This window comes from Nocardiopsis sp. NPDC007018 (genome assembly GCF_040635075.1).
GTDB lineage: Bacteria > Actinomycetota > Actinomycetes > Streptosporangiales > Streptosporangiaceae > Nocardiopsis.
This window is the reverse complement of record NZ_JBEYHA010000035.1, coordinates 1-56,828: the sequence shown is the minus strand read 5'-3', so window position 1 is coordinate 56,828 and position 56,828 is coordinate 1. Positions and strand designations below refer to the sequence as shown.

The 56,828-nt window shown below is 71.1% G+C and carries 51 protein-coding genes and 3 pseudogenes; 26 read left to right on the top strand and 28 right to left on the bottom strand.

Features of this window, described 5'->3' with window-relative positions; translation table 11 throughout:
- Nucleotides 1-225: 225 nt before the first annotated feature.
- From ABZ635_RS18800 to ABZ635_RS18790, 3 genes are all read right to left on the bottom strand, one after another.
- The gene (locus ABZ635_RS18800; protein WP_357766557.1) at nt 226-1,614 is read right to left on the bottom strand and encodes a glycine--tRNA ligase; all 1,389 of its coding nucleotides are present in this window, start codon (nt 1,612-1,614) and stop codon (nt 226-228) included.
- Nucleotides 1,615-1,800: 186 nt separating this feature from the next.
- Nucleotides 1,801-2,097: an antibiotic biosynthesis monooxygenase gene (locus ABZ635_RS18795; RefSeq protein ID WP_357766554.1), complete on the bottom strand. Its 297-nt coding sequence runs from the start codon at nt 2,095-2,097 to the stop codon at nt 1,801-1,803.
- 82 nt (nt 2,098-2,179) lie between these two features.
- Entirely contained in the window at nt 2,180-5,878 is a 3,699-nt protein-coding gene (locus ABZ635_RS18790) for a CDP-glycerol glycerophosphotransferase family protein (RefSeq protein WP_357766551.1), read from the bottom strand.
- 322 nt (nt 5,879-6,200) lie between these two features.
- On the opposite strand from ABZ635_RS18790, the gene ABZ635_RS18785 reads away from it, so the two are divergent.
- The 7 genes from ABZ635_RS18785 (at nt 6,201) to ABZ635_RS18755 (ending at nt 10,551) form a co-directional block, all read left to right on the top strand.
- Nucleotides 6,201-6,572 carry a DUF6703 family protein gene (locus tag ABZ635_RS18785; protein WP_357766549.1) on the top strand — a complete coding sequence of 124 codons (372 nt, stop codon included), beginning with the start codon at nt 6,201-6,203 and terminating at the stop codon, nt 6,570-6,572.
- 65 nt (nt 6,573-6,637) lie between these two features.
- On the top strand, nt 6,638-7,489 hold the full coding sequence (locus ABZ635_RS18780; protein ID WP_357766546.1) for a metal ABC transporter ATP-binding protein: 852 nt from the start codon (nt 6,638-6,640) through the stop codon (nt 7,487-7,489).
- A complete protein-coding gene (locus ABZ635_RS18775) occupies nt 7,482-8,384 on the top strand; it encodes a metal ABC transporter permease (RefSeq protein ID WP_357766543.1) in 903 nt (300 codons plus the stop codon). The genes ABZ635_RS18780 and ABZ635_RS18775 overlap by 8 nt, the downstream gene beginning before the upstream one ends.
- Nucleotides 8,381-8,788, top strand: a complete 408-nt coding sequence (locus tag ABZ635_RS18770) for a transcriptional repressor (RefSeq protein WP_357766540.1) — start codon at nt 8,381-8,383, stop codon at nt 8,786-8,788. The genes ABZ635_RS18775 and ABZ635_RS18770 overlap by 4 nt, the downstream gene beginning before the upstream one ends.
- 149 nt (nt 8,789-8,937) lie before the next feature.
- Nucleotides 8,938-9,903, top strand: coding sequence for a sphingomyelin phosphodiesterase (gene sph, locus ABZ635_RS18765; protein WP_357766537.1), 966 nt, complete (start codon nt 8,938-8,940; stop codon nt 9,901-9,903).
- 64 nt (nt 9,904-9,967) lie between these two features.
- Entirely contained in the window at nt 9,968-10,195 is a 228-nt protein-coding gene (locus tag ABZ635_RS18760; RefSeq protein WP_357766534.1) for a hypothetical protein, read from the top strand.
- Complete coding sequence (locus ABZ635_RS18755; RefSeq protein ID WP_357766531.1) at nt 10,192-10,551, top strand: hypothetical protein; 360 nt, start codon at nt 10,192-10,194, stop codon at nt 10,549-10,551. Before ABZ635_RS18760 ends, ABZ635_RS18755 begins: the two co-directional genes overlap by 4 nt.
- 97 nt (nt 10,552-10,648) lie before the next feature.
- Here the strand turns inward: ABZ635_RS18755 and ABZ635_RS18750 are convergent, their stop codons facing one another.
- The 4 genes from ABZ635_RS18750 to recO all read right to left on the bottom strand — a co-directional run bounded on the left by ABZ635_RS18750 (nt 10,649) and on the right by recO (nt 13,969).
- A complete protein-coding gene (locus ABZ635_RS18750) occupies nt 10,649-11,485 on the bottom strand; it encodes an SGNH/GDSL hydrolase family protein (protein WP_357766528.1) in 837 nt (278 codons plus the stop codon).
- A gap of 119 nt (nt 11,486-11,604) precedes the next feature.
- Nucleotides 11,605-12,366, bottom strand: a complete 762-nt coding sequence (locus tag ABZ635_RS18745) for an SGNH/GDSL hydrolase family protein (protein ID WP_357766578.1) — start codon at nt 12,364-12,366, stop codon at nt 11,605-11,607.
- 47 nt (nt 12,367-12,413) lie between these two features.
- Nucleotides 12,414-13,241 (bottom strand): isoprenyl transferase, encoded by an 828-nt coding sequence (locus tag ABZ635_RS18740; protein WP_357766525.1) that lies wholly within the window; start codon nt 13,239-13,241, stop codon nt 12,414-12,416.
- Nucleotides 13,238-13,969 carry a DNA repair protein RecO gene (recO, locus tag ABZ635_RS18735; RefSeq protein WP_357766522.1) on the bottom strand — a complete coding sequence of 244 codons (732 nt, stop codon included), beginning with the start codon at nt 13,967-13,969 and terminating at the stop codon, nt 13,238-13,240. The genes ABZ635_RS18740 and recO overlap by 4 nt, the downstream gene beginning before the upstream one ends.
- Nucleotides 13,970-14,378: 409 nt before the next feature.
- Between recO and ABZ635_RS18730 the strand changes: the two genes are divergently transcribed.
- Complete coding sequence (locus ABZ635_RS18730) at nt 14,379-15,119, top strand: CAP domain-containing protein (RefSeq protein ID WP_357766518.1); 741 nt, start codon at nt 14,379-14,381, stop codon at nt 15,117-15,119.
- A 9-nt stretch (nt 15,120-15,128) separates the two neighbouring features.
- Here the strand turns inward: ABZ635_RS18730 and ABZ635_RS18725 are convergent, their stop codons facing one another.
- Nucleotides 15,129-15,386, bottom strand: a complete 258-nt coding sequence (locus tag ABZ635_RS18725; RefSeq protein ID WP_357766515.1) for a dihydrofolate reductase family protein — start codon at nt 15,384-15,386, stop codon at nt 15,129-15,131.
- Between ABZ635_RS18725 and ABZ635_RS18720 the strand changes: the two genes are divergently transcribed.
- Nucleotides 15,316-15,621 (top strand): TetR/AcrR family transcriptional regulator C-terminal domain-containing protein, encoded by a 306-nt coding sequence (locus ABZ635_RS18720; RefSeq protein WP_357766512.1) that lies wholly within the window; start codon nt 15,316-15,318, stop codon nt 15,619-15,621. The two genes, ABZ635_RS18725 and ABZ635_RS18720, sit on opposite strands and share 71 nt — an antisense overlap.
- A 235-nt stretch (nt 15,622-15,856) precedes the next feature.
- Here ABZ635_RS18720 and leuA read toward each other — a convergent pair whose 3' ends face one another.
- On the bottom strand, nt 15,857-17,557 hold the full coding sequence (gene leuA / locus ABZ635_RS18715; protein ID WP_357766509.1) for a 2-isopropylmalate synthase: 1,701 nt from the start codon (nt 17,555-17,557) through the stop codon (nt 15,857-15,859).
- 715 nt (nt 17,558-18,272) lie between these two features.
- Between leuA and ABZ635_RS18710 the strand changes: the two genes are divergently transcribed.
- A complete protein-coding gene (locus ABZ635_RS18710) occupies nt 18,273-19,535 on the top strand; it encodes a M14 family metallopeptidase (RefSeq protein ID WP_357766507.1) in 1,263 nt (420 codons plus the stop codon).
- Between the two features lie 323 nt (nt 19,536-19,858).
- On the opposite strand, the gene gcl is transcribed toward ABZ635_RS18710, so the two are convergent.
- The 3 genes from gcl to ABZ635_RS18695 form a co-directional block, all read right to left on the bottom strand.
- Nucleotides 19,859-21,574 (bottom strand): glyoxylate carboligase, encoded by a 1,716-nt coding sequence (gene gcl / locus ABZ635_RS18705; protein ID WP_357766504.1) that lies wholly within the window; start codon nt 21,572-21,574, stop codon nt 19,859-19,861.
- Nucleotides 21,575-21,966: 392 nt separating this feature from the next.
- Complete coding sequence (locus ABZ635_RS18700; RefSeq protein WP_357766501.1) at nt 21,967-22,857, bottom strand: 2-hydroxy-3-oxopropionate reductase; 891 nt, start codon at nt 22,855-22,857, stop codon at nt 21,967-21,969.
- A gap of 93 nt (nt 22,858-22,950) precedes the next feature.
- Entirely contained in the window at nt 22,951-23,748 is a 798-nt protein-coding gene (locus tag ABZ635_RS18695; protein WP_357766498.1) for a TIM barrel protein, read from the bottom strand.
- A gap of 424 nt (nt 23,749-24,172) precedes the next feature.
- Here ABZ635_RS18695 and uraD point away from each other — a divergent pair, with 424 nt between their 5' ends.
- From uraD to alc, 6 genes are all read left to right on the top strand, one after another.
- Nucleotides 24,173-24,727 carry a 2-oxo-4-hydroxy-4-carboxy-5-ureidoimidazoline decarboxylase gene (gene uraD / locus ABZ635_RS18690; protein WP_357766495.1) on the top strand — a complete coding sequence of 185 codons (555 nt, stop codon included), beginning with the start codon at nt 24,173-24,175 and terminating at the stop codon, nt 24,725-24,727.
- Complete coding sequence (uraH, locus tag ABZ635_RS18685) at nt 24,724-25,068, top strand: hydroxyisourate hydrolase (protein WP_357766492.1); 345 nt, start codon at nt 24,724-24,726, stop codon at nt 25,066-25,068. The genes uraD and uraH overlap by 4 nt, the downstream gene beginning before the upstream one ends.
- A 225-nt stretch (nt 25,069-25,293) precedes the next feature.
- Nucleotides 25,294-26,190 (top strand): factor-independent urate hydroxylase, encoded by an 897-nt coding sequence (pucL, locus tag ABZ635_RS18680; RefSeq protein WP_357766489.1) that lies wholly within the window; start codon nt 25,294-25,296, stop codon nt 26,188-26,190.
- Nucleotides 26,191-26,493: 303 nt separating this feature from the next.
- Nucleotides 26,494-27,984 carry a nucleobase:cation symporter-2 family protein gene (locus ABZ635_RS18675; RefSeq protein ID WP_357766487.1) on the top strand — a complete coding sequence of 497 codons (1,491 nt, stop codon included), beginning with the start codon at nt 26,494-26,496 and terminating at the stop codon, nt 27,982-27,984.
- Between the two features lie 91 nt (nt 27,985-28,075).
- A complete protein-coding gene (locus tag ABZ635_RS18670) occupies nt 28,076-29,014 on the top strand; it encodes a LysR family transcriptional regulator (RefSeq protein ID WP_357766484.1) in 939 nt (312 codons plus the stop codon).
- A gap of 73 nt (nt 29,015-29,087) precedes the next feature.
- Nucleotides 29,088-30,215: an allantoicase gene (alc, locus tag ABZ635_RS18665; RefSeq protein ID WP_357766481.1), complete on the top strand. Its 1,128-nt coding sequence runs from the start codon at nt 29,088-29,090 to the stop codon at nt 30,213-30,215.
- 196 nt (nt 30,216-30,411) lie between these two features.
- Here the strand turns inward: alc and ABZ635_RS18660 are convergent, their stop codons facing one another.
- From ABZ635_RS18660 to ABZ635_RS18645, 4 genes are all read right to left on the bottom strand, one after another.
- Nucleotides 30,412-31,182: an alpha-ketoglutarate-dependent dioxygenase AlkB gene (locus tag ABZ635_RS18660; protein WP_357766478.1), complete on the bottom strand. Its 771-nt coding sequence runs from the start codon at nt 31,180-31,182 to the stop codon at nt 30,412-30,414.
- A complete protein-coding gene (locus ABZ635_RS18655) occupies nt 31,166-32,449 on the bottom strand; it encodes a hypothetical protein (protein WP_357766476.1) in 1,284 nt (427 codons plus the stop codon). Before ABZ635_RS18655 ends, ABZ635_RS18660 begins: the two co-directional genes overlap by 17 nt.
- Before the next feature lie 214 nt (nt 32,450-32,663).
- Nucleotides 32,664-34,013: an allantoinase AllB gene (gene allB, locus ABZ635_RS18650; protein ID WP_357766473.1), complete on the bottom strand. Its 1,350-nt coding sequence runs from the start codon at nt 34,011-34,013 to the stop codon at nt 32,664-32,666.
- Nucleotide 34,014: 1 nt separating this feature from the next.
- The gene (locus tag ABZ635_RS18645) at nt 34,015-35,295 is read right to left on the bottom strand and encodes an aldolase (RefSeq protein WP_357766470.1); all 1,281 of its coding nucleotides are present in this window, start codon (nt 35,293-35,295) and stop codon (nt 34,015-34,017) included.
- Between the two features lie 300 nt (nt 35,296-35,595).
- Here ABZ635_RS18645 and ABZ635_RS18640 point away from each other — a divergent pair, with 300 nt between their 5' ends.
- Nucleotides 35,596-36,330 (top strand): IclR family transcriptional regulator, encoded by a 735-nt coding sequence (locus ABZ635_RS18640; protein WP_357766575.1) that lies wholly within the window; start codon nt 35,596-35,598, stop codon nt 36,328-36,330.
- A gap of 71 nt (nt 36,331-36,401) precedes the next feature.
- On the opposite strand, the gene era is transcribed toward ABZ635_RS18640, so the two are convergent.
- The 5 genes and pseudogenes from era to ABZ635_RS18615 form a co-directional block, all read right to left on the bottom strand.
- A complete protein-coding gene (era, locus tag ABZ635_RS18635) occupies nt 36,402-37,370 on the bottom strand; it encodes a GTPase Era (RefSeq protein ID WP_357766467.1) in 969 nt (322 codons plus the stop codon).
- A gap of 9 nt (nt 37,371-37,379) precedes the next feature.
- Entirely contained in the window at nt 37,380-37,724 is a 345-nt protein-coding gene (locus ABZ635_RS18630; protein ID WP_357766464.1) for a cytidine deaminase, read from the bottom strand.
- Complete coding sequence (locus ABZ635_RS18625; protein WP_357766461.1) at nt 37,721-39,085, bottom strand: hemolysin family protein; 1,365 nt, start codon at nt 39,083-39,085, stop codon at nt 37,721-37,723. Before ABZ635_RS18625 ends, ABZ635_RS18630 begins: the two co-directional genes overlap by 4 nt.
- Nucleotides 39,082-39,579, bottom strand: a complete 498-nt coding sequence (gene ybeY, locus ABZ635_RS18620; protein WP_357766459.1) for an rRNA maturation RNase YbeY — start codon at nt 39,577-39,579, stop codon at nt 39,082-39,084. The genes ABZ635_RS18625 and ybeY overlap by 4 nt, the downstream gene beginning before the upstream one ends.
- 135 nt (nt 39,580-39,714) lie before the next feature.
- Nucleotides 39,715-40,119, bottom strand: a pseudogene (locus ABZ635_RS18615) (PhoH family protein); the annotation flags it as partial.
- 1,030 nt (nt 40,120-41,149) lie between these two features.
- Here ABZ635_RS18615 and ABZ635_RS18610 point away from each other — a divergent pair.
- Nucleotides 41,150-41,209 (top strand): annotated as a pseudogene (locus tag ABZ635_RS18610) (hypothetical protein); the annotation flags it as partial.
- Here the strand turns inward: ABZ635_RS18610 and ABZ635_RS18605 are convergent.
- Both ABZ635_RS18605 and ABZ635_RS18600 read right to left on the bottom strand, forming a co-directional pair.
- A pseudogene (locus tag ABZ635_RS18605) lies at nt 41,200-41,898 on the bottom strand (PhoH family protein); the annotation flags it as partial. The pseudogenes ABZ635_RS18610 and ABZ635_RS18605 sit on opposite strands and share 10 nt — an antisense overlap.
- A gap of 207 nt (nt 41,899-42,105) precedes the next feature.
- Nucleotides 42,106-42,456, bottom strand: a complete 351-nt coding sequence (locus ABZ635_RS18600) for a histidine triad nucleotide-binding protein (RefSeq protein WP_357766456.1) — start codon at nt 42,454-42,456, stop codon at nt 42,106-42,108.
- A gap of 343 nt (nt 42,457-42,799) precedes the next feature.
- Between ABZ635_RS18600 and ABZ635_RS18595 the strand changes: the two genes are divergently transcribed.
- The 3 genes from ABZ635_RS18595 (at nt 42,800) to ABZ635_RS18585 (ending at nt 45,537) form a co-directional block, all read left to right on the top strand.
- The gene (locus ABZ635_RS18595) at nt 42,800-43,330 is read left to right on the top strand and encodes a SigE family RNA polymerase sigma factor (RefSeq protein WP_357766572.1); all 531 of its coding nucleotides are present in this window, start codon (nt 42,800-42,802) and stop codon (nt 43,328-43,330) included.
- Nucleotides 43,327-44,037, top strand: a complete 711-nt coding sequence (locus tag ABZ635_RS18590) for a hypothetical protein (protein ID WP_357766453.1) — start codon at nt 43,327-43,329, stop codon at nt 44,035-44,037. Before ABZ635_RS18595 ends, ABZ635_RS18590 begins: the two co-directional genes overlap by 4 nt.
- 315 nt (nt 44,038-44,352) lie before the next feature.
- Entirely contained in the window at nt 44,353-45,537 is a 1,185-nt protein-coding gene (locus tag ABZ635_RS18585) for an IS30 family transposase (RefSeq protein WP_357766569.1), read from the top strand.
- Between the two features lie 108 nt (nt 45,538-45,645).
- Here the strand turns inward: ABZ635_RS18585 and ABZ635_RS18580 are convergent, their stop codons facing one another.
- The 3 genes from ABZ635_RS18580 to hrcA are packed head-to-tail and all read right to left on the bottom strand — an operon-like array spanning nt 45,646 to nt 48,543.
- Nucleotides 45,646-46,389 (bottom strand): 16S rRNA (uracil(1498)-N(3))-methyltransferase, encoded by a 744-nt coding sequence (locus tag ABZ635_RS18580; protein ID WP_357766450.1) that lies wholly within the window; start codon nt 46,387-46,389, stop codon nt 45,646-45,648.
- Nucleotides 46,386-47,525: a molecular chaperone DnaJ gene (gene dnaJ, locus ABZ635_RS18575; protein WP_357766448.1), complete on the bottom strand. Its 1,140-nt coding sequence runs from the start codon at nt 47,523-47,525 to the stop codon at nt 46,386-46,388. Before dnaJ ends, ABZ635_RS18580 begins: the two co-directional genes overlap by 4 nt.
- Nucleotides 47,526-47,529: 4 nt before the next feature.
- Nucleotides 47,530-48,543, bottom strand: coding sequence for a heat-inducible transcriptional repressor HrcA (hrcA, locus tag ABZ635_RS18570; protein ID WP_357766445.1), 1,014 nt, complete (start codon nt 48,541-48,543; stop codon nt 47,530-47,532).
- A gap of 176 nt (nt 48,544-48,719) precedes the next feature.
- Between hrcA and ABZ635_RS18565 the strand changes: the two genes are divergently transcribed.
- The 3 genes from ABZ635_RS18565 (at nt 48,720) to ABZ635_RS18555 (ending at nt 51,282) form a co-directional block, all read left to right on the top strand.
- On the top strand, nt 48,720-49,559 hold the full coding sequence (locus ABZ635_RS18565) for a DUF3097 domain-containing protein (protein WP_357766442.1): 840 nt from the start codon (nt 48,720-48,722) through the stop codon (nt 49,557-49,559).
- A 754-nt stretch (nt 49,560-50,313) separates the two neighbouring features.
- Nucleotides 50,314-50,643 carry a DUF4870 domain-containing protein gene (locus ABZ635_RS18560; RefSeq protein ID WP_357766566.1) on the top strand — a complete coding sequence of 110 codons (330 nt, stop codon included), beginning with the start codon at nt 50,314-50,316 and terminating at the stop codon, nt 50,641-50,643.
- Between the two features lie 30 nt (nt 50,644-50,673).
- Nucleotides 50,674-51,282: a DUF4870 domain-containing protein gene (locus tag ABZ635_RS18555; protein ID WP_357766439.1), complete on the top strand. Its 609-nt coding sequence runs from the start codon at nt 50,674-50,676 to the stop codon at nt 51,280-51,282.
- 69 nt (nt 51,283-51,351) lie between these two features.
- Here ABZ635_RS18555 and hemW read toward each other — a convergent pair whose 3' ends face one another.
- Complete coding sequence (hemW, locus tag ABZ635_RS18550; protein ID WP_357766436.1) at nt 51,352-52,584, bottom strand: radical SAM family heme chaperone HemW; 1,233 nt, start codon at nt 52,582-52,584, stop codon at nt 51,352-51,354.
- Nucleotides 52,585-52,745: 161 nt separating this feature from the next.
- Between hemW and ABZ635_RS18545 the strand changes: the two genes are divergently transcribed.
- Nucleotides 52,746-53,759 carry a DUF5954 family protein gene (locus tag ABZ635_RS18545; protein WP_357766433.1) on the top strand — a complete coding sequence of 338 codons (1,014 nt, stop codon included), beginning with the start codon at nt 52,746-52,748 and terminating at the stop codon, nt 53,757-53,759.
- A gap of 155 nt (nt 53,760-53,914) precedes the next feature.
- On the opposite strand, the gene ABZ635_RS18540 is transcribed toward ABZ635_RS18545, so the two are convergent.
- The gene (locus ABZ635_RS18540; protein WP_357766430.1) at nt 53,915-55,009 is read right to left on the bottom strand and encodes a LacI family DNA-binding transcriptional regulator; all 1,095 of its coding nucleotides are present in this window, start codon (nt 55,007-55,009) and stop codon (nt 53,915-53,917) included.
- 96 nt (nt 55,010-55,105) lie between these two features.
- On the opposite strand from ABZ635_RS18540, the gene ABZ635_RS18535 reads away from it, so the two are divergent.
- On the top strand, nt 55,106-56,707 hold the full coding sequence (locus tag ABZ635_RS18535; protein WP_357766427.1) for an alpha-amylase family glycosyl hydrolase: 1,602 nt from the start codon (nt 55,106-55,108) through the stop codon (nt 56,705-56,707).
- Nucleotides 56,708-56,828 lie beyond the last annotated feature (121 nt).

Sequence of the window (56,828 nt, the reverse complement as noted above, 5' to 3'; positions counted from 1 at the left end):
CTCCCCCATCGCGCCGGGTGCCTGTGACTAGATTGGGAACCGGTGCTCCGGCCGTGTGCGGCCGGACCCCGAGGAGACGGCCGGAAACTCATCCCCCCGGGTCCGGCCGTCTCCGCCCCGCGCCGACGAGCGGCCGGGTCGCCCCACCCCACGGCGAACGGCCGCCCTCCCCCTTCCGGGGGCGGGCGGCCGTGGGGGTCAGCGCCCCTGGCGGGGGCGGCTCCGTCAGCAGCCGGGCAGGCGCTCCAGCAGGTACATCTCCACGCGGTCCAGGGACACGCGCTCCTGGGACATGGTGTCGCGCTCGCGCACGGTCACCGCGTCGTCCTCCAGGGTGTCGAAGTCCACCGTCACGCAGAACGGGGTACCGATCTCGTCCTGACGGCGGTAGCGGCGACCGATCGCGCCGGCGTCGTCGAACTCCACGTTCCAGCGCTTACGCAGCAGGGCGGCGAGGTCGCGGGCCTTGGGCGAGAGGTCGGCGTTGCGCGAGAGCGGCAGGACGGCCGCCTTGACCGGCGACAGGCGCGGGTCCAGCCGCATCACGGCGCGCTTCTCCAGCTTGCCCTTGGCGTTGGGCGCCTCGTCGACGTTGTAGGCGTCCAGCATGAACGTGAGCACCGCCCGGTCGACACCGGCCGCGGGCTCGATGACGTAGGGGATGTAGCGCTCGTTGTTCTCCTGGTCGAAGTACGACAGGTCCACACCGGAGGCCTCGGCGTGCGTCTTGAGGTCGTAGTCGGTGCGGTTGGCGATACCCTCCAGCTCGCCCCACTCGCTGCCCTGGAAGTTGAACCGGTATTCCAGGTCCACGGTCCGCTTCGAGTAGTGGGAGAGCTTGTCCTGGGGGTGCTCGTACAGGCGCAGGTTGTCCTTGGCGATGCCCAGGTCCAGGTACCACTGGTGGCGCTGGTCGATCCAGTACTGGTGCCACTCCTCGTCACTGCCCGGCTTGACGAAGAACTCCATCTCCATCTGCTCGAACTCGCGGGTCCGGAAGATGAAGTTGCCGGGGGTGATCTCGTTGCGGAACGACTTGCCGATCTGGCCGATGCCGAAGGGGACCTTGCGGCGGGCGCTCTGCTCGACGTTCTTGTAGTTGACGAAGATGCCCTGGGCGGTCTCCGGGCGCAGGTAGGCCAGGCCCTTCTCGTCCTGGACCGGGCCCAGGTAGGTGCGCAGCAGGCCGTTGAACATACGCGGCTCGGTGAAGGAGGCCTTGGCGCCGCAGTTGGGGCAGGCGATCGCGGCCAGGCCCTCGGCGGGCTCCTTGCCGTGCTTCTCCTCGTAGGCCTCGACGAGGTGGTCGGCACGGAAGCGCTTGTGGCAGGACTGGCACTCGGTGAGCGGGTCGACGAAGGCCGTCACGTGGCCGGAGGCCTCCCAGACCTCGCGGGCCAGGATCACGCTGGAGTCGAGGCCGACGACGTCGTCCCGCTCCTGCACCATCGAGCGCCACCACTGGCGCTTGACGTTGTTCTTCAGCTCCACGCCCAGGGGGCCGTAGTCCCAGGCGGCGCGCAGACCTCCGTAGATCTCGCTGGAGGGGTAGACCAGACCTCGGCGCTTGGCGAGGTTGACCAGTGCGTCCATTGCCTCTGACTTGGCGGCCATGGGGTGACTCTCCATCCGGCTGGCGGTCGGTGGATCGCTGTTCGCGATACATCGTCGGTTCTGTGGGGCGGCGGCCGCGCGGGGCCACGGGTGTGGCGCCCCCGGAGACCGCTTCCCACCAGGCTAGAGCAATCCGGCGGCGGGCGCGCACCGTTCACGGCCCCCCGCGAGCGGAGGCGGGCGAGGTCAGGCGGGTGCGTCACCGCGGTCGAGGACCTCGAACGCGCTGGGCTCGTCCACGGCCCGGGACAGCAACGGGACCGCGGTGACCTTGACGTCGAAGTTCGACAGGGCCCGCCGGTAGAACCCGGCGCCGTCCCACTCGGTGACCACGGTCCACAGCGTGGGGTCGTCGGCGGCGCGGCCGATGCGGTGGCACCGGAACCCCGGGCGCTGGGCCAGGACCGCCACGGCGGCGTCGGCGTCGGTTCGGAAGGCCTCGGTGTCGGCCTCGGGCACGGAGTATCGGGTGATGACGATCACCCGTCCATTGTGGCGCAGGCACGGGGGCGGGCCGCCCGGAGGTACTGCCGGTGCGGCCCGCGGTGCGGCGTGCGCGGCGCGCCTACCCCTCCTTGCCGAAGACGCGGTCCACGACCCTGGCGGAGGCGTGGCCGTCGTCGAGGGGGCAGAACTGGTCCACGAACGACCGGTAGGAGGCCTCGCTGCGCCGTGCGACCCCGTCGATGTCCAGCAGGGACTCGATGACGTCGTCGGACCGGGTCAGCAGCGGCCCGGGGGCGGTCTCCTCGAAGTCGAAGTAGAACCCCCGCAGGTTGTCCCGGTAGCTCTCCAGGTCGTAGGTGAAGAAGAGCATGGGACGGCCGGTGTTGGCGAAGTCGAACATCATCGACGAGTAGTCGGTGACCAGCACGTCGGTGATCAGGAACAGCTCCATGATCTCCGGGTACAGGGACACGTCGTGGACGAAGCCCTCCCCCACGATCGGGACGCTGTCGACCACGCGGGGGTGGCGGCGCACCAGCAGCACGTGGTCGTCGCCGAGCTTCTCGTACATGCGGCGCAGGTCCAGGTGCAGGTCGAGCTTGTGCTTGCCACGGGTGTAGTACTTGTCGTCGCGCCAGGTGGGCGCGTACAGCACGACCTTCTTGCCCTCGGGCAGGCCGAGTCGGCGCCGGGTGCGCTCGGCGACGGCCTCGCGGTCCGGTGAGAAGAAGATGTCGTTGCGCGGGTAGCCGGTTTCCAGGACCTCGCCCTCGAAGCGGAAGGCGCTGCGCAGGATCGGCGTGGCCCAGGGGCTCGGCGAGACCAGGTAGTCCCACTGCCGGGTCTCCCACGCGAGCTTGTCGAAGTAGTCGCGCGACTTGCCGCGGATGTTCTCCACGTCGAAGCCGATGCGCTTGAGCATCGACCCGTGCCAGGTCTGCACGACGACCTGGTCGGGGTGGCGGTGGAACCAGGCGGGCTGGCGGGAGTTGCTGACCAGGTACCGGCTGCGGGCCAGCTCGCGGTAGTACTCCTCCCCCTTGTGCCGGACCGGGGTGAGGTCGTCGGGCAGGCGGACCTGACCGTCGGCGACCAGCCACGACATCGGGTAGTCGGCCCACTTGGCGCGTTTGCGCAACTCGGCGTAGACGCTCTGAGGGCTGTCGGAGTACTGGCGCCCGGTGTAGGTGTCGAAGAGGATGCCCTCGGTGACCGGCTCCGCGCGCTGGGCGGGGTAGAAGGTCTCCCGCAACTCGCGCTGGGCGAAGGCGCCGCGCTCGGCGGGGCGCAGGTCGGTGCCGACCTGGAGCACGGGGATGCCGCGCCCCTGGTAGGAGAGCGTGTAGGTGCGTTCGGGGGTCTCGGTCTCGATCGGCAGGCCGTGGATCAGGGAGTCGGTGAACTCCACGCCCACGTCGACGCTGGTGGTCTCGTCGCCCTCGCTCTGGGCCTCCTCGCTGACCCGGCCCCACAGCTGGTAGGAGCCGGTGGACAGGGAGAGCTCACCCGACAGGGTGGCGATGCGGGAGGGGTCGAGGATGGCGGTGAACCGGTTCCCGGACCTCTCGACGGCCAGCTGGTGCTCCTCGTCGCGGCCGCGCGCCTTGGCGACCACGCTGAGCTCGTTGCCGGGCGAGAACTCGCCGCCGAGCACCAGGACGCGCTCACGCCACTCCGCCCGGTCCACCCAGGGGTGGGCCCGGCCCGCGCGCAGCTTGAGGTGCCCGGTGAAGGTGCGCTGCACGGCCAGCTGCTGCTGGGCTCCCTCGGAGTCGTAGGCGGTGGTGCGCACCTCGTCCGGCAGGACCAGGGGCAGGGCGCGCTGGTCGGGGGTGACCAGGTGGGCGTCCCACTCCTCCTGCCGGATCACGCCGCCGCACTCGCTGAGGCTGCGGGCGAAGAGCTCCTCGGCGCGCACCCGGGCCTCGAAGCGGCCGCCCTGGATGGTGACCGGGTAGCTGAGCCGGGCGGTGCCCGGACGGCGTACCAGCCGTAGCTCGGTGGCTTCGGCGGCGGGCGCGGACAGCAGCTCTCCGCCCAGGGCGAGTTCGGAGGTGCGGGGGTCGAAGCGGTGTTCGGTGACCTGGGCCCGTGCCGGCTCGACGGCGATGACCAGGTGCCGGTCCTTGTTCCACTGCGGGCGCACCCACACGTCGTCGCCGACGCTCAGGTAGTCGGGCCGCTCGGGCGGACCGGGGACGGGGCTGGCGACGATGCGGCGGCGGGCCAGGCTGCGGTTGAACACCACGAGCTCGATCTTCCACTCACCCGGCTCCCAGCCACCGGCGCCGCGCAGGCGGCGCGGGTCCACGACGACCGTGAAGCCGCCGTAGTCGTGGCGCGCGGAGTCGGGCAGGTCGGGCAGCCGGTACTCGGCGGCCAGGCGGGTGCGCACCGGGACCCGGACACGGCGCTTGGTGGCCGAGTTGACCACGAAGGCCACCACGTGCTGCTGCCAGCGCTTGCGGGCCCGCAGGTTGCGGATGCCGATCCGTCCGCTGACGTGCAGGCGGCCGTCCTCCCAGTGGATGTCCTCGGTCTTCTGCCGGACCTTGATCTCGTCGTCCAGGCGGTAGATCTCCCGGGGAACGGCCTTGGCCGGGTCCGTGGTGCCGAAGAAGGGGTACCGGATGTAGTAGCCGAGCCCCTGGCGGACGACCGTGGCCTTCTTGATCTCCACGCTCTTGGCGAAGGTGGCGACCTCCAGCACGTCCTCCAGGCGCCGCTTGCGCACCAGGTGGTACAGGAGGCGGTCGAGCACGTTCAGGCCGCGCAGGAGGCTGTCCGACACGTGGTCGAGGTAGGTGTTGAGCAGGTCCAGGACGGTCTGGCGGACCTGCGGGTCGGCGTCGTCGAGGCGCAGGACGAGGCGGTGCAGCTCGCCCTGGAGGCGGACGCGGTCCCACAGTTCGCGGTCGGCCGAGGTGAGGTCGGCGCCGAGTTCGCGCATCGCGGTGACACGGCGGGTCAGGGCCGCGCTCTCCAGCGGGGTGCCCTTCTTCTCGCGCTCGCGCATGAGCAGGACCGGTGCGGGCAGTACGTCCACGGCCTGGGCGAGCAGGGTGGCGCGGCCGACGGCGAGGTCGGCGTCCTCGGGACCGACGCCGAGGTCGGGCAGGGAGTCCCAGAAGCCCCGGCGCCAGAGCCGGTTGCCGAGGGTGGCGTCGGCGATCAGCCCGGGAACGTTCCTGGGGTCCTCGGCCAGGCGGTGGCGGCCGAACCTGCGGTGGGCCTTGGAGGGCGCGGCGCCGAGCTCGTTGAACTGGTGGACGTTACCGATGACCAGGTCGGAGCGGGTGTCGGCGGCGCTCTGCGCGAGGTGGGCCAGGGCGTAGGCGGTGAGTGCGTCGGAACCGGCGAGGAAGAGCAGGTGGCTGCCGGTGGCGGCGGCCGCGCCCCGGGCGCGGGCCCCCGGGTGGTGTGGTGAGGGCTCTCCCTGGAGCAGGGTGACGCTGAGCCCAGCGGGCGGCGCGGACGCGAAGGCGGCCGCCGTGACCAGCCCGTCCTCGCGCGCGGACTCGACGGCCTCGTCCCCCTGGTCGTTCTCCTCGGGTCGGGACTCGCCCTCGGGTGCGGTCTCGTCGTCGCCGTCGGCGTCCGGCGCGGGGTCCTCGGGGTCGGCGGGATCAGCGGGTGCGGTCGCGCCGTTGGCGGCGCGGACCGGGACGAGGACGACCTCGACGTCCCTTCGCGCGGGGCCGTCGGGCGCCGCCCCCCCGGTCTGGCTCTCGTCGCGTTGACGGGCCAGTGAGTCGAGGCAGTTCTGCAAGTGCGGTTCGGTGACGTCGAACGTCACGATGACTGTGGGTTCGGGCACGGAAGTTGACACCCTCCGGAGGGTTCGTCTCTACACGACGTGCGGGCACCGTGGTGCGGACGGTCCGCGTTGAAAGACCAGTTACTGAAGGTGGACGGTTCACGACCCGTCTCGTGTCGAACCAGGAACAGCCGGGGGTGCGGTACGAGGGGAGATGCGTGGCGTGCAGCCGCGCCTGCGCCCGGCGCCGTGCCAGGGCCCTGCACTAGGGTCTGATCCAGGATTATCACAGGCTCCGCGTCACGGTGCGCACACCGACCGCTCCCCGAGCGCGGGGACGGGGCCGTGGGGACCGGTACACAGTGAAGGGGAACCGGCGGCGATGGCCTCTCCCGAGCACGAGGACGAACAACGGCGGCCCGTTCCCGGGCGGCCGCTCCCCCGGGGTGACTCCCTGTTCACCCCGGGCGCGGGGCGGTTGCGCCGCGAGGTGGAGCGGCGCAGCGCGGTGCCGCTGGTGTGGTTGCACCAGCGGCCGGGGTGGCTGCCCCCGGTGGTGTTGGGGGCGCTGTTCCTGGCGGGTCTGATGGCCCCCGGGTGGCTGGGCGGTCCGTGCCTGGTGCTGGTGGCGGCGGTCTTCGGGTGGTTGGCCTTCCTGACCTGGCCGTCGCTCCAGCGGCAGCAGCGGGTGCCCCGAGTGCTGATGATCGTGGTGGTGCTGGTATTGGCTGCGGCGCGGATGCTGGGCTTCTGAGCCGGGAGGCCTTCGTCACCCGCACCAGTTTTGACAATCATTTTCGTTTTCGTGATAATGAAGCAGTGTCTGACCATTTCAGGGAGGTCCGGGCCGCAGGCCCCGACGTCCCGCCCGCCTTCCAGGCCGTCGACGCGCACGCCGCCTACGACGGCGTGCCGGTGCTCGACGGTGTGAGCCTCGACGTCCCCGTGGGTCAGACCATGGCCGTCCTCGGCCCCAACGGTTCGGGCAAGTCCACCCTCATGCGCGCGATGCTCGGCATCGTCGCGCTCACCTCGGGAAGCGTCCTCGTCCACGGCAGGCCCCTGCGCCGCTTCCGGGACTGGCAGCGGATCGGCTACGTACCCCAACGGCTCACCGCCGGGGGCGCCGTGCCCGCCACCGTGCGCGAGATCGTCGCCTCCGGACAGGTCGCCCGACGCCGCCGCCTCTCCCTGCCCACGCGGGCCGACCGCGAGGCCGTCGACCAGGCCCTGGCCGCCGTGGACCTGTCCGACCGCGCCGGGGACGCCGTACGCGAACTCTCCGGGGGCCAACAGCAGCGCGTGCTCATCGCCCGCGCCCTGGCCGGGCGCCCGGACACCTTCGTCATGGACGAGCCCATGGCCGGGGTCGACGCGGAGAACCAGCGCGCCCTGGCCCGCGCCATCGCCCGCCTGCGCGACCAGGGCAGCACCGTGGTCCTGGTCCTGCACGAGCTGGGTCCGCTGGAAGAGGTCATCGAGCGCGCGGTGGTGCTGGACCACGGCCGCGTCGCGCACGACGGCCCTCCGCCCGCCGCCACCGGCGACTGCGCGCGGCCCGGGCACGAACACCAGCACCCGCACCCCGACCCCAACGACCCCGACCCGGACTCCGCGCACGGCGCCGCGCCCGCCGAAATGGTCCGCCTGGAGGTACCCCGCCGTGACTGAGCTGCTCCAGTACGAGTTCATGCGGCGCGCGCTGCTCGCCGCGGTGCTGGTCGGCCTGGTCACCCCGATCATCGGCACGTTCCTGGTCCAGCGGCGACTCGCCCTGCTGGGCGACGGCATCGGCCACATCGCCCTGACCGGGGTGGCGCTGGGCCTGCTGACGAGCACCTCCCCGGTACTCACCGCGGCGGTCGTGGCCACCCTGGGCGCCGTCCTCATGGAACTGGTGCGGGTGCGCACGCGCACCAGCGGCGACGTGGCGCTGGCGTTGCTGTTCTACGGCGGCATCGCGGGCGGCGTGTTGCTCATCGGCATGACGCCGGGCGCGAGCAACGCCACTCTGACCTCGTTCCTGTTCGGTTCGGTGAGCACCGTGGGCGAACAGGACATCTGGATCGTCGGCGTACTGGCGGTGGGCGTGGTCGCGGTGCTGGGGATCTTCGGCCGCGAGCTGTTCGTCCTGTGCCAGGACGAGGAGGTGGCCCGGGCGCACGGGCTGCCCGTCCGTTTCCTGAGCATCCTGCTGGCGGTGACGGCGGCGCTGACCGTGGTGATCGCCATGCGGGTGGTGGGCGTACTGATGGTGAGCGCGCTGATGATCGTCCCGGTCGCCGCCGCCCAGCAGCTGAGCCGTAGCTTCCGGGTGACGATGGGTCTGGCCGTGCTGATCGGACTGGTCTCCTCCCTGGGCGGCCTGACCACGGCCTTCTACGCGGATCTGGCTCCGGGAGCCACGATCGTGCTGTTGGCCCTGGCGCTGTTCTGCGTCACCGTGGTGGTGGGCGGGGTCCTGCGCCGCGTGACCAGACGCCGCGCCCCGGCACCCCTGCATCCCGTGGCGGAGGGTCCGGCGGATACGATGCCCCAGACAGATCGGGGGAGGGTGACACCATGAGTACACGTCGCGAGGCCGTCCGTCAGGCACTGACCGAGTCCTCCGGTTTCCGCAGCGCCCAGGACCTGTACGCGGACCTGCGCGCCGACGGCTCCAAGATCGGTCTGACCACGGTGTACCGGGCCCTCCAGGCCCTGAGCGACTCCGGCGAGGTCGACGTCCTGCGCACCGACGACGGCGAGGCCGTCTACCGTGCGTGCGACACCGAGAGCCACCACCACCACCTGGTGTGCCGGACCTGCTCCACCGCGGTGGAGATCGAGGGCCCGGCCGTGGAGAGGTGGGCCGCCGATGTGGGGGCCAAGCACGGCTTCAGCGGGGTGACCCACACGGTCGAGGTGTTCGGCACCTGCGGCCCCTGTTCCCTGCGGTCGGCCCAGCAGGGCAGTGCCCAGCAGGTCTGACCGGCGGATCGTACGGCGAGGGCCCCGCGTGCGCGGGGCCCTCGCGCGTGCGTGTCCCCTCCCCCGGCCGGAACCGTGCACGCGGCCTCCACCCGGTGGTTACCGGCTGGTAGCCCAGTCGTGTCGTGCGTGGGCCATGCTGTGCCCTCGTGTACAGACGAACCACGGCCGCGCTGCTGACCGCGCTGCTGATCTCCCCGCTCCCGTCCGTCTCCCCCGCCGCGGCCCAGGAGGGCCCGGCCGACCCCCGCATCGTCACCCACAACGCCTTCTTCCTACCCAAGGCCCTCTACCCCAACTGGGGACAGGACGTCCGCGCCGACCTGACCGTCCGGGACGGCGTCCTGTCCGGCCAGGACGTGGTCGTCCTCCAGGAGCTCTTCGAGAACTCCAGTGCCGACCGCCTGCGCGCCGGGCTCGCGGAGGAGTACCCGTACGGCACGCCCGTCGTGGGCCGCTCCAGGTCCGGCTGGGACCTCACCACGGGCTTCCGTGGCGAGACGGTCACCAACGGCGGTGTGAGCGTGCACAGCGTCTGGCCGGTCGTCCGGGCCGAGCAGCACGTCTACACCCGCGCCTGCGGAGCCGACTGGTTCTCCAACAAGGGCTTCGCCTACGTCGTGCTCGACACCCCCGACGGGCTCCTGCACGTGGTGGGCACCCACATGCAGGCCGAGGACGGCGCCTGCGGGACCGGCGAGGACGCGCGGATCAGGGAGTCCCAGCTGGACCAGATCGTCGCGCTGCTGGACTCCAAGCAAATCCCCGACGACGAGCGGATCTACGTGGCGGGCGACCTGAACATCGTCGGCGGCGGCGCCGAATGGGAGTCGGCCGTCGAGCGGCTGCGCGCCGTGGCGCCCGTTCACACCGGGGGGACGGCCTCCTGGGACCCCTCGGGCAACTCGATCGCCGCCCACGACTACGCGGGCTGGGACCCCCAGCAGCTGGACCACGTGCTACCGATCCGCAACGGCGCGGCCCCGGAGTCCTACGTCAACGAGACCCGGGCGGTCAAGAGCGAACCCTGGACGGTACGCTCCTGGGGCCGCTCGTACACCTACGACGACTACTCGGACCACTACCCGGTGTTCGGTTCCACCCCGCGCCCCTGACCCCCGGCGGGAAGGCACCCTCGACAGGCCCCCTCCCCCTGGGGGAATCTGGGAAGGAACACTGTTGGGCGACTGGACGAAGCATCCGAAGAAGGAGGGCGAGGAGGCGCTCCGGCAGATCGCCGAGCTGGGCTGGAGGATCGAGGACCCGCCCACCTACTACACGATCAAGTGCCCCTGCGGTGCGCACCAGCGCCAGGTGCACCTGTCCCCCTCCAACCCCCACTACTGGACGCAGACCGTACGCTTCGTGAGACGGGTGTGCCCGCCCGAACGGCAGGAGGACGTGTGAGCGTGAGGACCGCCACCCAGCTGTCCCTTCAGTTCCGCCTGGGCTCCGTTCCCGGGACCACCCCGGCGCAGGTCCACGCGCACGGGGAGGCCGTGATGCGGGAGCTGCTCGACCTCGAGCGGCACAACCCCGACTTCACCGACTCCACCGTGAGCACCGACGCCCTGGAGGGCACGGTCACCGTGGAGATCCTGGTGCTGGACGAGGGCGACCCGCTGCGGGTGCTGCACCGGGCCCTGGACCTGGTCCGCACCGCGATCCACGCGGCGGGCGGCGCCACCCCGGGCTGGCCGGTCGAGGACCGTCCGAGCCGGGTGAACATGGCCGCCGCCCAGGACCTGGTCACCGCCACCTGAGCGCGCGGCAGGCCCCCGCCGCGTCGCGCGGCGGGGCCCTACCGGTGCGCACGGGCGGCCCCGGGGCACGGCCCCGAAGGCCGCCGGGGGAGCCGGGTCAGCGGCCGTCCCGAGACGGTTCGCACCGCTCCAGCGTGGGACGTTTGGGATGCACCCCGTCGCCCGAGGACCGGCCCGTGAGGCGGCGGTGAATCCACGGCACCAGGAACTCCCGGGCCCAGTGCAGGTCCTCCTGGCGCGCGCTGCGCCAGTCCCGGGGCTCCGGCGGCGGCCAGGGCTGGTTCCAGTCGGCGTCCACCGGGACGTCCAGCACCTCGCACACCCGAAGGGCCAGCCTGCGGTGGCCCTCGGAGGACAGGTGGAGGCGGTCCCAGTTCCAGGCGCGCTCGTCGGAGAACACCTTCATGCTCCACACGTCGACGACGTCGCAGCCGTACCGGTCGGCGACGGCGCGCATGTGCATGTTGTAGGTGGCGATCTTGCCGCGCAGGTGGCGCATGACCGGCTGCCAGTTGGTGTCGAAGCCGGTGAAGATGACCACCCGGGCGCCGGTGGAGCGCAGGTCGGCCACCATCGACTCGAAGATCGCGACGACCTGGTCGGGGTCGCTGCCGGGGCGGATGATGTCGTTGCCGCCCGCGCACAGGGTGACCAGGTCGGGCTTCATCTCGACCGCGCGCGGGACCTGCTCGTCGCGGATCTGCGCGATGAGGCGCCCCCGCACGGCGAGGTTGGCGTAGCGGACCTCGGACACGTGGTCGGCGAGGTGCTCGGCCACGCGGTCCGCCCAGCCCCGGTAGCGGCCGTGGGGCACGCTGTCGCTGTCGGGGTAGGGGTCGCTCATGCCCTCGGAGAAGCTGTCCCCGAGGGCGACGTAGGACAGGATGTCCTTGCTTTTCAGGTCACCGGGAGAACCGGTCGGCACACCGCTCATGGTGTTCGATGATGCAACTCCACGCCATGGTTACGCGACAGTAGGTTGCGGTTTCCACGCGTTTTGGGGCGGAGCTCACACCATGGGCGGGGTGCCCGCGACGGTGACGGCGACGCGCCTCAGCGGTCCCTGGTGAGCGGGGTGAGCTCGGGGCGCTTGGCGGTCACGGTGTCGCCCGAGGACCTTCCGGTGAGGCGGCGGCCGATCCACGGTCCCAGCGACTCCCTCACCCAGTGCAGGTCCTCGCGGCGGGCCTCGGACCAGCTCACCGGCTCCGCCTCCGGCCACGGCTCGTCCCAGCGCTCCGTGGTGGGCACCCCCAGGACCTCGGCCACGCGCAGTGCCAGGCGGCGGTGGCCCTCCGGTGACATGTGGAGCCGGTCCTCGTCCCAGGCGCGGGGGTCGGTGAGCACGTCCATGGACCACTGGTCGACCAGGAGGCAGTCGTACCGGTCGGCGATCGCGCGCACGTTCAGGTAGTAGCGCGCGAACAGCCCGATCGTGCCGCGCATGTAGCCCGAGGAGACGTTCACGCCGGTGAAGAGCACGACCCGGCTGCCCCGCTCGGTCAGACGCGACACCGTGTGGTCGAGGATCTTCGCCAGGCGCTCGGGGTCGCCGGCGGGACGCAGCAGGTCGTTGCCGCCCGCGCACAGGGTGACCACGTCGGGCGCCATCTCCAGCGCGGGCGGCAGCTGGTCGGTGACGATCTGCCGGATCAGCTTGCCGCGCACGGCCAGGTTGGCGTACGCGATCTCGCCCACGTGGTCGGCCAGGTGCTGGGCCAGTCGGTCCGCCCATCCCCGGAAGGCACCCTCGCCCTGGGGATAGGGGTCGCCGACCCCCTCGGTGAAGCTGTCCCCGATCGCGACCAGGGACATCCCCTCGCGGACCAGCGCGGACTCCGACCGTTCCTCGGCCTGTTCGGTCACTTCTCCTCCTCGGTCACGGGGTTGGGCACGGCTCCGCCGTAGCGGCGGTCCCGCCGCGCGTAGATCTCGCAGGCCCGCCACAGGTCGCGGCGGTCGAAGTCCGGCCAGAGCGTCTCCAGGAAGACGAACTCGGCGTAGGCGGACTGCCAGAGGAGGAAGTTCGACAGCCGCTGCTCGCCGGAGGAGCGCACGAACAGGTCCACCGGCGGGACGTCGGGGGCGTACAGGTGCTGGGAGAGGGTGTCCTCGGTGATCTTCTCCGGCGAGATGCGCCCCTCGGCGGCCTGGCGGGCCAGCTCGCGGGCGGCGTCGACGATCTCGGCCTGCCCGCCGTAGTTCACGCAGAACTGGAGGGTGAGCCGGGTGTTGTCCCGGGTCATCTCCTCCGCGTCCCTGAGTTCCTTGATGACGCTCTTCCAGAGCATCCCCGAACGTCCGGCCCACTTGACCCGCACCCCGCGCGCGTGGAGCTCGTCGCGGCGGTTGCGGATGGTGTCGCGGTTGAAGCCGAGGAGGAAGCGCACCTCGTCGGGCGAGCGCTTCCAGTTCTCCGTGGAGAAGGCGTAGGCGGACAGGTTCGGGATGCCCATCTCCAGGGCGCCCTCGATCACGTCGAAGAGCGAGGACTCACCGGCCCTGTGCCCCTCGGTACGCGCCAGACCGCGTTCCTTCGCCCAACGACCGTTGCCGTCCATGACCACGGCCACGTGGCGCGGCACCAGGTCGGCGGGGACCTCCGGGGGGCGGGCCCCGCTCGGGTGCGGGACGGGCGGGGTGTGGTCCGGCTCGCGCCGTCTACCGTTGTCGAAGCTGAACAGACTCAAGAACGCTCCACATGGCGCAGTGATCGGATTCCGTTTTCCAGGTGCCACTGTAGGTAGGCCGCGACCAGCCCGCTGCACTCGGAGCGCTGCCTGCCGTCGCTGGCGTCCGCGCTGTCCCAGTCGCCCCCCAGCAGCGCCGACATGAGCCGGAGCGTGTCGGGCGCGGGGTGCGTGGAACCGTGGGGACGGCACACCGAGCAGACCATACCTCCGGCGTGCACCGCGAACGCACGGTGCTCCCCCCGGCTCCCGCAGCGGGCGCACTCGGTGAGGGCGGGGGCGTACCCGGCCACCGCCAGGGAACGCAGCAGGTAGGCGTCCAGGACCAGCCGGGAGTCGTGGCTCCCCTCCCCCAGGGTACGCAGGGCACCGATGAGCAGCAGGAACTGGCGCAGGGCCGGGTCCTTCTCCACGGCCACGATCTTCTCCGCGGTCTCCAGCATGGCGGTGGCGGCGGTGTAGCGGGAGTAGTCGGAGACCACCGCGGAACCGTAGGAGCGCACGGTCTCGGCCTGGGTGATGACGTCGAGGGTGCGTCCGGTGTGCAGCTGGAGGTCGACGTGCGTGCACGGCTCCAGCCGGGCGCCGAAGCGCGACTTGGTGCGGCGCACGCCCTTGCCGACGGCGCGGACCAACCCGGTGCGGCGGGTCAGGAGGGTGACGATGCGGTCGGCCTCGCCCAGCTTCTGGTTGCGCAGGACGACGCCCTCGTCGCGGTAGAGACTCACCCTCCCATTGTCGCGGATGGCGCCGACCGTCCCGTGTCGCGGGGGCGGGGCCGTCGCGGTTCGACGTCCCGGCCCCGCGCACGACGCGCACCACCCTGAGCTGGTTTATTACGGTTTGGATTCCCTTTTCCCGACATTTGCTCTACTCTCACGCGCTAGGGCCAGACGGTTTCGGTCCCGCCGCCCTGCCCTAGCGGCCCCGTCGACCGTGACCGTAATCCGGGCCCCACCGTCCTCGGACGGCCCCACGGGGGCCCGACGCGTCCGGACGCCCGGACGGTGGCCCGAGCATTCCCCAACCCGGTACGGAAGGCAGAGCGATATGGCGCGAGGTCGTCGAGGCAGGCGCGGGACAGGCGCTCGCGAACGGCGCTCGAACCGCGGTGCGCGGCGCGGGACGGTTCCGGTCGTGGCCGCGATGGTGGCGGTCCCGGTGGGGCTGACCCTGGCCGGAGCACTCGTGCTCTCCGGGCTCGTCGACCCCGCCGACCCCGCCGAGGGCACGAACGCCGCCGACGCGCGCGGCGGCGCCGGAAGCACGGTGGGCGACGCGGCCAACGCCCCCGGCACGGACACCGGGGACGACTTCTTCTCCGAGCCCACGGGCTCCCCTGAGAGCACCGGCCCCCGGGGCGACGGGGGTCCCCGGACCAGCACCGTCACCGCGTCCTCCTCCGCCGAGGAGTCCGAGGAGGCCGACTCCGACCAGGACGCGGGAGGTGACGGCGGTTCCGGGAGTTCCGGCGGCGGTGGCGGAAACGACGACGGCGGCGCGTCCGCCGGAGGGCCCGGGAGCTCGGCCGTGGTGACCATCGTCAACAGCGAGCGCGCCGCCAACGGCTGCGGTCCGCTGCGCGTGGACTCCCAGCTCACCGCTGCCGCCCAGGAGCACAGCGAGGACATGGCCGCCCGCGACTACATGTCCCACGACAACCCCGAGGGCGAGGGCCCCGGGGACCGGGCCGAGCGGCACGGCTACGGCTCCTGGGGCGCGGAGAACGTCGCCAAGGGTCAGACCAGCGCCGAACAGGTCATGGACGCGTGGATGAACAGCCCGGGGCACCGGGCCAACATCCTCAACTGCGACCTGGTGGCGATCGGGGTCGGTGAGTCCGACAACGCCTGGACGCAGAAGTTCGGCTTCGAGTAGCCCTCCCCGCTATCCCGGGGGGCGGACCGGGTGGTACCGGAAGTTCACCTCGGCCGCGGGCTCGCCGTTGACGAGCCTGAGCGGTACGGGCGACCCGCCGGGGTTGTCGAAGAGCCGGACACCGTCGCCGAGCAGCACCGGCAGGACGTGCACGTCGATCTCGTCGATCAGACCGCGCTGGAGGAGCTGACGGCCGATGGTCGGCGAGAGCACCTCGACGTTCTTCCCGTCCGCCGCCCGCCGAGCCGTCTCCAGGGCCTCGGCCACGTCGCGCCCTCCGCCTACCACCGGTGGATCGCCGAGGCCAACCGTGAGGCGATCCTCGACGCGGCCACGACCAGACCTTCGACTTCGGCACGCTCCCCGTACTCGCCGCGCTGCGGCGCTCTGGCCCCGCCTGGTCCACGGCGACCGGTCGCTCGGCGAGGAGGAGACACTACGGGTGGTGGACGAGGCGGCCAGGACGATGGTCGCGCGCTACGGCACGGCCGGGAGCGCCTGACGCTCACGGAGCACCCGCCCGGAGCCCGGGCTTGGCACGGCACCGGATCTCGCGGGCCGCACCCGGCCGGGTGCGGCCCGTGCTCGCCCAGGCGAGGGTTCGGGCGTGTTCCGGCCGGTTTCCCGACCGGAAGGAAGGAAACCGGAACGGGGCCCGCGACGCGTGTCGCGGGCCCCGTCCTCCCAGTGCCGGGGAAGGTCCGGGCGCCCTGTGCCGGGGGCGCCCGGTGGTGGCCTCAGGCGCGGCCGATGGCGCTGCACACGGCCTTCAGCGAGGCCGTCGTGATGCTGCTGTGGATGCCGACGCCCCACACGACCCTGCCGTCGATCTCGGCCTCCACGTAGGCGGCCGCCCTCGCGTTGCCGTCCTCGCCCATGGAGTGCTCGACGTAGTCGATGACCCGGACCTTGACGTCCACGTCGGCCAGGGCGTCGCCGAACGCGGAGATCGGGCCGTTGCCGGTGCCCCTCAGCTCACGGATCTCCCCGTTGACCCGGGCGTCGGCGTGAATCGTGTAGGTGCCGTCCTCCGCGGTGCTGGAGCGGTGAGCCAGGACCGCCACCGGGCCGCTCTCGTCCAGGTAGGTCTGCGAGAAGACCTCCCAGATCCTCTCCGCCGGGAACTCGCCGCCCTCGGCGTCCATGAATCCCTGGATGACCTGGGAGAACTCGATCTGCAGACGGCGCGGCAGGTCCAGTGCGTGGTCCCGCTGCATGACGTAGGAGACCCCGCCCTTGCCGGACTGGCTGTTGACGCGGATGACCGCCTCGTAGGTGCGGCCGACGTCCTTGGGGTCGATGGGCAGGTAGGGGACGTCCCACGGGTGGTCGTCGACCGGAGTCCCGGCCTCGTCGGCCCGGGCGCGCAGGTCCGCGAAACCCTTCTTGATGGCGTCCTGGTGGGAGCCGGAGAAAGCGGTGTACACCAGGTCGCCGCCGTAGGGGTGGCGGGGGGCGACCGGCAGCTGGGTGCAGTGCTCGACGGTGCGGCGGATCTCGTCGATCCGTGAGAAGTCGATCTTGGGGTCGACGCCCTGGCTGAACAGGTTCATGCCCAGGGTCACCAGGCAGACGTTGCCGGTGCGCTCGCCGTGGCCGAACAGGCAGCCCTCGACGCGGTCGGCTCCGGCCATCACCGCCAGCTCGGCGGAGGCCACGCCGGTGCCGCGGTCGTTGTGCGGGTGCACGGACAGGACCACGTGCTCGCGCCGCGACAGGTTGCGGCTCATCCACTCGATCTGGTCGGCGTACACGTTGGGCGTGGAGCGCTCGACCGTGGCGGGCAGGTTCAGGATGATCTCGCGGCCCGGACCCGGCTGCCAGACGTCCATGACGGCCTCGCAGACCTCCAGGGCGAAGTCCAGTTCGGTGTCGACGAAGATCTCCGGCGAGTACTGGTAGCCGAAGTACTCGGTCTCGCCCAGGTACTGCTCGGCGAAGCGCATCACGTGACGGGTGCCCTGGACGGCGATGTCCTTGCAGGCCTCGCGGTCGACGCGGAAGACCACGCGGCGGAAGGTGGGCGCCGTGGCGTTGTACAGGTGCACGGTGGAGCGCCTGGCGCCGACCAGGCTCCGCACGGTGCGCTCGATCAGGTCCTCGCGGGCCTGGGTCAGGACGGAGATCTGGACGTCGTCGGGGATCAGGTCGTCCTCGATCAGCGACCGGACGAAATCGAAGTCGGTCTGGCTGGCGGAGGGGAAGCCGACCTCGATCTCCTTGTAGCCCATGCGGACCAGCAGTTGGAAGATCTCGTGTTTGCGGGCGGAGTCCATGGGCTCGATCAGCGCCTGGTTGCCGTCACGCAGGTCGGTGGACAGCCAGCGCGGAGCCTCGGTGACGGACGTGGCGGGCCAGGTGCGGTCCGGCAGGTCCACCGACTGGAACGGCTGGTAGCGGTGGAACGGCATGGGGCTGGTCTTCTGCTGCGGCACCATTGCGGTGTGGCTCCTCGGGAAGTGTGTGGCGCGTGATGTCGTGGTCGACACGGCAAGCCGAAGTCCCGCGGCGAGGGGCCGACCTTCTAACGATCCCCGCCGCGGCCACTAAGAAGAAGGAGCTCGCGCAGCATAACGATCGTCACGCTAGCAGACGGGCGACGGATTCTGGTACCTGACGTCCACATGTTGGGACCGACCCTGTCTGAACTGGGACGCGGTGACCGCTATCCGGCACTTCGAGTCGATCCTCAAATTCAGGTACCTCGACTTCAAGATACAGCCGGGAGCGGCTACCCTGGTGGAGAACCCTTCAGTGCTAGGGGGGTCATACGGAGTCCGTCGGCGGGACCCAGGGTGCGGCCAACACCCGAGGACCCGGTCGGCTGGTGAGCCCAGTCGCCGCAGGGCCGGTACCGCCGGCGGACCTCCTTCTCCTCGCGTCCGCCCGTGCCCCGGGACCGGGCGCTTTCTCATTCTCTCCTCCCCCACCCGCACCGCGCGGGGAACCCGGTACCCGCGTGGCCACATGCGGACACGGAGAGCGAGCGCACCGTGACACGAAAAGCGGGCTTCACGTGGAAGGGCGACCAAACCAGACGATCCCGCACCCCTGCGGCCCACGGCCGCCCACATTGACAGTCCGGGGCGCCCCGATCTCCAATATCGCCACATATCGGCATCCGAAGCCTCACCCCCGCTCAACGGAGGCATCGTGTCCCTCACCCCCGTCAGAAGAACACTCGTCCCGGTCGCCTCGGGAGCCCTGCTCCTCGGCCTGCTCTCCCCCGGCGGCGCGACCGCCGAACCCGCCTACGACCTGTACGAGGTCACCGGCGTCAGCACCGCCGAGGAACGCTCCCTGATCGCCGCCTCCGGTGTGGCCATCGACCACGTCGGCGCGGACTCGGTCCTGGTCACCGGTTCGGTGCGCGACATGGCCGAGCTGGACGGCCTCGGCTTCACCGCCGAGCCCTACGCCCTCCCCCAGGCCTTCGCCAACCCCGACCCCGGCTACACCACCTACCCGGAGCTGCTGGAGATCGTCGACGACCTGGTCGCCGCCCACCCCGACATCGCCGCCAAGGAGGTGTACGGGCAGTCCCACGAGGGCCGGGACCTGATCGCGGTGAAGATCAGCGACAACGTCTCCGTGGACGAGGACCAGCCGGAGGTGCTCTTCACCCACTCCCAACACGCCCGCGAGCACCTGACCGTCGAGATGGCGGTCTACCTCATGCGCCTGCTCACGGACGGGTACGGCGAGGACGAGCGCGTGACCGGCCTGGTCGACAGCCGGGAGATCTGGATACTGCCGAACGTCAACCCGGACGGCAGCGAGTACGACATGGCGGGCGACACCTGGCGCGACTGGCGCAAGAACCGCTCGCCCAACGAGGGCTCGTCGGCGATCGGCACCGACCTCAACCGGAACTGGGCCTACAACTGGGGCTGCTGCAACGGCTCCTCCGGCGACCCGAGCAGCATCACCTACCGGGGCGACTCCGCCGAGTCCGCCCCCGAGGTCCGGGCCGTCGCCGACTTCGTCCGCGGCCGGGTGGTGGACGGTGAGCAGCAGATCACCAGCGCCATCGACTTCCACACCTACAGCGAACTCATCCTGTGGCCCTTCGGGTACACCTACGACGAGGTCACCGACGGCATGACGCGCGAGGAGTACGACACCCACCGCGCCCTGGGCGAGTACATGGCCGAGGCCAATGGCTACACGCCCCAGCAGTCCAGTGACCTCTACGTCACGGACGGGTCCATCAACGACTGGCTCTGGGCCGACCAGGGAATCGTGAACTACACGTACGAGATGTACCCGAAGTCGCCCCTGGACGGCGGCTTCTACCCGCCCTCCTCGGTGATCGACCGCGAGACCGCCCGCAACGAGGAGGCCGTGCTGCGCCTGCTCGACTACGCGGACTGCCCGTACCGGATCATCGGCGAGGAGGAGGCGTACTGCTCCTGACCCGCGCCCGGCCCACCGGACACCGGTTCCGGCCGACGAACCGCCCCCTTGTGGATGCCGCGATAAGGTCCGCATCCGCGAGGGGGTCTCTCCCGTTGGGGCCCAGGACCGGGTGTGAGCGCGGCGGCGGGCGCCCGGGGACGGCCGCGTTGAGGTACGAACCGGGGGGCGGCGCTGAGCCAGCGAAGAACCTCACCGCCCCCCGGAACCTGGTGCGGGCCCCCTCCTGCCGGTCGCGGAGGGGGCCCGAGCCACGGGGTCGGGGTGCAGGTCCGACCCCGTGGCGGTCTGTGGGACCGGGCGCCGGGCACCCGGACCGGCCGCTACTCGCCGGGCAGCGGCTCGAACTCCTTGACGGCGTTGATGGCCGGACCGTGCGGGGTGTTGGCCTCGCGCTCGATCATGATCTCCACGAGCACCGGTCGCGACGTGGCCTGGGCCTCCTTGCGGGCCCACTCCAGGGACTCCCGGATCTCCCCCGGCTCCCAGACGCGGCGGCCGGAGCAGCCGTAGGCCTCCATGAGCTTCACGCTGTCGGTGCCGTACTCGTCGTAGTGGATGTCCACCTGGTAGTTCATGTCGAACGGGATCGACGCCTGGCGGATCAGGCCCAGGTACTCGTTGTTGAGCATGACGATCACGTACGGCACGTTGTACTGGGCCGCGACCGCGAGCTCCTCGACCATGTACTGGAACCCGTAGTCGCCGACGATGCCGACCACCTCGGCGTCCGGCTCGGTGTGCTTGAGCGCCTTCTTGACACCGATGGCCGCCGGGATCTCCCAGCCGAGCGGGCCCGCCTGGCCGCAGATCTGGTAGTGGCGGGGCTTGTACGCCTTCTGGTGCTGCCCGCCCCAGATCTGGTAGAGGCCGATGGCGGTGACGAAGTAGGTGTCCTCGTCGAAGACCTCGTTGATCTCCTTGTAGACGCGGGGCGCCTTCACCGGGACGGTGTCGAAGTCCTCGCGACGGGTCAGGGTCGACTTGAGTTCGTTGACCCGCTCGATCCACGGGCCCACGGCCGCCCTGGCGTCACGCCGCTTGGCGGCGGCCAGCAGCTCCCGGAGGAACAGCCGGGCGTCGGAGACCACGCCCAGGTCGGGCTCGAAGACGCGGCCGATCTGGGTGGCCTCGATGTCGACGTGGATGAAGGTGCGCTCGCCCCGGTAGACGTCGATCTGGCCGGTGTGGCGGTCGGCGAAGCGCGCGCCCACGGCCAGGACCAGGTCCGACTCAAGGAAGGAGGCGTTGCCGTAGCGCTGGGAGGTCTGCACACCCGTCATCCCGGAGTACAGGGGCGAGTCCTCGTCGAAGGAGCCCTTGCCCATGAGGGTGACCTGGACCGGCACCCGCAGGTGCTCGGCCAGGGCCCGCAGGTCGTCGGAGGCGTCGGCCAGGATCACGCCGCCGCCGGCGAGGATGAGCGGACGCTCGGCCGCTAGGAGCAGGTCCAGGGCCCGCTCGACCCGGGGCGGGTGCGGCTCGACCGTGTTGATCTTGAGCGGGGCGTCCAGCTCGGGGTCGTACTCGATGAGCTCCTGGGCCACGTCCACCGGGATGTCGACCAGGACGGGACCGGGGCGGCCCTCCTGGGCGATCCGGAACGCCTCGCGGAAGACCCACGGGGCGGTGGCCGCCTCCTTGATCTGGACGGCCCACTTGGTGACGGGCTTGGCGATCTCGACGATGTCGACCGCCTGGAAGCCCTCCTTGTCGAGCAGGTCGGTGCGCTGCTGGCCGGTGATGCACACGATCGGGACCGAGTCCGCGATGGCCGTGTACAGGCCGGTGATCATGTTGGTTCCGGCGGGACCGGAGGTGCCGATGGCCACGCCGACCTTACCGGTCGTGCGCGACCAGCCGTCGGCCATGTGGGTGGCGCCCTCCTCGTGGCGGACGGTGAGGTGCTCGATTCCGCCCACCTCCTCCATCGCCTTGTACAGGGGGAGGATCGCCGCGCCGGGGCAGCCGAAGGCGGTGTCGACGCCCTCGTCCTTGAGAACCTCCACGACGGCGTTCATCGCGGGCATTTTCGCCATGGGAGCGAACCCTTCAGTGCTGGGGTGGCGGGGAGCGGGGCGCCCGGTGCGGGGACGCCCCGCGCCCGCCGGGGTGGGTGCCAGGGGTGGGCGGTGCGGCCGCCTGCCTCCCGGGTGGGCCAACACCCGGGGGCGGCGCACCGGCCCGGTCATACGGAGTCGTGCGGCCAGTGGCCGTGGAATCGCTGGTGGAGCCGGGCCCGGAGGCTAGGGCGTGTTCCGCGGATCATTCCGCGCTCGCGTGGCCAGGCTGCCTCTCGCTGCGCCGATGAAGCTCGGACAGCCAAACCCGGGCTGACCGTCGCTCATCGTCTTGCGAGAGATGGCCTGGCGGCCGCGCGCGGAGCTGGCGGCTCCGCCGCCAGAAGGCGAAAGCATCCACAGAACACGCCCTAGGAGTCGTCGCGGCCCGAGAGCTGCTCGACGATCTTGAGCAGGGCCGAGTGGTCGAGGCCGCCGTGGCCCTGGTTCTTGAGCGCGGCCACGTACTGCGCCACCTGGGAGCCGAGCGGGATCGCCACACCCGCGGCGGTCGCGGAGTCGGTGATGATGCGCATGTCCTTGTCGTGCAGGGCGATCCGGAACCCGGGCGCGAAGTCGCGCTCGCGCATGGCCCGGCCCTTGCGTTGGAGCACGGTGCTGCCCGCGAGCCCGCCGCCCAGGACCTCCAGGCCGGACTCGGTGTCCACCCCGTGGGCCTCCAGGAAGACCAGCGCCTCGGCGAGGAGCTGGATGTTGCCCGCCACGATGAGCTGGTTGGCGGCCTTGACGGTCTGGCCGGAGCCGCTGGGGCCGACCAGGACCGGGGTGGTGCCCAGGATGTCGAAGAGCGGACGCGCGGCCTCGAAGTCCTCGGCGGTTCCGCCGACCATGATGGACAGTTTGGCCTCCACCGCACCGGCCTCGCCGCCGCTGACCGGGGCGTCCAGGACGCGCAGGCCGCGCTCGGCACCGGCCTCGGCGAGGTCGCGGGCGACGTCGGGTCGGATGGTGCTCATGTCGATGACCAGGGTGCCGGGCTTGGCGTGGTCGTAGACGCCCCCCTCGCCGCGCAGGACCTGGTCGACGTCGGGTGAGTCCGGGAGCATGGTGATGACCGCGTCGGCGTCGGAGACGGCCTCGGCGACACCGCCGCCGCGCAGGCCTCCCTCGGCGACCAGGGCGTCCACGCGCGCCGGACTGCGGTTGACCCCGGTGACGGTGTGTCCGGCACGGACGAGGTGGACGGCCATGGGCAGGCCCATGATGCCCAGGCCGATGAAGGCGATCTTCTTGGCGGCCATGTCGGCCCCCTTTCAGGCTGTGGGTGTGGCTGGTCGTACGCGCGTGGCGGTGGTGCGGCGGGCTGGGCCCGGGGGCGGCGGCGCCCCGTGGGGTCAGTTCCGCCAGCCGAAGCTCTCGGCGCTGGGGACGGTGGGCTTGTACTCCAGCCCGACCAGGCCCCGGTAGCCCCCCGCCTGGGCGGCGGTGAGGAGTTCGTCCAGGGGCAGGTCGCCGGAGCCGGGCTCGCCGCGGCCGGGGGCGTCCGCGATCTGGATGTGCCCGAACTCGGCGGCGTGGTCGCGGACCACCGCGGCCACGTCCTCACCGTTGACCGCCAGGTGGAAGAGGTCGGCGAGGAGCGCGACGTTCTCGGCCCCCGCCTCCTTGACCCTGGCGACGAAGGCGAGACCGTCGGCGGCGGTCTTGAGTGGGTAGTCGTCGGAGCCGCTGATGGGCTCGACGAGGACGGTTCCGCCGACCTTGGCCACCGCGTCGGCGGCGGCCACCGCGTTGCGCACGGCGAGGCGGTCCTGTTCGGCCGGGTCCACCCCGTCCTGGCGCAGCCCGTAGAGGGCGTTGAAGCCGGTGGTGCCGGTGCGTTCGGCGATCTGGACGACCACCTCGGCGTTGGCGAGGAACTCCTCGGCGCGGGAGGGGTGGGAGAGCACTCCGCGGTCGGGGCCGGGCAGCCGACCCGCGAAGAAGTTGAGGCCGCTCAGGCGTACGTCCGCGTCGTCGAGGGCGGTGACGAAGGCGTCGACCTCCGCCTGCGCCGGGGTGGCGCTCTCGAAGGGCCACCAGAACTCGACGGCGTGGAAACCCGCGTCGCGTGCGGCTCGGGGGCGCTCGTTGACGGGGAGCTCGGTGAACAGCAGGGAGCAGTTCACCGTGTACCCGAGTGTGTGGCTCATGCGTTGCCTCCGGCATCCACTTCCGCATTGTGGAAAGTAGTTTTCACTTTAAGGAATGATCTGAGTGTGGGCCGGACCACCGCCGCTTGTCAACCACTCCGACCACCCCAACCTCGCCCCAACCTCCGCCCGGCGCCCCCGAGCCCGCACCGACGACGACGTGAAGCCCGAGGCCACAACCCCACCACCCCTCCGGGCCAACGAGCGAGCAGGAAGTTCCCGCTTTCTTCGCACGAGGCCACAGAATCGACTGTTTTTCCGATTTCTCCCCTTGCGAGTGTTGACAAGGTCACACTGCCATCAACTAGAGTCCCTGCAATCCGTAATACGGAAACAAGAATCTGCACTACGAAAGCCCAGGCCGGTACGACGATCCAGCGCCACCGCGGCGCCCGGGGGTACCGGCCGAGCCACGGGAGAACACATGCCCGAGACCACCCCGGCCCCGTCGGGGGACACCGCCGACCCGGGTCTGGCGCGTCTGAACGCCCTGTCCCCGCAGGACCTGCGCACCGAACTCGCGCAGTGCCTGAACGTGGACCGCTGGGTGGAGGCCGTCGCCTCCGAGGCGCCCTACCCCGACCGCCGGGCCCTGCTCTCGCTCGCCGACACCCACGCACGCGGCATCACCTCGGAGGAGGTCGCCACCGCCCTGGCCCGCCACCCCCGCATCGGAGAGAGGGCCCAAGGGCAGGACACCGAGTCCGCCTGGTCCCGGGGTGAGCAGTCGGCGTTCGCCGCCGACACCGACGACGCCTCCGCCAGGGTCCAGCGCGTCTTCACCTTCGCCCAGGGTGAGTACGAGGGAAGGTTCGGGCAGATCTACCTCGTCTGCGCCAGCGGCCGCAGCAGCCGCGAACTCCTCGCGAACCTGGTCGCCCGGCTGGACAACGACCCGGAGACCGAGCTGACCGTGGTCGGCGAGGAACTCCGCCAGATCAGCGGACTCCGCCTGCTCAAACTCCTGGAGGCAGCATGAGCCACGTGACCACCCACATCCTGGACGCGGCGCTCGGCAGCCCCGCCCGCGACGTCCCCGTCCGGCTGGAGGCCGCCGCCGACCGCGAGCGCACCTCCTGGACGACCGTGGCCCGGGGGCGCACCAACGCCGACGGGCGCGTACCCGACCTCGGCCCCGAACAGCTCGCCGCCGGGTACTACCGGGTCGTCTTCGACACCGGCGCCTACTTCGCGGCGACCGGCCAGAAGGGCTTCTACCCCGAGGTCACCATCGTGTTCGACCTCGCCGAGGAGGACCAGCACTACCACGTACCGCTGCTCCTGAGCCCCTTCGCCTACTCCACCTACCGGGGCTCGTAGACCGGCGCCGCCCGCCCGCCATAACCCCTCCGCCCCGGACCCTCCCACGGAAGGAGCCGCCCCCCGCAGCACCCACCACGTAGCACCCTCACCTCTTCGAGTGCGTGACAGGTCCTTCCGCATGACCACAGCGGTCCTCCCTCATACGCACGAAGCGCCGACGCGAACCCCGACGCGCGGCGCGAGCGATGAAGCCGAATCCACACGGATATGGAGTTCACCCTGATGGGCATCAGACTCGGAGACAACCAGTACGGCAAGGCCGAGGTCCGTCTCGTCCACGTCAAGCGCGACACCGACGTCCACCAGATCAAGGACGTCAACGTCACCTCCCAGCTCCGCGGCGACCTGGAGGAAGTCCACACCGTCGGCGACAACTCCACGTGTCTGCCGACCGACACGCAGAAGAACACCGTCTACGCCAAGGCCCGCGAATGGGGCGGGGTCGGTGCCATCGAGGACTTCGCCCTGCGTCTGGCCCGCCACTTCGTGGACGAGCACGAGTACGTGCACGGCGCCCGCCAGGAGATCGAGGAGTATTCCTGGGACCGGATCGCCACCGCCGACGGCCCGCACGACCACGCGTTCACCCGCAGGGGCGCCGAGACCCGCACCACCGTCGTCAACAAGGACGGCGACAAGGAGTGGGTGGTCTCCGGCTTCGAGGGCCTGACCGTCCTCAAGTCCACCGGCTCGGAGTTCCACGGGTACCCCAAGACCCGGTACACCACCCTGGGCGAGACCAACGACCGCATCCTGGCCACGGACGTCACCGCCCGCTGGCGCTACGTCGGAACCGACCACGACTTCGACAAGGCCTACGAGTCGGTCCGGTCGATCTGCCTGGAGCTCTTCGCCGAGACCCACAGCCTCGCCCTCCAGCAGACCCTCTACGCGATGGGCACGGCCGTCCTGGAGGCCCACCCCGAGATCGCCGAGATCCGCTTCTCCATGCCGAACAACCACCACTTCCTGGTGGACCTCTCCCCGTTCGGCCTGGACAACCCCAACGAGGTCTTCTTCGCCGCCGACCGGCCCTACGGCAAGATCGAGGCCACGGTCGAGCGCGACGACGCCCCCGCCCCCGGAGACGCCTGGAAGGCCGTCCCGGGCTTCGTCTAACCCCTCCCCGGTGACGGCACCGGGCGGAGCCCCGCGCTCCCCCGGGCCGCCGCCGGTGCTCTTCGGAGCCTCCTGAACGCCGGGGCCCGTGCGTGCGGCCGGGCCCCGGGCTCCCCCACCAAGGGGCCATCACCCGAGGTCTCCCTCGCCTGCCCACCGAACGTGGGCCACACCGGCCTTCGGCATGCCCGGAATCAGGACCACCCGGGCTCCGGGGCCGGCGCGACACCACCGGGCACCCGCCCGGAGAACCCGGTCACCACCCTCTCGGTGACCACCGATCGCAAAGGCTGGAAACTGGCCATGTCGAACAGTCCGTCCGCGAAGGACTCGGCCACAACAACCGCCACTACCCCCTCCCGCCCCGAGGACGAGAAGCTGCCCCTGCGGCTCATGCTCGTCTACGGGCTCCAGCACATCCTCACCATGTACGCCGGTGCGGTGGCACCGGCGCTCGTCATCGGCGCCGCCGCTGGGCTCGCGAACGACCCCGCCGCCATGGGAATCCTCGTCAGCGGCGCGCTCCTGGTGGCGGGCATCGCCACCCTCATGCAGACCGTCGGCCACAAGCGGATCGGCGCGCAGATGCCGATCGTGGTCGCCTGCTCCTTCGTGCCCGTCAGCGCGATCACCGCCCTGGCCGCCGGGCAGGACGGCGAGAACCTCCCCGTCGCCTTCGGCGCCTCCATGGCGGCCGGCGTGTTCGCGCTGCTCCTGACCCCCTTCTTCGGGCAGCTCATCCGCTTCTTCCCCCCGATCGTCACCGGCACGATCATCACGGTGATCGGCGTCAGCCTGATGCCGGTGGCCGCACGCTGGATCATGGACGGCTCCGTGCGCGTCCTGGAGGACGGCACCGAGGTTCCGGCCGCCCCCGTCGCCAACCTCGCCCTGGCCGGGCTGACCCTGGCCGTCATCCTCGTCGGCTCCCGCCTGTTCCCGGGGATCTGGGGTCGCCTGTCCATCCTCCTCGGCCTGGTCGTGGGCACGGTGGTCGCCGTTCCGCTCGGCATGGCCGACTTCAGCCGCGTCGGCGAGGCCGACATCGTGTTCGACCCGACCTCGGTGTTCTACTTCGGCGCGCCGCAGTTCCAGGTCACCGCCATCATCACCATGTGCATCATCATGCTCGTGGTGTTGACCGAAGGCGCCTCGCACATCATCGCCGTCGGTGAGATCACCGGTTCCAAGGTCGACGCCAAGCGCATCTCCGCGGGTCTGCGGGCCGACGTCAGCGGTTCGATCATCGGCCCGATCTTCAGCGCCACCCCCACCAGCTCGTTCGCGCAGAACATCGGCCTGCTCGCCCTGACCGGTATCCGGAGCCGCTACGTCGTGGCCACCGGTGCGGGCATCCTGCTGGTCCTGGGCATGTTCCCGGTGCTCGGCGGGGTCATGGCCGCCATCCCGACCCCCGTCCTGGGCGGCGCCGGGCTGGTGCTGTTCGGCAGTGTCGCGGCCAGCGGCGTCAAGACCCTGGCCAAGGTCGACTTCACCAACAACCTCAACCTGATCCTGGTCGCCGCCTCCGTCGGCGTGGCGATCATCCCGCTCGCCTACCCGACCTTCTACTCGTTCCTGCCGGAGTCCGTCGAGCTCATCGCGCACTCGGGCATCATCGGCGCGGCGATCGTCTCGATCCTGCTCAACATCTGCTTCAACGTGATCGGCCGCGGCCCCTCCGCCGACCCCGCCGAGATCGACCGGGCCGACATCGGCAGCGCCGGACCCGGCGAGGCCAAGTACACCGACCAGGCGGGCGCCACCTACCGGGGGACCAGCGGGGAGGGCTGACGGGCCCCGACTCCCCTCGATCCCACCCCCTCAGGGGCGGAGCGCCGTGACCACGCGCCCGCCCCGCTTCTGTTAAGCGACGGTGAATGGTATGCCTGTGAGGGTGACCGACTGGGACCTGCGCAAGCTGCGCGTACTCCGCACCCTCGAAGAGCTCGGCACCGTCCGTGCGACCGCCGAGGCGCTGTCCATGACGCCCTCGGCCGTCTCCCAACAACTGTCCTCGCTCTCCCAGCAGGTCGGCGTGGCCCTGCTGGAGGCCCACGGGCGCCGGGTGCGCCTCACCGACGCCGGGCACGTGGTGCTGCGCCACACCGACGTCGTGCTGGCCCAGCTGGAGAGGGCCGAGGCCGAACTCGACGGGTTCGCCCGAGGCGAGGCGGGGCGGGTGCGCGTGGGCACCTTCGCCACGGCCATCCCCGGTCTGGTGGTCCCCGCGCTCAACGCGCTGCGCGCCGACCACCCCGGTCTGCGCACCCGAGTGCACCAGGCCGAGGCCGCCGAGGTGTACGAACTCCTCTCCGCGGGAGAGATCGACATCGGCCTGTCCCTCGCCGCACAAGCCCCCACCAGCAACGACGGCCGCTATGACCGGACCGAGCTGCTCACCGACCCGCTCGACGTGGCCCTGCCCGCACAACACCGGCTGGCCACGGCGCCCGCGCCACGGATGCGCGACCTCGCCGAGGAACCGTGGATCTACGGGGCTGCCGGGCCGTGGCGGGACATCACCCTGGCCGCCTGCGCGCAGGCCGGGTTCGTGCCCGAGCAGGCGCACGTGGCTTCCGACTGGCGGGCCATCCTGGACATGGTCGCCGCCGGGATGGGGGTGGCCCTGATCCCCCGGTTGGCCGCCGCCGGTGACACCCCCGGGGTCACCCTGCGGGTCCCGCACTCCGAGCAGCCCCGGCGCCACGTGGTGACCGCCGTGCGGTCGGGTTCGGGCCAACGGCCCCAGATCGCCCTCGCCCTGCGGGCTCTGGCGAACGCGGCCGCACGTCTCACGAACGTTCAGCCAAAACGAACATAGTGATCAAAAACTTTCGCTGGAATTGACCGGTTTCTCCTGCGACCCTGGAACGGAACCGACCGACAGGAGAACCGTGAGCCAGGACCCGTCCTTCGACCCCCGCGCCTACAACGCCCAGCCGTACCCGGGCGGCGACCCCTACGCCGACTTCAAGAAGACCGAACTGGACTTCGCCGGCCTCGTGGACCTCGCCGACCGCCGTCTCGGCGGCGGAGTCGTCGCCGCCAACGACGAGTTCTTCGCGCACCGCGAGAACATGCTGCGGACCGAACCCGCGGTGTTCGACCCGCACCACTTCGGGCACAAGGGCAAGGTCATGGACGGGTGGGAGACCCGCCGACGCCGAGGTGTGAGCGCCGAACAGCCGCACCCGACCGCCGACGACCACGACTGGGCCCTGGTCCGCCTCGCCCTGCCCGGAGTCGTCCGCGGCATCGTGGTGGACACCGCGCACTTCCGCGGCAACCACCCCACGGAGATCAGCGTGGAGGTGGCGCACGTCGACGGCACGCCCACCACCGAGGAGCTGCTGGACGCCGACTGGACCGAGATCGTGGCACGCACCCCCGTGTACGGCCACGCGGAGAACGGTTTCGCGATCGACGTCGAGCGCCGCTGGACGCACCTGCGGCTCAAGCAGTTCCCCGACGGCGGCGTGGCGCGCCTGCGCGTGTACGGCGAACCCGTCGCCGACCCGGCCTGGCTCTCCGCCCTGGGCGGCTTCGACCTGGCCGCGCTGGTCAACGGCGGCACCGTCGAGGACGCCTCGGACCGGTTCTACTCCTCCCCCGAGAACATCATCCTGCCCGGCCGCTCGCACAAGATGGACGACGGGTGGGAGAACCGCCGCCGCCGCGACACCGGCAACGACTGGGTGCGCTTCCGCCTCACCGCGCAGGCCTCCGTGCGCGCCATCGAGCTGGACACCGCCTACCTCAAGGGCAACTCGGCCGGATGGGTGACCATCCTCGGGCGTGACACGCACTCCGACACCCCGGACGAGTGGTTCGAGATCGTCGGCCGCACCGGACTCCAGCCCGACAGCGCCCACCGGTTCGTGCTCGAGACCCCGGTGAACGTCACCCACGTGCGCACCGACGTGTTCCCGGACGGCGGCATGGCCCGCCTGAACGTGTACGGCTCGCTCACCGACACCGGTGCCGCCGACCTGCGCCACCGCTGGGAAGCCACCCGCGGGTAGACCCACCGACCAGGGCGGGCACGCGTCAGCGCGCCCGCCCTTCCACATGTCGGGGAAGGCCCGGTGAGGAAGCCCGACAGCGCGGCGCCGTGCCGTCGGGTAGCCGAACTCCTCCCTGTCGGGAAGACCACGCGGAACCCCTTCCCCGCCCCCGCCACGCGTGCCCCGGGGCCCACTCCGGTGTGGGCGACCCCGCTCACACGGGAGGGATCAGGTCGCTCTCGCTGATGGTGTACGTCAGCCGGGGATAGACGAAGTCCGTCTCCTCGTTCTCGGCACGCCGTAGTCGGTAGAACTCGTGTCTTCGCTCATCGTCGGCCGGCACGAGGCGCTCGCCCTCCGGGAGGTAGGCGTGTCCGTCGCGGTACCGGACGAAGGTCTTCGAGGTTCGGAAGGTCACGCCCAACCACTGCTGGTCCGCCGCCCGGGCGGGCGCGTCCAACACGATCCTGTGCTTGAGGCGCCGATTCGCGGCGACCGAGAACGCGACGACACCGTTGTGGGCCAGGGGGATCTCGTACTTCTGGGCGTCCTCCTCCTTCGACGCCACGATCAGCTTCCGCGACGGGCCTTCGTCGGGGTGGCGGTAACAGGAGAACACCGCGATGAACGACTCGTCCGCCAGATCGATCGCCTGGTCGGAGTGGCTGCCCATCTTCTTGTACGAGTTCGAATAGCACTCGACAAGGGCGTTGTTGAAGGCGACGGGAATCCCAGCGTGCTCCTGAATCCGTCGCGCCAGTCGCTCGTGCACCGCTCGGAAGCGCCGCGCCGGATTTCCGTATCGAGTGGTGGTACGTACGACAGGCACATCACCCACGTCATCGACCCTGGTCAGCACGGCGCCTCTCCGGCCTTTTCCCACGTCTTCCCAGTGGACCGACGCGGACAGCTCTTCGAAGGGGTTCCCCTCGACCGGCACGGCACACGAGATGATCGCGTCCGAGATCTCAGATCCGGGGTGCACTGTAGTCCCCCTGGTTCATGCTGAACGCGAACCTGTCCCCGTAATCGACGAAGGACGAGACCCTGTTCTCCTTGGCGTACATCCCGCGAAGTTCGTCCATGCCCTCCGGGGTGGGCGGCCCCAGTCGCACCGGATCTCCCGGTCCCTTGAGGAAGGTGTGGCCGTTCTTGTGCACGGCTTCGGTACTCGAACAGCGCACCACGTATCCCAGGCGGGTCGGAAGAAGAGCGGCGTCCAACGCCGAGGGCCGGATTTCGTGTGTGTACAGGCGGTTGACGGACAGGGGCATGAAGAAGACGGAGCCGGGGTGGAGCGTGATCTCGAACCGCGGGGGAAGCCCGTGCCGGTCGCTCTCCGTGGTCGTCTCCTTGCGGCGAAAGCGGAGTCTGGTCAGCCCGCTGATGCCCTTCACCCCGTGGTCGAAGGCGTCCTCGGCCATCGGCCGCAGCTTGTCGAGCCCGTCGTAGAAGGTGCAGAAGGCCATGATGCCGTTGACGGGCATGTCCTTGGTCTTGTCGGCGTGAGCCGAGATCCTGGCCTTGGACTGCTTGCGCTCGGCCGTGGCACGGGTGTTGTGGTAGATCTGCGCGAGGACGTGATTGAGCGGTGCCGGGTTCCGGAAGACGACGGCGGCTTCGCGGTTCAGCGCCTCGACGATCTGCGTGTCGGTCGCGCGGAAGTTCTCGGTCGGTCCCGAGAGGTTCGTGGAGCACCGGAGCAGGCGGAAATGGAGTTCGTCGTCATTGCGCGTGACGGGCGTCAGATAGATTCCGCTGCGACGGGCCGTTCCGGGCTTGGTGGATTCCGTCAGGGACTGGAACTCGTGCTCCGCGCGAATGCGCTCGAAGTGATCAGCGGCGGGACCGAAGAAGCGTCGATAGTACACGCCCGCGCCGTGCACACGGAGGGGCACTCGGCCGAGGTCGACCAGGGTCCACGGTGTGTCGACACCCTCGTGGTAACCGCGCGACAAGTCCCGGATCACCAGGACCCGGGCCGCCTCCCGCAGTAGGCCGCCACTGATCCCGGACACATCGCCGCACAGATAGACGTTCCTCCGGGCGATATCGCACGAACCGGAGGCGATTTCCTCCGGCGTGGACACGGACCCGAAGAAGTCCCTGACCCAGTCATGCTCGCGCAGCTCCGAAGGCACGACCAAGATGTTGCCCGCATCCTCGAGGAATGCTTCTTCCGATTCCGTCGAGCACATCAAAAGGCACCCGCCCTCCGCAGATTCTCGTGGATCACGTGAAAGAATGAACATGAATTCGACCCGTATTCCTTCATATCGCGGAGCGCGAAAGAAAGAAGGCGGACCATAAGGCAGTGATCCTCTCACGAGGGCTCACCGGAGGACAACGAGCTGAGGGGGACCCGCCGATCCGCGCCAGCCGGACACACCGTGGCCCCGATACCCCAGCCCCGCGCACGCGGACGGGCGCCCCGCTCGTGGCGGGGCGCCCGTCGGCGGGACCGCGTCAGTCCCTGGTGATCATCCGGCCGTCCACGCTGTCGGAGGTCACCTCGACGCCGCGCAGGAGGGTGCGGCGCACCCGGCCCCGGAGGTCTGCCCCGTCGTAGGCGCTCACCGGGTTGCGGTGGGCCAGGGAGCGCGCCTGCACGTGGAAGGGCTCGTCGGGCGCGAACACGGCCAGGTCCGCGCTCATCCCCTCCGCGATCGCGCCCTTGCCGACCACTCCGGCCACGCGGGCGGGCTCGGCGGACATCCACCGGACGACCTCGGCGAGCGGCACCCCGCGGCCACGGGCCTCGGTCCACATCGCGGACAGCCCCACCTGGAGCCCCGCGACACCTCCCCAGGCGGTACCGAAGTCACCCGTGTCGAGGTCCTTCAGGTCCGGGGTGCTCGGCGAGTGGTCGCTGACCACGCAGTCGATCAGCCCGTCCTGGAGGGCGCGCCACAGCAGGTCGCGGTTGGCGCCGTCCCGGATGGGCGGGCAGCACTTGTAGCTGGTCCCCCCGGCCGGGATCTCCTCGGCGGCGAGTGTGAGGTAGTGCGGGCAGCTCTCCACGGTGAGGGGGACGCCCTCTTCCTTGGCCCGTGCGATCAGCGGCAGGGCCGAGGCACTGGACAGGTGCAGGACGTGCGCCCGAACCCCGGTACGGCGGGCGGTGTCGACCACCAGCGCGATGGCCGCGTTCTCGGCCTCGTCGGGTCGTGAGGCGAGGAAGTCCGCGTAGTCGCGGCCGGACGCGGCGGGGGCCGAGTCCAGCACATTGGGGTCCTCGGCGTGCACGATCAGCCGACCGCCGAAGGCCCTGATCGCCGTGGCGGCGGTGTCCAGTTCGCTCGGGGACAGGTGCCCGAACTCGTCCACGCCCGAGGGCGACAAGAACGCCTTGAAGCCGAAGACCCCTTCGGACCACAGGTCGGCGAGGGTGCCGGTGGTGTCCGCGCCGGAGTTCTCCGGCACGGCCCCGCCCCAGAAGCCGACGTCCACGGCGAGCTTGCCTTCGGCGACCGCGCGTTTGGCCTTGAGGCCGTCGAGCGTGGTGGTGGGCGGCACGCTGTTGAGCGGCATGTCGACGAGGGTGGTCACCCCGCCCAGGGCGGCGGCGCGTGTGGCGCTGGCGAAGCCCTCCCATTCGGTGCGTCCGGGCTCGTTGACGTGCACGTGGCTGTCGACGAGGCCGGGGAGGAGGACCTCGTCGTCGGCCAGGCGCAGCTCACGCGCGGCGTCGACGGGGACGTCGTCACCGGGTAGGACCCCGGTGATCCGTCCGTCGTCCACGACCACGCTGACGGCGCGTTCGCCTTCGGGGGTGAGGGCGCGGCGGGCGCGTACGACGAGTGCGTGCTCGGTCAACTCACTGCTCCTGTCCGACACGGCGGGTGGCCAGGGCGACGATGGTACCGGCGTCCGCACCGGCGGCGGTGACCACCTCGGACTCCTCCAGCGCGCCGCAGCGCAGGCCGCTGGCCAGGACGGACGCCAGCGCCTGGGCGGTGGCGGGTTCGTCCATCACGTTGCCTCCGGCCTGGCCGAGGTAGGCCCTGAGCCGGGCTGCGGCGGGGGCGAAGGCCTCGCGGTAGAAGGCGTAGGTGGCCAGGTACCGGATGGGCAGCTGGTTCGGGTGCAGGTCCCAGCCCTGGTAGAAGCCGCGCTCCAGGGAGCGGCGGACCAGCCCGGCGTGCAGGTTCCAGGCGGAGCGAACGTCCTCGGCGCTGCCGGTGGGGAGGATGTTGCTGCCGCCGTCGGAGAGCCACACACCGGTTCCGGCGGCGGCCACCTGCATGACGGCCTTGGCGTAGTCGGCGGCGGGGTGGGCCAGGCTCTGGTGGGCGGCGGTGATGCCGCAGGCCGCGCTGTAGTCGTAGGTGCCGTAGTGCAGGGCGGTGACGCGGCCCTGTCCGGCCCGGATCATGCGGGCCACCGCGACGGTGCCGTCGGCGAGCAGGATGGACTGCGGGGTCTCGATCTGGAGTTCGAACCGCAGGCGGCCGGCGGGCAGACCGAAGCGCGCCTCCAGGCGTTCGCCGACCCACACCATGGCCTCGACCTGGTCGACGGAGGTGATCTTGGGCAGGGTGAGGACGAGGTTGTCCGGGAGGAAACCGTGCCCTTCCAGCAGGGTCTGGAGGAACAGGGTGAGGGTGCGCACGCCGCGGTGGCGTCCGGCGGCCTCCATGCCCTTCATGCGGATACCGAAGTAGGGGGTGGCCGTCCCCTGCGCCAGATCCGCGACGAACGCGTTCGCGGTGGCGAGGACGTGGGCGTCCTCGGTCTCGTCGCCGGGTGCCCCGTAGCCGTCCTCGAAGTCGGCGCGCAGGTCCTCGATCGGCTCGCGGGCGAGCTTGGCGCGCACCAGGGGGAGCGCGTCGGCGACGGCGGCCTCGCTCAGCCCGGTGATCTCGGCGAGGTCGGCGGCCTTGGGCGCGTACTCGTCCAGGGAGGCGACCGCCTCCCGTCCCCAGTCCGCGGCGAGGCCGGGGCGGATGCGTCCGGCGGGAACGTAGACGCTGTGGACGGGCTGGCGGCCGCCGCTGGACCCGGGGTACTCGCGGTCCAGTCGCGCGTCGGCCTCGGCCAGCCGGGTGTCGAGTTCGGTGACCAGGTCGGTCAGGCCCGTGAGGCTGTCACTCGCCACGTGTGGTGTCCTCCTCCGTCGTCGGTGCCGGACTCGCGGTGGGATGAGAGTCCGGTCACTAATTTCTATATGCGGATAATAACTTCTGCGATTCGGAAGAACAAGGGTCTCGGGCCTCCTCGGACACCGCACGCGCAGCTTCCCGCCCCGACGGAGAGCGAAAACCTCCTTTCGTATTGCAGAATGATGGGCGTGACCGTAGCGGCCCTCAGTATGGGAGCACGACCCTTGTCAGCCTCACAGATCCCCCAAACGGACCAGCCCCGCCCTCCTGAGGAGACGGCCCGGCGCTCCGGTGGCGTGCAGTCCCTCGACCGCGCCTTCGCCCTGCTGGAGATCATGGCCGAGGCGGGCGGCGAGGCCTCCCTGAGCCAGCTCGCCGACTCCTCCGGACTGCCCCTGCCCACCATCCACCGCATCATCCGCACCCTGGTCGGCAACGGGTACGTCCGCCAGCTCCCCTCCCGCCGCTACGCCCTGGGCCCCCGCCTGATCGGCCTCGGCGACAAGGCCGCCCGCATGCTCGGCACCTGGGCCCGCCCCCACCTGGCCCAGCTCGTGGAGGACCTCGGCGAGACCGCCAACCTCGCGATGCTCGACGGCGACAAGGTCATCTACGTCGCCCAGGTGCCCTCGCCCCACGCCATGCGCATGTTCACCGAGGTCGGCCGCCGCGTCCTTCCGCACTCCGCGGGAGTCGGCAAGGCACTGCTCTCCCAGCTCAGCGACGAGGAGGCCCTGGCCACCGTGCGCCGCACCGGCATGCCCGCAGCCACCGAGCGCACCATCACCGACCCGGACGCCTTCCTCTCGGAACTGCACCGCATCCGCGAGACCGGGTACGCGATCGACGACGGCGAACAGGAGGTCGGCGTGCGCTGCGTGGCCGTCCCGGTCAGGGACGCCCCCTCCGGCATGGCCGTGTCGGTCTCCGGCCCCGAAGCCCGCGTCAGCTGGGACTTCGTGGGTCAGGCCGCCCCCATCGTGCAGCGTTGCGCCCGGGTGCTGGCCACCGACCTCAACAACCAGAGCTGACCCGACGGGCCGCGCCGGACACGACGAGGGGGCGTGACCACATGTGGTCACGCCCCCTCGTCGAACCGCCGCTACGTCTGCTGGTCGAAACCCAGCTTGCGCAGCTGCTTGGGATCGCGCTGCCAGTCCTTGGCCACCCGGACCCGCAGGTCCAGGAACACCCGCTGCCCCAGCAGGCCCTCGATCTGCTTGCGGGCCCGCGAGCCCACGTCGCGCAGACGCGAGCCCTTGGAACCGATCACGATCGCCTTCTGGCTGGGCCGCTCCACGTACAGCGACGCGTAGATGTCCACTAGTTCCTTGCCGGGCCTGGTGTTCTCTCGCTCGTACATCTCGTCCACGACCACCGCGATCGAGTGCGGCAGCTCGTCCCGCACCCCCTCCAGGGCGGCCTCGCGGACCAGTTCGGCCACGAGCATCTCGTCCGGCTCGTCCGTGAGGTCGCCGTCCGGGTACAGCGGCGGTCCCTCGGGCAGGTGCGAGCACAGGACGTCGGTGACCGTGTCCAGCTGGAACTCGCCCCGCGCGGACACCGGAACGATGTCGGCCCAGTCACCCAGCTCGTTCACGGCCATCAGGTGCTCACCGACCGCCGCCCGGTCCACCAGGTCGGTCTTGGTCACCAGAGCCACCACCGGGGTGTTGGTCTGCTCGGCGAGCTCCTTGGCGATGTAGCTGTCGCCCCGCCCGATCGGCTCGTTGGCGGGCAGACAGAACGCGATCACGTCCACCTCGACCAACGTGGACCGCACCAGCGAGTCCAACCGCTCCCCCAGCAGGGTGCGGGGTTTGTGCAGCCCGGGCGTGTCCACGATGATCAGCTGCGCGTCCGGACGGTGCACGATCCCGCGCACCGTCCGCCGCGTGGTCTGGGGCCGGTTGCTGGTGATCGCCACCTTCTGCCCGACCAGCGCGTTCATCAGGGTGGACTTGCCCACGTTCGGGCGGCCCACGAAGCACGCGAAACCGCTCCGGAAACCCTCCGGGTGGGAGAGCGACGGCAGCGGCACGCGGAGCTTCTCAAGGTCGAGGTCGTTCATCTGTCCTTCTCAACGCCGGGTGACGCTCGCGGGCACCCCGTCGGGGGCCGCGATCACCACCAGCTGGGTCTTCAGGTCGTCCGCCACCGCGCGGTCGGCCTCGGTCAGCTCCCTGGCCTCGGTGACGACCACCGCCGCCTCCAGCGCGGCGGCCTCACTGGAGGCGGCCGCGGCCACGGCGGCCTGGAGCGCGCTCAACCGCAGCGAGGGCAACGACACCGTGGTGGCCACGTACGTGCGCCCGGTCTCGTCGCGCACCGCGGCGCCCTCGGCGGCCGCGTTACGGGCCCGGGAGGCCCGCGCGAGGGTGATCAGCTTGGTGTCCTCGGGGCCGAGTCCGGTCGTATCCGTCACTGGTCCGTGCTCCTTACGTCGTGGTCGGGGCCCTGGGCGGGATCGTCGGGCAGTCGTTCCACCAGCACCGTGGTCATCCGGTTCCGGCGGCTGCTCTTGCCCTCCAGGGTCAGCCTGAGTCCAGCGTATTCCGCCTGGGCGCCGCCCGCCGGGACCCGACCCAGCACGAACGCCACCAGGCCGCCCACGGTCTCCACGTCGGAGACCTCCAGGTCGCGCTCGGGGAAGAGCTCGGCCAGGTCACCCAGCGGAAGGCGCGCGGTCACCCGCACCCGGTCCTCGTCCAGCCAGTCGACCGGCGCGATCTCGTGGTCGTACTCGTCGGTGATCTCCCCGACGATCTCCTCCACGATGTCCTCCAGCGTGACCAGTCCCGCGGTGCCGCCGTACTCGTCGATCGCCACCGCCACGTGGTTGCGGCGCTTTTGCATCTCGCGCAGGAGCTCGTCGATGGGCTTGGTGTCGGGCACGAAGGTGGCGTCGCGCATCACGTCGGCGGCGGTAAGGGGCACGTCGTCCGCTCCCCCGGCGGCCGCCGCCCAGCGGTCGCGCAACCGCTCCACGAGGTCCTTGAGGTAGACGATGCCCACCACGTCGTCCTCGTCCTCCCCCGTGACGGGGATGCGCGAGTAGCCGCTCGCCATGGCGAGCGAGAGGACCGCGTCCGCGTCGGCGTCCCGGCCGGTGAAGACGATGTCGGTCCGTGGCACCATGACCTCGCGCACGGAGGTGTCGTCCAGCTTGAACACCGAGTGGATCATCTGGCGCTCCTCAGGGTCGATCACCTCCCCCTGCTCGGCCAGGTCGACCAGCTGGCGCAGCTCGACCTCGGTGCTGAAGGGGCCGTCCCGGTCGCCCTTGCCGCGGGGGGTCAGGGCGCGCCCGGCCCCCACCAGCAGTCGGGCCACCGGCCCCAGCACCACCTGGAGCGGGTACACGACCGCGGCGCTGGTCCGGGCGAACGGTCCGGCGAACTGGCGGCCGAGGATGCGCGGGGTGACCGCGATCAGCACGCACTCCGCCACCACCATCACCAGAGCGGTGAGCGCCAGCGCGGGCCAGCCCGGTCCCAGCAGGAAGACCATGCCCACCACGGCGGCCAGGACGGCGCACACCTCGCACACCACGCGCAGGAACAGCAGCATGTTCAGGTGGGCGGCGGGGTCGGCGACCACCCGGTCCCAGGCGGCGCGCGCCCGGGCGGGACGCTCCCCGTGGGCGTCCTCCATCCCCATGGAGACGACTCGGGTGACGGCGACCTCGGCGGCCACCAGGAACCCCGCCACGGCGGTCAGGAGGAGGGCGGCGACCAGGGCCCCCGCCCACACCACGGGGTCTCCCGTGGCCAGCGACGCGCTCATCGGGCGCTCTCGTCCCCTTCGGTCGTGTCCTGGGCGGCCGACTCGCGCTCACGCCAGGCGGCGAGGATCTCTCCCTGGAGCCCGAACATCTCCTTGTGCTCCTCGGGCTCGGCGTGGTCGTACCCGAGCAGGTGCAGGATGCCGTGCGTGCACAGCAGGTCGATCTCCGCCTGGGTGCCGTGACCGGCCGTCTCGCCCTGGCGCTCGGCCACCTGGGGGCAGATGATCACGTCACCGAGCACGCCGGGTTCGCTGGTGCGCCCGGGGCCGCCGGGGCGCAGCTCGTCCATGGGGAACGAGAGCACGTCGGTGGGGCCGGGCTCGTCCATCCAGCGCACGTGGAGGTCGGTCATGGGTCCTTCGTCCACCAGCACGACGGACAGCTCGGCCAACGGGTGCACCCGCATGGCGTCGAGCACGTGCCGGGCCAGCCGGGAGAGTCGTTCCTCGTCCACGCTGGTGACGCCGGACTCGTTGGCGACGTCGATACTCATCGGTTGCGGATGCCTCACTTGGGTTCGGGGTGGGTCGGCGGTGTCCCTCCGCCCGGTGCCCGGGAGGGCACCGTACCGACGGCGGTGGGCCCGCACGAGGCGGGCCCACCGGTCGGTGTCACTACGTACTTCTTCTCAGTCTGCCCGTTGTTCGGGGCCCTCGGGGCCGTCGGAACGGTCCTTCGGGGTGTCGCCGCCGCGGCGCCGGCCGCCGCGCGGTCCCGATCGGCTCCGACCTCCGTCGCCCGGCCCGCCCTGAGCGGCGTCGTAACGCCCGTAGGCGTCGACGATCTGCCCCACCAGCCGGTGCCGGACGACGTCCTCACTGGTCAGTCGGCAAAAGGCGATGTCGTCGATATCACGCAGGATGTTCTCGATCGTCCGGAGCCCGCTGGCCTGCCCTCCGGGCAGGTCCACCTGGGTGACGTCGCCGGTGACCACGATCTTGGACCCGAACCCGAGCCGGGTCAGGAACATCTTCATCTGCTCCGGCGAGGTGTTCTGCGCCTCGTCCAGGATGATGAAGGAGTCGTTGAGAGTGTTGTGTGTGAGCAGGAAGTCCTCGGTGACGTAGAGGGAGTCCTCCGCCGCCACCTGGATGCACACACACTCCTCGCTTCCGGCTGGTTCGACGGAGTCGACGAAGCGCATCGGGCGTCCCCCACCGGTCGCGTCGTACTTCTCCTTCTTGCGTCGGAGCCGGAAGGGCTGAACTCCCTCGGGCAGACGCAGGTCGAGGCCATGGGTGTCCTTGCGGTGGAAGACCTCCCGTCCCCCGGCAAGGCCCGGCGCACGCCCCTCGGCTGGGCGGGAACGCTCGTAGACCACGCCTCCAAGAGACCGGACCAGGAAGGTCACCGCGTCACGCAGGTGGGGGGACGTCGTTCCGTACTGCACGCGGCAGGTGCGCCCCGCTGGTGTGACCGGTTCCCCGTCGGAGTCGAGCAGGCCCTGGAGCAGGGCCAACCTCACCTCGGCCGTGTTGTACAGGTAGTCGTCCGGGACGAACTTCGTGTCGGACCTGGTCCCGCACAGTCCCAGGTTCCGCATGATCGCGGTCACCGGGTTGGCGATGGTGATCACCTCGCCCGGCGCGCTCCCGCGGTTGAGGACGTGGTCCGGACCGGACTCGTGCCGGACGCGAACACCGGGGAGCAGCGTGTCGAGTGCCTCGGCCAGCTCGGGGTCCTCGGTCGCGAGACCCGGTGTGGTCGAACCCGTGAGGCAACCGTCCCCGAGGAGAAGGCCCAGTGCGTAGGCGTCCATGGGCACCTCCCGCTCCGGGAAGGCCACGGGCTCGCTGAGCAGAGGGAGCTCGTACTTGCGATAGTGCGAGCTGCGCAACCCGCTCTCGACGATCTCCTTGGCGGTGAGCACCCTGGGCGGCTCGCCTCTGCCTGCGTCGTCCCTGGTCCGGACGGTCCACAGGTGGTCCTCTGAGCACAGCGTGGAGGCACCGTCCTGGGAGGAGAATCGGTAGGTCGCCTTCTCCCCCTGCGGGTACACCCCGATCACCGGGGTCGGTCGCCCGTCAGAGCCCGTCACCAGGTCACCGACCCGGAGGTCACCGATGGGCCGGAACCCCTCAGGGGTCAGCACCTTGGTGTGCAGCGGCTGCGCCCGGCCGCGCATGTACGCCAGGGGGGCGACCTCGATGGTCCCGGCGGCCATCAGCTTGGGGATGGAGTCCGGGTCGAGCATGTCGTGCAGGGCGTCGTAGAGCGGCCGCAGGTACGGGTCGATCTTGTCGTAGAGGGTGCCGGGGAGGAACCCCAGGCGCTCACCGGCCTCGACGGCGGGCCGGGTGAGGATGATCCGGTTGACCTCCTTGTCCTGGAGGGCCTTCACCGCCTTGGCCATCGCCAGGTAGGTCTTGCCGGTACCCGCGGGGCCGATGCCGAACACCACGGTGCGCTCGTCGATGACGTCGACGTAGCGCTTCTGGTTCAGCGTCTTGGGGCGGATCGTCTTGCCCCGGTTGGACAGGATGTTGGTGGTCAGCACGTCCGCGGGGCGTTCCTTGCCCGGCGAGCGCAGCATGTGGATCATGCGCTCGACGGTGTCGGGAGTGACGTGGGTGCCGCTCTTGGCGAGCTCGATCAGCTCCTCCACGAGGCGGACCACCACGGCCGTCTCCTCGGGGGTCCCGCTGATCGTGAACTCGTTGCCGCGCACGTGGATGTCGCTCTTGAAGGACCGCTCCAGCGCTCGGAGCAGCTCGTCCCCCGAACCCAGCAGGCTGATCATCGTGTGTTCGTCCGGCACCACGACCTTGACCTGGGTCTCCGGGTCCTGGTGCGTGTGAGTTGACTCGGCCATGGTGTGGCCTTGCGGCCGCTGTCCCTACCCTTCGGTCACGGCCCCGGGGTCGGTCGCCCGGGGGTCCTCGCGGACGGGCCGCACACCGTGTCCGACGGCGTCGAACACGGTCACCACGGGTGCGCGGGGCAACCGAAGTGGCCGGTGGGGCCCGTCCTCGAGTCTACCAACGGGGTCCTCCCGGGCTCGAGCGGTTATCGGGGCCGCCTACCCGGGGGGCCAGTTCAGGCCGCGGCCGCCGAGCACGTGGACGTGGAGGTGGAAGACGGTCTGTCCGGCGCCCGCCCCGGTGTTGAGGACCATCCGGTAGCCGCTGTCGACCACGCCCTCGGCCCGGGCGACCTCGTGGGCCTCGCGCACGAGGGCGTCCATGAGCCCGGTGTCGGCGGCGGCCGCCGAGGCGGCGTCGGTGACGTGTTCGCGGGGCACGACCAGGACGTGGGTGGGCGCCTGGGGGTTGATGTCGCGGAACGCCACCGTGCGCTCCCCCTCGCGGACGATCTCCGCGGGGACCTCGCCCTTCACGATCTTGCAGAAAAGGCAGTCGGGGTCGACCATCGCTCACCTTCCGTCACGCGGGGCCGCGTTGGGCCGCGGCACCGCTTCTCGGGTCTGTCCGGCCCATGATGCCGCAGGTGGGATGGGCGCCGCAGTGGCACGGAGGGTGAGGAGATGAACCCTCAACCTTTCCGCAACCGTTCCGATCCACGTTCCCCGCCAGCCCACAACCCCGGCGCGGTAGGCTTTGCGTCCGTGCGCGTCAGGCTGTTGGGAACGCCCGCCGTTCGGCCTCATCCGACGTGTTCGGATCGGAACGCACGTCTACTGGAAATGAAGAGGTATGCCCTTTCGTAAACCCCGCGACAAGGGTGTGCGTCGAACTGAGGTGACGACAGAAACCTTGGTGGCCAGTGCCACCACGTCGCCGCTCTCAGTCGAGTGGGACGCCGACCACGCGGTCACGGAGCTCTACCGGGAGCACTACCGTCCGCTCGTACGGCTCGCCGCCCTGCTCGTGCGGGACCACGCGACCGCCGAGGAAGTCGTCCAGGACGCCTTCGTGGCCATGCACGGCGCCTGGCGTCGCCTCAGGGACCCCAACAAGGCCCTCTCCTACCTCCGTCAGGCGGTGGTGAACAAGGCCAGGTCCGTGCTGCGCCACAGGGCCGTCGTCGAGAAGCACGCGCCCAAGGCCCTGCCGGACGCACCCAGTGCCGAGCACGGGGCCATGAACCTGCTGGAGCGCGAGGCGGTCATCGCCGCCCTGCGCAAGCTACCCACCCGTCAGCGAGAGGCCATCGTGCTCCGGTACTACGGCGACCTGTCCGAGGCGCAGATCGCGGACGCCATGGGCATCAGTCGAGGCGCGGTCAAAAGCCACACCTCGCGTGGCATCTCCTCCCTTCGCTCTGTACTGGAGCAGACGTCATGAGTAGCCCCAACGAACGAAGCGAAACGGAGTTCGAGGACCAGCTCCGTCAGATACTGAGGGCCGAGGCCGACGACGTCACACCGTCGGCCGAGGGCCTCAACCTCATCCGTGAGCGCACCGAGCGCCACCGCGGCTCCGCGTGGTTCGGTCTGCCGTGGCTGCGCCCCGTGGCGGCCGTGGCCGCCGCCGTACTCATCGTCACCTCGGTGATCATGTCGAGCCCCCAGGTTCGCGAACAGGTCCTGGACATCGTCCCGGCCGGGGCCGACCGTGCGGGCACCCCGCCCGAGGACGGCGGTGACGGCGGCGGCGTCGCCGCTCCCGGCCCCACCACGGGGTCCGCCTCCGGCAGCAGCAAGCCGGAGGAGGAGGCCGAGCTCGACCCCGAGAGCTCCCCCAGCCCGTCCAGCTCCCCGTCGTCCTCCGAGGACGGCGACCTGGAGACCACTTCCTCGTGCCCCCCGGGCGAGGAGCTCACCCCGGTCGCCTCCGACGGTGCCCGCGACGAGGACAAGAAGGACAAGGACGAGCGGGAGGGCAGGGGTTCGGGCAAGGAGACCTGCGCCCCCACGGACGAGCCCAAGGAAGAGCCCACCGACGAGCCCACCAGTCCCGGTGGCGGCGACCTCGACCCCGGTGAGGGTGTCGAGGAGCCCGGCGGCGGTTCCGGGAACCAGGGCGACGAGGACGGTGCCAGCGCGAGCTGACCCGTCGGGCCCCGGGCCCCGTACTGACACGGTGAAGGGCCCGTGGGAGACTTGGGTTCTAGCGGTGGTCGCAACACCCTGACTTTTGTGGAGGTTGCGACCACCGTGCCGTTTTCCAAGCACGAACAGGCCCGGCTGCGGGAACGGTTCCTGGAACTGATGACCGAGATCGGTAGCGTCACCGAGGTAGCCCGAAAGCTGGACATCAACCGCAACACCGCGTTCGGGTGGGCACGCAAGGCCGGGCTGCGCTCCCAACCCCCGCAACGCCCTCACCCAGCCCGCCAAAAGTACGACCGCCTGCGTCAGAGCGCTGTGCCCCGCCGCGAGGCCGCCCGACGGGTCGGGATCAACGAACGCACCGCCCGAGACTGGGACCACGGGGTCCGCAAGTCCCGCAACTCCCGCTTCTACCCTGATGGGCGGCGGGTCAACTACTCCACCGGACAGACCACGATGGAGTCCATGACCAGTCCTCCAACAACACTGGACACGCTCGAACAACAGGTGCATCCGCGGTTTTTGACCCTCACGGACCGGGAACGGATCGCGGACCTTGACCGGGCGGGGTGGAGCCTGCGAGCGATCGGCCGTGACCTGGGCCGGGCGGCCTCCACGATCAAGCGTGAGCTGGACCATCACCGCGACACCGATGGCTCCTACGGCGCCTACGGCGCCTACGCGGCCCAGCGTCGGGCGGTCGCCCGGCGGGCGCGTCCCAAAGGCGCCAAACTCGCCTGCCCCGGCCCTTTGCGGGACTATGTCGCCCAGGGGTTGGAGGAACAATGGTCTCCCGAGCAGATCAGTAACCGGATCGGCCAGGACCACCCCGATGAGCAGGAGATGCGTGTGAGCCACGAGACCATCTACCAAGCGCTCTACGTCCAGGCCCGCGGCGGGCTCAAGCGCGAGGTCGCCGCCGCTTTGCGCACCGGCCGTATCCGACGCAAGCCCCGCCGCTCACCAGAACAGCGTCAGAGCCGGTTCGTCGATGAGATGGTGATGATCAGCGAGCGTCCCGCCGAGGTCGAGGACCGTGCCGTTCCCGGGCACTGGGAAGGCGATCTCATCCTCGGGGCGGGTAACAAGTCCGCGATCATCACCCTGGTCGAGCGCTCCACCCGGTACGTGATGCTCGGCCACCTGCCCGGCGAGCACACCGCCGAGGCGGTCGGAGGGGTTCTGAGCGAGCTGATCACCGCGCTGCCCGAGCATCTGCGTGGGTCTTTGACCTGGGATCAGGGCAGCGAGATGGCTGGGCACAGGGCGTTCTCGGTGGCTACGGGGGTGCCGGTGTTCTTCTGCGACCCGGCTTCGCCCTGGCAGCGCGGGTCGAACGAGAACACCAACGGGCTGCTGCGGCAGTACTTTCCCAAGGGAACGGATCTGTCGGTGCACGGCCCGCTGGATCTGGAGCATGTGGCTCAGAAGCTGAACGGTCGGCCACGCAAGACGCTCGGCTGGAAAACTCCAGCCGAGCGTCTGCCTACACTCGTCTAAATCAACGAGGTGTTGCGAGGACCCGTTGAATCCGCCAGATCCCACGGGCCCTTCACCGTGTCCGGTCCCCGCCGGCTCACCGGCCGTGCGGTGCTCCGGGCGCCGGTGTCACCAACGCCCGGTTCGGGCCTGGAGGACCGAGAGCGCCGCGACCCCGGCGGTGGAGGTGCGCAGGACCGAGGGGCCCAGCAGGGCCCGAACAGCCCCGGCGTCGTCGAAGGCGGCCAGCTCGGCCTCGGAGATCCCGCCCTCCGGGCCGACCACCAGGACGATCCCCGCACCGCGCGGTTCCGTCGGCAGCGGCAGTGACGACAGCCGGAGCGCGCCCTCCTCGTGCAGAACCACCGCGAGGTCCGCCTCGGCGAGCAGGGCGCACACCGCCCGGCGGTCGAGGGGCTCGGTGACCTCGGGTGTGCGGGACCGGCGGGCCTGCTTGGCGGCCTCGCGCGCGCTGGCCCGCCACTTGGCGAGCGCCTTGGCGCCCCGGTCGCCCTTCCACTGCGTGACGCAGCGTTCGGCCGACCAGGGGACGACGGCGTCCACCCCGGCCTCGGTCATCATCTCGACCGCGAGTTCGCCGCGGTCGCGCTTGGGCAGGGCCTGGACCACGGTGATCCGGGGGCTGGGCGCGGGTTCGCTCCGGCGCTCCACCACCCGGCACACCAGGGTGTCCCTACCGACCACCTCGTCGACCTCGCATCGCACGCGCAGGCCGAGACCGTCGGAGAGGTCGACGGTCTCGCCCTCGCGGACGCGTCGGACCGCCACGGCATGGCGGCCCTCCGCGCCCTCCAGCCGGACTCGGTCGCCCGCGAGGGCGTCCGTCCCGGCCAGGAACACCGGCGGGGTCACTTGGCTCCGAAGGCGTCGCGGATCTTGGAGAAGAACCCGCCGTGGCCGGGGCTGAAGCGGCCCGGGTTCTGGTCCTCCCCGCGCAGCTCGGCGAACTTGCGCAGCAGGGCCTCCTGCTCCTCGTCCAGCTTGCCCGGGGTCTCCACGTCCACGCGGATGCGCAGGTCGCCCCGGCCGCCGCCGTCGAGGTGGGTGACGCCCTTGCCCGGCAGGGTGATGACGTGGCCGGAGTTGGTGCCCGGACGCAGGTCGATGTTCTCCGTGCCGTCGAGGGTGTCGAACGCGCACGAGGCACCGAGCGCCGCCGCCGTCATGGGGACGGTGATGGTGCAGTGCAGGTCGTCGCCGCGCCGCTCGAAGGTCGGGTGCGGCTTCTGGACGATCTCCAGGATGATGTCGCCGCGCGGTCCGCCGTTGGGGCCGACCTCGCCCTCGCCCGCGAGCTGGATGCGGGTGCCGTCGTCGACGCCGGCGGGGATCTTCACGGTGCGGGTGACCTTCTCCCGGACCCGGCCCTCGCCCGCGCAGTCGCCGCAGGGGTTGGTGATGACCGACCCCTGGCCGGAGCACTGCGGGCAGGGCCGCGAGGTCATGACCTGGCCGAGGAAGGAGCGGGTGACCTGGGAGACCTCGCCCTGGCCGTGGCACATGTCGCAGGTGGTCCGGTGCGAACCGGCCGCGGTGCCCTCGCCCTGGCAGGTCTCGCACAGGATGGCGGTCGGGAAGGTGATCTCCCGGCTGACGCCGAAGGCGGTCTCGACGAGGTCGAGCTCGATGCGGAGCTTGATGCTGCGCCCGCGACGGACCCGTTCCCGGGGGCCGCGCGCGCCGGGGTGCCCGCCGCCGAAGAACGCGCCGATGAGGTCGTCGAAGGCGAACCCGCCCGCCTGCCCGAACCCTCCGGCACCGCCTCCGCCCGGGGCGAAGGGGTCCTGGCCCATGTCGAACATCCGACGCTTGTTCTCGTCGGAGAGGACCTCGTAGGCCTGGGTCACTTCCTTGAAGCGTTCCTGGGTGGCGGGGTCCGGGTTGATGTCCGGGTGGAGCTCGCGCGCGAGCCGCCGGTACGCCTTCTTGATCTCGTCCTTGGACGCGTCGCGACGCACCCCGAGAACCTGGTAATAGTCTCTGGCCACTGAGTTACTGTCCTGCCAAAATCTGTCCGACATACCGGGCCACCGCACGGACGGCGCCCATGGTCCCTGGGTAGTCCATACGGGTGGGTCCCACCACTCCGATCTTGGCCAGCGACTGGTTTCCCACACCGTAGTCGGCCGACACGATGGAAGTGGACCGAAGACCCTCGTGGAAGTTCTCCGCGCCGATGCGCACCGTGAGCATGGAGGGGTCCTTGGCCTCGCCGAGCAGTCGGATGAGGACCATGTTCTCCTCCAACGCCTCCAGCACCTCGCGCAGGCTGGCCGCGAAGTCGACGGCCGCGAGGTTGGCGGTGCCCGCCAGGACGATCTTCTCCTCGTGACGTTCCACGAGGCTCTCCAGCAGGACGGTGAGGACCGCGACCGCGACCGGCCGGTCCTCCGGCGCGACCTGGGCGGGCAGGTCCTCCACCGCGTCCGGCACGTCGCCGAGGTGCTTGCCCGCGATGGCGCGGTTGAGCATGGCGCGCAGGTCGTCGACCACGTGTTCGGTGACCGAGCCCAGCACGTCGATGACACGCTGTTCGACCCGGCCGGTGTTGGTGATGACGACCATCATGATGCGCTGGCCGCCGAGCGGCACCAGCTCCACGTGCTGGACCGACGAGCGGGTCAGCGACGGGTACTGGACGATCGCCACCTGACGGGTGAGCTGCGCGAGCAGCCGGACCGTGCGGGCGACGATCTCGTCGAGATCCACGGCGCCGCCGAGGAAGGACTCGATGGCCCTGCGCTCGGCCGCCGAGAGGGGCTTGACGGAGGAGAGCCGGTCGACGAAGAGCCGGTAGCCCTTGTCGGTGGGCACCCGTCCCGCACTGGTGTGGGGTTGGGTGATGTAGCCGTCCTCCTCCAGCGCGACCATGTCGTTGCGGATGGTCGCCGGGGAGACACCGAGGGGGTGGCGGTCCGCCAGCGCCCGCGAACCCACGGGTTCGTTGGTGTTGACGAAGTCCTCGACGACCGCACGCAGGACCGCGAGCTTGCGCTCATCCAGCAACTCGCCACCTCCTGGCACTCCAAGGTTCTCAGTGCTAATTCTATGCCCGGGCGCAAACCCTCCCGGCTACCCGCTCGCAGTAACACCGTGACGGGGGGCGCTTCTTCCCCGCGGACCGGCGACGTGCGCCACCGCCCACGGGTGTCGCGGGCCCCGCACCAGTAGACTGCACCACCGTGGTTACCAAGGGAACCGGCCGTTACGGCCGCGACGTTCTGGCGGGAGACTGGCGGCGACCGAAGAAGGGTGCGGTGCGCGAGATACCCCTCACCCGTGACCTGGTCGTGGAGGACGCCGACGAGACCTTCTGCGGGGCCGTGGTGTCCTGGGACAAGGTCGCGGTGACCCTGGAGGACCGGGGCGGGCGCCGCAGGGTGTTCGAGCTGGGCCCGGCCGCCTTCCTGGTGGACGGCGAGCCGGTGACGCTGGTGCGCCCGGCGGCGGCTCCGCGGGGTCCGTTGCGCAGCGCCTCGGGGTCGATCGCGGTGACCGGCGCGCGGGCCCGCACGGCCCGGGAGAGCCGGATCTACGTGGAGGGCGCCCACGACGCCGAGCTGGTGGAGAAGGTGTGGGGGCACGACCTTCGGGTGGAGGGCGTGGCCGTGGAGTTCCTGGAGGGGGTCGACGACCTCCCCGCCGTGGTGGCGGAGTTCGCCCCGGGTCCGGGACGGCGGCTGGGGGTGCTGGTGGACCACCTGGTGCCGGGGTCCAAGGAGAGCCGGATCGCCGAGCGCGTGCGGGGCGGGGACGTCCTCGTCGTCGGCCACCCCTACGTGGACGTGTGGCAGGCGGTGCGCCCGGGCGCGGTGGGGATCGGAGCCTGGCCCGAGGTCCCGAAGGGGCTGCCCTGGAAGGAGGGCGTCGTGGACGCCCTGGGGTGGCGGATGGAGACGGGGGAGGCCTGGCGCCGCATCCTGGGATCGGTCCGCGGCTACGGGGACCTCGAACCGTCGCTGCTGGGCCGGGTGGAAGAGCTCATCGACTTCGTCACGGGACCGCACGCCCCGGAACACTAGGATTGTCGCGAGCGCGTGGTCTGATGGGGTCTCGGGGCCGGCGTCCCGGTCCCGTCGGGCCCGCGTCCGGACCCGCGGGCCGTCGGTACCGACCCCGTCCGTCCGGTCAGCACCGCGCCCAGCGCACCCAACAGCGGAGTCGAGGGAGAGCATGAGCGAGACCCCGTCCAGTCATCCGTCGCCGGATGACCCCCAGGGCCGGCCGCAGTCGCCCCCGAACCCGTCGGAGCGCAGCGGCGGGCGAGCCGAACGGGACGGGTCCGACGCCGACCGGCAGGTCCAGGAGCACGGCCAGGCCCCCCAGAGCGGGCCGCACCCCGGCTGGGGAGCGCCCTCCCACCAACAGCGGGCCCAGGCGTACGACCAGGCCCACGGCGGCCCCCGGGCCCCTCAGGTCAGCGGTGAGCAGCGGGGCTGGGGACAGCCGCACCAGGGTCGGGCTCCGGGGCCGCAGACCGGGGCGCAGCCCGCCTGGAACCAGCCGACCGGTGGCCAGCGGCCAGCGGCGTACGGTCAGTCCGGGGCCCGGACCGGATGGGGGCACACCGCCGGGCAGCGGCAGGAATGGGCCACGCACACCGGCGCCTCACCCCAGGCACCCCAGCCGCCCCAGACGGCGCAACCGCCGCAGTTCCCACAGGCCCCCACGGTGGCCGGTTACGGCCAGCCGTACCAGCAGCAGACGCGGGTCCAGGGCTACACCGCCCCGCAGGGCCCGACCGCCCCCGGTGACGGCGACCCCGTCACGGCCTCGATGCTCGCGCACCTGACCGGGTTCGTCATCGCCTTCCTCGGCTGGATACCGCCGCTGGCGATCTACTTCGCCCGGCGCGAGCGGTCTCCGTTCGTGCGCCACCACGCGGCGGAGGCGGCGAACTTCCAGATCACTATGCTGATCCCCTACGTCTTCGCTGGCGTCGTGTTCTTCGGCTTGGGTATCTTCTTCCCCAGCCTGTCCTGGATCGGCTACCTGCTGATCGCCCTCGTGTGGATCGCCTGCATCGTCCTCGGCGTCCTGGGGGCGTCCGGAGCCAACAAGGGGATCTGGTACCGCTACCCCGTGAGCATCCGGCTCCTGAAGTAGTAGCCCGCTCCCATACACCAAGGAACCGCCATGTCCTACCCGAACAACCCGAACCCCCACGACCCCTACGGTCAGGGCGAGTCCGGGGGCTACCCGCCCCCGCCCGGTTACCCACAGCAGGGCGCCGCTCCCGGTGGTCCTCCCGTTCCCTACACCGGCCAGCAGAGCGGCGGCTACCCGCCGCCGCCCCAGGGCGGCTACCAGCAGCCCGGTGGTTACCCCCAGGGCGGTTACCAGCAGCCGGGCGGTTACCCGCCTCCCCCCGGCCAGTACGGCGGTTACCAGCAGCCCGGAGCCCAGGGCTACGGCTCCTACGTGCCGAGCGAGGCGGAGCGCAGCTCGGCGAAGCTCGCCCACATCGGCGGCGGCTTCCTCGGCTGGCTCCTGCCGCTCATCGTGTACATCACGAAGAAGGACGAGTCGCCCTACGTGCGCGACCAGGCCGCCCGGGCGCTCAGCTTCCAGCTGGTCATGTTGATCGGCTACCTCGTCTCCGGTGTCCTGGCGTGGTTGCTCATCGGCGTTTTGACCTGGTTCGCCCTGCTGATCTTCTCGATCGTCTCCGGCTTCCGCGCGGCGTCGGCGGTGGACCGGGGTGAGTGGGCCCGGTACCCGATGGACGTCACCTGGGTGAAGTAGCCCGACGTTCCACGCGTGAGGAGGGGCCCGGCCGTGTGCCGGGCCCCTCCTTCGTGTGCGGGGCGAGCCTCAGGTGAGGTCGCGCACCACGGCGTCGGCGAGCAGGCGGCCGTGGCGGGTCAGCGCGGCCCGGCCCCCGGCGTGCGCCCGTGCGTCCAGGAGCCCCTCACCGACCAGGCGTTCGGCCGCTGCCAGCCCCGAGGCGTCCAGCAGCTCCAGCGGGCAGCCTCCGTCCACGCGCAGCTCCAGCAGGACGCGCTCGAACCGGCGTTCGGCCTCGGTGAGCACCTCGCGGGCGTGGGCGGGGCTGTCGCCGGCGGCCAGGCGGGCGGCGTAGGCGGCGGGGTGCTTGACGTTCCACCAGCGGGTCCCGCCCACGTGGCTGTGCGCGCCCGGGCCGACCCCCCACCAGTGGCCGCCGGTCCAGTAGAGCATGTTGTGGGCGCTACGGCCCTCGGTGCTGCGGGCCCAGTTGGACACCTCGTAGGGGGTGTACCCGGCGGCGGAGAGGGCCTCGTCGGCCATGAGGTAGCGGTCGGCCATGGCGTCGTCGTCGGGCTCGGTGAGCTCGCCCCGGCGGACGCGGGCGGCGAGCCGGGTGCCCTCCTCGACGATGAGCGAGTAGGCGGAGACGTGGTCGGGCCCGGCACCGATGGCGGCCTCCAGGGAGGCGGCCCAGTCCTGGTCGCTCTCCCCCGGGGTGCCGTAGATGAGGTCGAGGTTGACGTGCTCGAACCCGGCCTGGCGGGCCCAGGCCACGCACTGTTCGGGGCGGCCCGGGGTATGGCTCCGCTCCAGGACGCGCAGGACGTGGGGGCGGGCGCTCTGCATGCCGAAGGAGACGCGGGTGAACCCGGCCTCGCGCAGGCGGGCCAGGTAGTCGGGGTCGACCGTCTCGGGGTTGGCCTCGGTGGTGACCTCCGCGTCGGGGGTGAGCCCGAAGCGGTCGCGGATCTCGCCGAGGACGCGTCCGAGGTCCTCCGGGGAGAGCAGAGTGGGGGTGCCGCCCCCGACGAACACGGTGCTCACCGGGGGCCGCTCGCCGGTCAGGACGCGGTCGGCCAGGGCGACCTCGGCCGCGGCCTGCCCGGCGTAGGTCTCCCGGGAGGCGGTGGCGGTGCCGTCACGGGAGACGAGTTCGTCGGCCGTGTAGGTGTTGAAGTCGCAGTAGCCGCAGCGGGTGACGCAGAAGGGCACGTGGACGTAGAACCCGAGTGGGCGGCCGCCGAGTTCGGCGAGTGAGTCTGCGGGGAGTTCCCCGGTCCGGGGCACGGGTTCGCCGTCGAGGGCTACGGATGGCATGCCTCCAGTGTCACCGACCCGGCGACGTGCCCTGACACCCCGGGTCCGGGGGCGGCCTCCGACGCGTCGCCGGGCCCCCGCGCGGCCCCCGCGACCGGTCCCCGCCGGATGGTTTCGCCGAAAACCCCCTCGGATCGGGCTCCTGTGCGCACAATCAGAGGATGGACCCCTCACAGGCACCGAAGCCCGCTCCCCTGCGCGTCACCTATCCGCTGTACCAACCGGTCATGGAGGTGGACGGCACCTGGCTCACCCTGCGGTCACCGAGCAACTCGCCTCAGGGCGGCCGCGACGAGCTGGTCAACCACTTCTGCTGTCGGGCCAGGGAGCGGGAGGGCGACCCCCGCCTCGCCCATGAGTACCGGGAGTTCCACGACGCCGAGGTCCTGCTCTCGTGGGAACGCCACGACGAGGTCCGTGTCCTGGGCACCCGCTACCGGGTGGCGCGGATCGAACGGTTCCTGAGGTTCGTGGACGGTCTTCCCGAGGCTCCGCGCCCCTGCGACCCGGTCGACCACCCGACGGAGTCGGTCGCGGGCGAGGAGGACGGGTACTGGTCCGGTATGGACCTGACCCGGGACTGGGAGGAGGACGCGCTGGCCCAGCAGGCCCGGGGCGAGATCCTTCGCGGCAGCCTCCCCCGGCACTTTCCTGAGGACGTGCGGATGGACGGCGCGATCCGGAGTTGCGCCTACCCGGACGTGGCGATCCTGAATCCGGACTTCCAGTGGCTGGTACACGACGCGGTCCGGCGCACGTGGGGCCCCTACGGCCCGGAGTTCTCTGATCCCGCGGACGCCCGGTCCTACTGGCTCACCCACTTCGACGCCCGTTCCCGCCCCTCGGTGTACACCGAGATGGACGGCATCGGTGAGGAGGAGACGGAGGCGATCGGACGCGCGGTGGCCACGCAACGCGTCGAGGGCGGCGACGGTCCGATCCGGGTACTGAACCGCAGTTTCCACCTGGCCCGCACGGTCCGGGCGGCGCGCTCGGGCTTCGACGGGCCCGAGCCGCCCCGTGAGAGCGACCCGGAGTTCCACGAACCGGTGGCGGTGTCGCACAAGGAGCACGCCGACACCAACGGGTTGGAGTGGGACGAGGCCCCGGTACCTCCCCCCGTGACCGAGGCGCACCGTCGATTCCTACCCGGTCACGACGGACGCGTCGGCTGAGGCGGTCCCCACCGGGAGACCGCGTGACGGACACCGCCGGGCCTCGGCGCGGCCTCCCGGCGTAGGGCCCCGGTCCCGTGCCGGGGCCGTAGGCGGGTCGGCCCCGCGCGGGGCTCGCGCGTGCCGGGGGCCGCCCCTCGCGCGGCTCCCGGCGCTCAGACGCCGTGGGCGGCGTCCTGGGGGTCGCGGCGCAGCGGGGCGGGCGACTCCAGTCGGGTGTGCGGCGCGGTCGGGCCGGACACCCGGGCGGCCGGGGCGACGGCCGTGGAGCCGCGTACGACCAGTTCGGGGTCGAAGACGTACTCGGAGTGCGAGACGGGGTGCCCGGCGATCTCGTCGCACAGGGCCCGCACGGCTGCCAGTGCCATCGCGTTGACGGGCTGGCGGACGGTGGTGAGCGGCGGGTCGGTGAAGGCGATCAGCTGTGAGTCGTCGTAACCGACCACGGAGAAGTCCTGGGGCACGCGCAGGCCGTGCTGGCGGGCGGCGCGGATGGCGCCCAGCGCCATGATGTCGGAGCCGCAGACCATGGCGGTGACGCCGCGTTCGATGAGGCGTCCGGCGGCGGCGTGTCCCCCCTCCACTCCGAACAGGGAGAGCTGGACGAGGTCCTCGCCGTCGAGGCCGTGCTCGGCGAGCGCCTGGTGGTAGCCCTCCAGCTTGCGGCGGACGGGGACGTAGCGCTCGGGTCCGCTGGTGAACCCGATCCGGGTGTGTCCGAGGGCGACCAGGTGGTTGACGGCCAAACGCCCGGCCTCCCGGTCGTCGGCGGAGATGAAGGCCGCCGGAATGGACTCGGTGTATCCGTTGACCAGCACGATGGGCAGCCGCCGGGAGACCAGGGCCTGGTAGCGCTCGTGGGAGGCGGAGGTGTCGGCGTGCTTGCCGGAGACGAAGAGGATGCCGGAGACGTTGCGCTCCAGCAGGAGTTCCACGTACTCGTCCTCGGATATCCCGCCGGGGGTCTGGGTGCACAGCACCGGGGTGTAGCCGCGCTGGGCCAGGGCGCCCTCGGCCGCCTGGGCGAACATCGGGAAGACCGGGTTCTCCAACTCGGGGATGACCATGCCGACCAGTCCGGCGGAGCGCTGGCGCAGCCGGGCGGGGCGTTCGTATCCGAGCACGTCGAGCGCGGTGAGGACGGCCTTGCGCGTGTCGCTGCCGACCCCGGGCTTGTCGTTGAGCACCCGCGAGACGGTGGCCTCGCTGACGCCTGCGTGCCGCGCGATGTCGGCAAGTCGTGGACCCATACGGGCAACTCTAGTCGAGATTACCGTCACAGGGACGAAAGTTGGCGGTAATCTTGCGCAAGAACTTGCAGCCATGATCCGGAAGGACCCCCACAGATGAAGGACCAGTCGCACTGGTGGCGCGAGGCCGCCATCTACCAGATCTACGTGCGCAGCTTCGCCGACTCCAACGGGGACGGCGAGGGCGACCTCACCGGCATCCGCGAGCGCCTCCCCCACCTGGCCGAGCTGGGCGTGGACGCGATCTGGCTGACCCCCTTCTACGTCTCGCCGCTGGCGGACGGGGGCTACGACGTCGCCGACTACCGCGACGTCGACCCCCGGTTCGGCACCCTGGAGGACTTCGACGCCCTCCTGTCCACCGCCCACGAGCTGGGCATCCGCGTGATCATCGACGTGGTCCCCAACCACTCCTCCTCGGCGCACCGCTGGTTCCGCGAGGCCGTGGCGGCCGAGCCGGGCAGCGCGGCCCGCTCCCGCTACGTCTTCCGTGACGGCCGGGGGGTCGACGGCGAGGAGCCGCCCAACAACTGGAAGTCGATCTTCGGCGGCCCGGCGTGGACCCGCCTCACGACCGCCGACGGCCTCCCCGAGCAGTGGTACCTGCACCTGTTCGACTCCGAGCAGCCCGACTTCGACTGGACCAACCAGGAGGTGCACGACGAGTTCGACGACGTCCTGCGCTTCTGGCTGGACCGCGGGGTGGACGGGTTCCGGATCGACGTCGCGCACGGCATGGTCAAGGACCCGAAGCTGCCCGACATCGACCCCGACGCCAAGGCCGACCTGCTCGACGGCAGCACCTCGCTGCCCTACTTCGACCAGGACGGCGTCCACGACATCTACCGCCGCTGGTCGCGTCTGGCCGCCGAGTACCCGGGGAACCGGGCCCTGGTGGCCGAGGCCTGGGTGGAGGACGCCCGACGGGTGGCGCGCTACCTGCGCCCGGACGAGCTGCACCAGGCGTTCAACTTCGAGTACCTCACCGCCCCGTGGGACGCGGCCCGTCTGCGCGCGGTGATCGACGGTTCCCTGGCCGCGAACGGCGAGGTGGGCGCGACCACCACGTGGGTGCTGTCCAACCACGACGTCACCCGGCACGTGACCCGCTTCGGCGGCGGCGAGCAGGGACTGCGGCGCGCGCGTGCGGCCACCCTGCTGATGCTGGGCCTGCCCGGTTCGGTCTACCTGTACCAGGGCGAGGAGCTGGGGCTGCCGGAGGTCACCGACCTGCCGGAGGAGTCGCTCCAGGACCCGACCTGGGAGCGTTCGGGCCGCACCGAGCGGGGGCGCGACGGCTGCCGGGTCCCCCTGCCGTGGGAGGGCGGCTCCGCCCCGTACGGTTTCGGCCCCGAGGGCTCCACGCCCTGGCTGCCGGTGCCCGAGGCGTGGGCCGGGCTGGCCCGCGCCGTCCAGCACGGGGTGGAGGGCTCGACCCTGGAGCTGTACCGGACCGCGCTCGGCCTGCGCCGTGAACTGGAGGCCCTGGGCGACGGCTCGATGCGCTGGCTGGAGTCCCCCGAGGGTGTCCTGTACTTCGAGCGCGAGCCCGGCGTCCGGGTGGCGGTGAACCTGACCGGCGAGGCGGTCGGCCTGTCCGCCTCGGGCGAGGTGCTGGTGGCCAGCGGCCCCAGCGCCGAGCTGGCCGACGGCACGCTGACGCTGCCCGCCGAGACCTCGGCGTGGCTGCGCGTCTGACCGGCCCGTGAGCCGCGGGTGCCGGGCGAACCGACGCGCCCCGGCGACACCGGAACCTGGCGCAGTCTGAACTCCGTCGCCCCCAGCGGTGACGGGGCCGAACGCTCCTCCGCCCGTACCA

Bases quoted from the DNA above. Each gene is read 5' to 3' on its own strand.
- ABZ635_RS18745 (WP_357766578.1), bottom strand. From the start codon at position 12,366: ATGTCCCTGGTCGCGATCGGGGACAGCTTCACCGAGGGGGTCGGCGAC.
- ABZ635_RS18535 (WP_357766427.1), top strand. From the start codon at position 55,106: ATGAAGGACCAGTCGCACTGGTGGCGCGAGGCCGCCATCTACCAGATC.
- ABZ635_RS18695 (WP_357766498.1), bottom strand. From the start codon at position 23,748: ATGAGCCACACACTCGGGTACACGGTGAACTGCTCCCTGCTGTTCACC.
- ABZ635_RS18720 (WP_357766512.1), top strand. From the start codon at position 15,316: ATGGTCGGCGAGAGCACCTCGACGTTCTTCCCGTCCGCCGCCCGCCGA.
- ABZ635_RS18555 (WP_357766439.1), top strand. From the start codon at position 50,674: ATGTCCTACCCGAACAACCCGAACCCCCACGACCCCTACGGTCAGGGC.
- ABZ635_RS18540 (WP_357766430.1), bottom strand. From the start codon at position 55,009: ATGGGTCCACGACTTGCCGACATCGCGCGGCACGCAGGCGTCAGCGAG.
- ABZ635_RS18670 (WP_357766484.1), top strand. From the start codon at position 28,076: ATGCCTGTGAGGGTGACCGACTGGGACCTGCGCAAGCTGCGCGTACTC.
- ABZ635_RS18600 (WP_357766456.1), bottom strand. From the start codon at position 42,456: ATGGTCGACCCCGACTGCCTTTTCTGCAAGATCGTGAAGGGCGAGGTC.
- ABZ635_RS18750 (WP_357766528.1), bottom strand. From the start codon at position 11,485: ATGAGCGGTGTGCCGACCGGTTCTCCCGGTGACCTGAAAAGCAAGGAC.
- ABZ635_RS18800 (WP_357766557.1), bottom strand. From the start codon at position 1,614: ATGGCCGCCAAGTCAGAGGCAATGGACGCACTGGTCAACCTCGCCAAG.
- uraD (WP_357766495.1), top strand. From the start codon at position 24,173: ATGCCCGAGACCACCCCGGCCCCGTCGGGGGACACCGCCGACCCGGGT.
- ABZ635_RS18655 (WP_357766476.1), bottom strand. From the start codon at position 32,449: ATGTTCATTCTTTCACGTGATCCACGAGAATCTGCGGAGGGCGGGTGC.
- leuA (WP_357766509.1), bottom strand. From the start codon at position 17,557: ATGGTGCCGCAGCAGAAGACCAGCCCCATGCCGTTCCACCGCTACCAG.
- era (WP_357766467.1), bottom strand. From the start codon at position 37,370: ATGAACGACCTCGACCTTGAGAAGCTCCGCGTGCCGCTGCCGTCGCTC.
- hemW (WP_357766436.1), bottom strand. From the start codon at position 52,584: ATGCCATCCGTAGCCCTCGACGGCGAACCCGTGCCCCGGACCGGGGAA.
- ABZ635_RS18675 (WP_357766487.1), top strand. From the start codon at position 26,494: ATGTCGAACAGTCCGTCCGCGAAGGACTCGGCCACAACAACCGCCACT.
- ABZ635_RS18625 (WP_357766461.1), bottom strand. From the start codon at position 39,085: ATGAGCGCGTCGCTGGCCACGGGAGACCCCGTGGTGTGGGCGGGGGCC.
- uraH (WP_357766492.1), top strand. From the start codon at position 24,724: ATGAGCCACGTGACCACCCACATCCTGGACGCGGCGCTCGGCAGCCCC.
- ABZ635_RS18785 (WP_357766549.1), top strand. From the start codon at position 6,201: ATGGCCTCTCCCGAGCACGAGGACGAACAACGGCGGCCCGTTCCCGGG.
- ABZ635_RS18590 (WP_357766453.1), top strand. From the start codon at position 43,327: ATGAGTAGCCCCAACGAACGAAGCGAAACGGAGTTCGAGGACCAGCTC.
- ABZ635_RS18770 (WP_357766540.1), top strand. From the start codon at position 8,381: ATGAGTACACGTCGCGAGGCCGTCCGTCAGGCACTGACCGAGTCCTCC.
- ABZ635_RS18700 (WP_357766501.1), bottom strand. From the start codon at position 22,857: ATGGCCGCCAAGAAGATCGCCTTCATCGGCCTGGGCATCATGGGCCTG.
- ABZ635_RS18560 (WP_357766566.1), top strand. From the start codon at position 50,314: ATGCTCGCGCACCTGACCGGGTTCGTCATCGCCTTCCTCGGCTGGATA.
- gcl (WP_357766504.1), bottom strand. From the start codon at position 21,574: ATGGCGAAAATGCCCGCGATGAACGCCGTCGTGGAGGTTCTCAAGGAC.
- ybeY (WP_357766459.1), bottom strand. From the start codon at position 39,579: ATGAGTATCGACGTCGCCAACGAGTCCGGCGTCACCAGCGTGGACGAG.
- pucL (WP_357766489.1), top strand. From the start codon at position 25,294: ATGGGCATCAGACTCGGAGACAACCAGTACGGCAAGGCCGAGGTCCGT.
- ABZ635_RS18545 (WP_357766433.1), top strand. From the start codon at position 52,746: ATGGACCCCTCACAGGCACCGAAGCCCGCTCCCCTGCGCGTCACCTAT.